This is a genomic window from Ruegeria sp. BJ6, assembly GCF_056537885.1.
Genome location: NZ_JBQFSG010000009.1, coordinates 1 through 57,671, shown reverse-complemented (window position 1 = coordinate 57,671; position 57,671 = coordinate 1). Strand labels below are relative to the sequence as shown.

44 protein-coding genes, 1 tRNA gene and 6 pseudogenes (1 of these 51 running past the window's edge) are annotated in these 57,671 nt (G+C 53.2%); 20 read left to right on the top strand and 31 right to left on the bottom strand.

From position 1 onward, the window contains the following. The 11 genes from ACR0D6_RS17050 to ACR0D6_RS17000 form a co-directional block, all read left to right on the top strand. On the top strand, positions 1-1,908 hold the 3' portion of the coding sequence (locus ACR0D6_RS17050) for a dynamin family protein (protein WP_170652899.1). Its footprint begins 105 nt before the window's first position; only the last 1,908 of its 2,013 coding nucleotides appear in the window; its start codon lies off the left edge, out of view; its stop codon occupies positions 1,906-1,908. A 131-nt stretch (positions 1,909-2,039) separates the two neighbouring features. Further along, positions 2,040-3,782, top strand: a complete 1,743-nt coding sequence (locus tag ACR0D6_RS17045) for a P-loop NTPase family protein (RefSeq protein WP_480766385.1) — start codon at positions 2,040-2,042, stop codon at positions 3,780-3,782. Between the two features lie 131 nt (positions 3,783-3,913). After that, complete coding sequence (locus ACR0D6_RS17040; RefSeq protein WP_480766384.1) at positions 3,914-4,315, top strand: hypothetical protein; 402 nt, start codon at positions 3,914-3,916, stop codon at positions 4,313-4,315. Between the two features lie 22 nt (positions 4,316-4,337). Next, the gene (locus ACR0D6_RS17035) at positions 4,338-5,219 is read left to right on the top strand and encodes a hypothetical protein (RefSeq protein WP_480766383.1); all 882 of its coding nucleotides are present in this window, start codon (positions 4,338-4,340) and stop codon (positions 5,217-5,219) included. 73 nt (positions 5,220-5,292) lie between these two features. Further along, positions 5,293-7,335, top strand: a complete 2,043-nt coding sequence (locus ACR0D6_RS17030) for a dynamin family protein (RefSeq protein ID WP_480450359.1) — start codon at positions 5,293-5,295, stop codon at positions 7,333-7,335. Next, the gene (locus ACR0D6_RS17025) at positions 7,332-8,627 is read left to right on the top strand and encodes a dynamin family protein (protein ID WP_480766382.1); all 1,296 of its coding nucleotides are present in this window, start codon (positions 7,332-7,334) and stop codon (positions 8,625-8,627) included. The genes ACR0D6_RS17030 and ACR0D6_RS17025 overlap by 4 nt, the downstream gene beginning before the upstream one ends. Before the next feature lie 338 nt (positions 8,628-8,965). Then, the gene (locus tag ACR0D6_RS17020; RefSeq protein ID WP_480766381.1) at positions 8,966-11,143 is read left to right on the top strand and encodes a serine/threonine protein kinase; all 2,178 of its coding nucleotides are present in this window, start codon (positions 8,966-8,968) and stop codon (positions 11,141-11,143) included. 211 nt (positions 11,144-11,354) lie between these two features. Beyond that, the gene (locus ACR0D6_RS17015; RefSeq protein WP_480766380.1) at positions 11,355-12,326 is read left to right on the top strand and encodes an FHA domain-containing protein; all 972 of its coding nucleotides are present in this window, start codon (positions 11,355-11,357) and stop codon (positions 12,324-12,326) included. Positions 12,327-12,329: 3 nt separating this feature from the next. Then, a complete protein-coding gene (locus ACR0D6_RS17010; RefSeq protein ID WP_480766379.1) occupies positions 12,330-13,115 on the top strand; it encodes a PP2C family protein-serine/threonine phosphatase in 786 nt (261 codons plus the stop codon). A 23-nt stretch (positions 13,116-13,138) separates the two neighbouring features. Continuing rightward, positions 13,139-14,401, top strand: a complete 1,263-nt coding sequence (locus ACR0D6_RS17005; RefSeq protein WP_170652881.1) for a transporter substrate-binding domain-containing protein — start codon at positions 13,139-13,141, stop codon at positions 14,399-14,401. Positions 14,402-14,442: 41 nt separating this feature from the next. Further along, a complete protein-coding gene (locus ACR0D6_RS17000) occupies positions 14,443-15,552 on the top strand; it encodes a LysM peptidoglycan-binding domain-containing protein (RefSeq protein ID WP_170652879.1) in 1,110 nt (369 codons plus the stop codon). Between the two features lie 261 nt (positions 15,553-15,813). Here ACR0D6_RS17000 and ACR0D6_RS16995 read toward each other — a convergent pair whose 3' ends face one another. Together ACR0D6_RS16995 and ACR0D6_RS16990 are read right to left on the bottom strand one after the other, a co-directional pair. Continuing rightward, a complete protein-coding gene (locus tag ACR0D6_RS16995) occupies positions 15,814-18,030 on the bottom strand; it encodes a CHASE2 domain-containing protein (protein WP_480766378.1) in 2,217 nt (738 codons plus the stop codon). A 26-nt stretch (positions 18,031-18,056) separates the two neighbouring features. Continuing rightward, a complete protein-coding gene (locus ACR0D6_RS16990) occupies positions 18,057-19,025 on the bottom strand; it encodes a FecR family protein (RefSeq protein ID WP_480766377.1) in 969 nt (322 codons plus the stop codon). 632 nt (positions 19,026-19,657) lie between these two features. Between ACR0D6_RS16990 and ACR0D6_RS16985 the strand changes: the two genes are divergently transcribed. Beyond that, positions 19,658-19,747, top strand: a tRNA-Ser gene (locus tag ACR0D6_RS16985). 423 nt (positions 19,748-20,170) lie between these two features. Here the strand turns inward: ACR0D6_RS16985 and ACR0D6_RS16980 are convergent. The 4 genes from ACR0D6_RS16980 to dctP form a co-directional block, all read right to left on the bottom strand. Continuing rightward, a complete protein-coding gene (locus tag ACR0D6_RS16980) occupies positions 20,171-21,109 on the bottom strand; it encodes a 3-hydroxyacyl-CoA dehydrogenase family protein (RefSeq protein ID WP_480766376.1) in 939 nt (312 codons plus the stop codon). 11 nt (positions 21,110-21,120) lie between these two features. Continuing rightward, on the bottom strand, positions 21,121-22,257 hold the full coding sequence (locus ACR0D6_RS16975; protein ID WP_170652875.1) for a serine hydrolase domain-containing protein: 1,137 nt from the start codon (positions 22,255-22,257) through the stop codon (positions 21,121-21,123). After that, complete coding sequence (locus ACR0D6_RS16970; protein ID WP_480766375.1) at positions 22,254-24,167, bottom strand: TRAP transporter large permease subunit; 1,914 nt, start codon at positions 24,165-24,167, stop codon at positions 22,254-22,256. Before ACR0D6_RS16970 ends, ACR0D6_RS16975 begins: the two co-directional genes overlap by 4 nt. 107 nt (positions 24,168-24,274) lie before the next feature. Continuing rightward, positions 24,275-25,276 (bottom strand): TRAP transporter substrate-binding protein DctP, encoded by a 1,002-nt coding sequence (gene dctP, locus ACR0D6_RS16965; protein WP_480766374.1) that lies wholly within the window; start codon positions 25,274-25,276, stop codon positions 24,275-24,277. Between the two features lie 140 nt (positions 25,277-25,416). On the opposite strand from dctP, the gene ACR0D6_RS16960 reads away from it, so the two are divergent. Beyond that, a complete protein-coding gene (locus ACR0D6_RS16960) occupies positions 25,417-26,373 on the top strand; it encodes an AraC family transcriptional regulator (RefSeq protein WP_170652869.1) in 957 nt (318 codons plus the stop codon). A 440-nt stretch (positions 26,374-26,813) separates the two neighbouring features. On the opposite strand, the gene ACR0D6_RS16955 is transcribed toward ACR0D6_RS16960, so the two are convergent. Both ACR0D6_RS16955 and ACR0D6_RS16950 read right to left on the bottom strand, forming a co-directional pair. Next, positions 26,814-26,969: a hypothetical protein gene (locus ACR0D6_RS16955; RefSeq protein WP_480766373.1), complete on the bottom strand. Its 156-nt coding sequence runs from the start codon at positions 26,967-26,969 to the stop codon at positions 26,814-26,816. Positions 26,970-27,234: 265 nt separating this feature from the next. After that, entirely contained in the window at positions 27,235-27,423 is a 189-nt protein-coding gene (locus ACR0D6_RS16950; RefSeq protein WP_480766372.1) for a hypothetical protein, read from the bottom strand. 194 nt (positions 27,424-27,617) lie between these two features. On the opposite strand from ACR0D6_RS16950, the gene ACR0D6_RS16945 reads away from it, so the two are divergent. Continuing rightward, positions 27,618-28,097, top strand: a complete 480-nt coding sequence (locus ACR0D6_RS16945) for a hypothetical protein (RefSeq protein ID WP_170652864.1) — start codon at positions 27,618-27,620, stop codon at positions 28,095-28,097. Between the two features lie 825 nt (positions 28,098-28,922). On the opposite strand, the gene ACR0D6_RS16940 is transcribed toward ACR0D6_RS16945, so the two are convergent. Together ACR0D6_RS16940 and ACR0D6_RS16935 are read right to left on the bottom strand one after the other, a co-directional pair. Continuing rightward, on the bottom strand, positions 28,923-30,506 hold the full coding sequence (locus tag ACR0D6_RS16940) for a hypothetical protein (RefSeq protein WP_170652862.1): 1,584 nt from the start codon (positions 30,504-30,506) through the stop codon (positions 28,923-28,925). 85 nt (positions 30,507-30,591) lie between these two features. Then, a complete protein-coding gene (locus ACR0D6_RS16935) occupies positions 30,592-30,867 on the bottom strand; it encodes a hypothetical protein (RefSeq protein ID WP_170652860.1) in 276 nt (91 codons plus the stop codon). A 328-nt stretch (positions 30,868-31,195) separates the two neighbouring features. On the opposite strand from ACR0D6_RS16935, the pseudogene ACR0D6_RS16930 reads away from it, so the two are divergent. Then, positions 31,196-31,646 (top strand): annotated as a pseudogene (locus tag ACR0D6_RS16930) (IS5/IS1182 family transposase); the annotation flags it as partial. Between the two features lie 123 nt (positions 31,647-31,769). On the opposite strand, the gene ACR0D6_RS16925 reads toward ACR0D6_RS16930, so the two are convergent. From ACR0D6_RS16925 to ACR0D6_RS16910, 4 genes and pseudogenes are all read right to left on the bottom strand, one after another. Further along, complete coding sequence (locus tag ACR0D6_RS16925) at positions 31,770-34,799, bottom strand: calcium-binding protein (protein WP_480766371.1); 3,030 nt, start codon at positions 34,797-34,799, stop codon at positions 31,770-31,772. A gap of 852 nt (positions 34,800-35,651) precedes the next feature. Next, positions 35,652-35,861, bottom strand: coding sequence for a hypothetical protein (locus ACR0D6_RS16920; protein ID WP_170652856.1), 210 nt, complete (start codon positions 35,859-35,861; stop codon positions 35,652-35,654). A gap of 58 nt (positions 35,862-35,919) precedes the next feature. After that, positions 35,920-36,093 (bottom strand): hypothetical protein, encoded by a 174-nt coding sequence (locus ACR0D6_RS16915; protein ID WP_480766370.1) that lies wholly within the window; start codon positions 36,091-36,093, stop codon positions 35,920-35,922. 150 nt (positions 36,094-36,243) lie between these two features. Beyond that, positions 36,244-36,935 (bottom strand): annotated as a pseudogene (locus ACR0D6_RS16910) (IS6 family transposase). A 229-nt stretch (positions 36,936-37,164) separates the two neighbouring features. On the opposite strand from ACR0D6_RS16910, the gene ACR0D6_RS16905 reads away from it, so the two are divergent. Then, positions 37,165-37,809, top strand: a complete 645-nt coding sequence (locus ACR0D6_RS16905) for an acyl-homoserine-lactone synthase (protein WP_170652852.1) — start codon at positions 37,165-37,167, stop codon at positions 37,807-37,809. A 437-nt stretch (positions 37,810-38,246) separates the two neighbouring features. On the opposite strand, the gene ACR0D6_RS16900 is transcribed toward ACR0D6_RS16905, so the two are convergent. Further along, positions 38,247-38,681 carry a hypothetical protein gene (locus ACR0D6_RS16900; protein ID WP_170652850.1) on the bottom strand — a complete coding sequence of 145 codons (435 nt, stop codon included), beginning with the start codon at positions 38,679-38,681 and terminating at the stop codon, positions 38,247-38,249. A 385-nt stretch (positions 38,682-39,066) separates the two neighbouring features. On the opposite strand from ACR0D6_RS16900, the pseudogene ACR0D6_RS16895 reads away from it, so the two are divergent. After that, positions 39,067-39,216: pseudogene (locus tag ACR0D6_RS16895) on the top strand (IS6 family transposase); the annotation flags it as partial. Between the two features lie 48 nt (positions 39,217-39,264). Here ACR0D6_RS16895 and ACR0D6_RS16890 read toward each other — a convergent pair. The 4 genes and pseudogenes from ACR0D6_RS16890 to ACR0D6_RS16875 form a co-directional block, all read right to left on the bottom strand. After that, positions 39,265-39,605: pseudogene (locus ACR0D6_RS16890) on the bottom strand (IS6 family transposase); the annotation flags it as partial. A gap of 369 nt (positions 39,606-39,974) precedes the next feature. Beyond that, positions 39,975-40,712 (bottom strand): complex I NDUFA9 subunit family protein, encoded by a 738-nt coding sequence (locus ACR0D6_RS16885; protein ID WP_480766369.1) that lies wholly within the window; start codon positions 40,710-40,712, stop codon positions 39,975-39,977. 178 nt (positions 40,713-40,890) lie between these two features. Continuing rightward, complete coding sequence (locus ACR0D6_RS16880; RefSeq protein ID WP_480766368.1) at positions 40,891-41,655, bottom strand: slipin family protein; 765 nt, start codon at positions 41,653-41,655, stop codon at positions 40,891-40,893. Positions 41,656-41,657: 2 nt separating this feature from the next. Then, the gene (locus tag ACR0D6_RS16875) at positions 41,658-43,070 is read right to left on the bottom strand and encodes an NfeD family protein (protein ID WP_480766367.1); all 1,413 of its coding nucleotides are present in this window, start codon (positions 43,068-43,070) and stop codon (positions 41,658-41,660) included. Between the two features lie 492 nt (positions 43,071-43,562). On the opposite strand from ACR0D6_RS16875, the pseudogene ACR0D6_RS16870 reads away from it, so the two are divergent. The 3 genes and pseudogenes from ACR0D6_RS16870 to ACR0D6_RS16860 form a co-directional block, all read left to right on the top strand. After that, positions 43,563-43,703: pseudogene (locus ACR0D6_RS16870) on the top strand (IS6 family transposase); the annotation flags it as partial. Positions 43,704-43,898: 195 nt separating this feature from the next. Continuing rightward, entirely contained in the window at positions 43,899-44,918 is a 1,020-nt protein-coding gene (locus ACR0D6_RS16865; RefSeq protein WP_480766366.1) for a transporter, read from the top strand. A gap of 116 nt (positions 44,919-45,034) precedes the next feature. Beyond that, positions 45,035-47,392, top strand: a complete 2,358-nt coding sequence (locus tag ACR0D6_RS16860) for an arylsulfatase (RefSeq protein ID WP_480766365.1) — start codon at positions 45,035-45,037, stop codon at positions 47,390-47,392. A 141-nt stretch (positions 47,393-47,533) separates the two neighbouring features. Here the strand turns inward: ACR0D6_RS16860 and ACR0D6_RS16855 are convergent. The 12 genes and pseudogenes from ACR0D6_RS16855 to ACR0D6_RS16800 all read right to left on the bottom strand — a co-directional run. After that, positions 47,534-47,736, bottom strand: a pseudogene (locus ACR0D6_RS16855) (DDE-type integrase/transposase/recombinase); the annotation flags it as partial. A gap of 271 nt (positions 47,737-48,007) precedes the next feature. After that, on the bottom strand, positions 48,008-50,026 hold the full coding sequence (locus ACR0D6_RS16850; protein ID WP_480766364.1) for an adenylate/guanylate cyclase domain-containing protein: 2,019 nt from the start codon (positions 50,024-50,026) through the stop codon (positions 48,008-48,010). A gap of 492 nt (positions 50,027-50,518) precedes the next feature. Beyond that, positions 50,519-50,998, bottom strand: coding sequence for a hypothetical protein (locus tag ACR0D6_RS16845; RefSeq protein WP_480766363.1), 480 nt, complete (start codon positions 50,996-50,998; stop codon positions 50,519-50,521). Positions 50,999-51,086: 88 nt separating this feature from the next. After that, on the bottom strand, positions 51,087-51,305 hold the full coding sequence (locus ACR0D6_RS16840; protein WP_480766362.1) for a hypothetical protein: 219 nt from the start codon (positions 51,303-51,305) through the stop codon (positions 51,087-51,089). A gap of 397 nt (positions 51,306-51,702) precedes the next feature. Further along, positions 51,703-52,248, bottom strand: a complete 546-nt coding sequence (locus tag ACR0D6_RS16835; RefSeq protein WP_480766361.1) for a hypothetical protein — start codon at positions 52,246-52,248, stop codon at positions 51,703-51,705. A 105-nt stretch (positions 52,249-52,353) separates the two neighbouring features. After that, positions 52,354-53,163: a hypothetical protein gene (locus ACR0D6_RS16830; RefSeq protein WP_480766360.1), complete on the bottom strand. Its 810-nt coding sequence runs from the start codon at positions 53,161-53,163 to the stop codon at positions 52,354-52,356. A 138-nt stretch (positions 53,164-53,301) separates the two neighbouring features. Further along, positions 53,302-53,736 (bottom strand): VOC family protein, encoded by a 435-nt coding sequence (locus ACR0D6_RS16825; protein ID WP_480766359.1) that lies wholly within the window; start codon positions 53,734-53,736, stop codon positions 53,302-53,304. Positions 53,737-53,762: 26 nt separating this feature from the next. After that, positions 53,763-54,149 (bottom strand): hypothetical protein, encoded by a 387-nt coding sequence (locus ACR0D6_RS16820; protein ID WP_480766358.1) that lies wholly within the window; start codon positions 54,147-54,149, stop codon positions 53,763-53,765. Between the two features lie 44 nt (positions 54,150-54,193). Beyond that, positions 54,194-54,553: a hypothetical protein gene (locus ACR0D6_RS16815; protein WP_480766357.1), complete on the bottom strand. Its 360-nt coding sequence runs from the start codon at positions 54,551-54,553 to the stop codon at positions 54,194-54,196. A 494-nt stretch (positions 54,554-55,047) separates the two neighbouring features. Next, positions 55,048-56,655 carry an adenylate/guanylate cyclase domain-containing protein gene (locus ACR0D6_RS16810; protein WP_480766356.1) on the bottom strand — a complete coding sequence of 536 codons (1,608 nt, stop codon included), beginning with the start codon at positions 56,653-56,655 and terminating at the stop codon, positions 55,048-55,050. A gap of 432 nt (positions 56,656-57,087) precedes the next feature. Further along, positions 57,088-57,510 carry a c-type cytochrome gene (locus ACR0D6_RS16805; protein ID WP_480766355.1) on the bottom strand — a complete coding sequence of 141 codons (423 nt, stop codon included), beginning with the start codon at positions 57,508-57,510 and terminating at the stop codon, positions 57,088-57,090. Positions 57,511-57,522: 12 nt separating this feature from the next. Then, complete coding sequence (locus ACR0D6_RS16800) at positions 57,523-57,654, bottom strand: ankyrin repeat domain-containing protein (RefSeq protein WP_480766493.1); 132 nt, start codon at positions 57,652-57,654, stop codon at positions 57,523-57,525. Positions 57,655-57,671 lie beyond the last annotated feature (17 nt).

Below are 57,671 nucleotides of genomic sequence, written 5' to 3'. Positions count from 1 at the left end.
GCAGATGCGCGCTCCTCGGCGCGTCTGGCCACACTCAAGACGCGAATGGAGAACTTTACGGCCAGTGTCACACTTGTGGGGCAGGTCAAGGCGGGCAAATCGTCCGTCATCAATATTCTGGCCGGACACCCCGGCTTGCTGCCTTCTGACGTCAACCCCTGGACCTCGGTGGTTACCACACTCAACATCAACACGCGGCCACCCGGTGACACAAAGTCAAAATTCACATTCTTCGCTCAGGAAGAGTGGGACAACCTGATGGTTGGCGGCGGTCGTTTGGGCGAATTGGCCAATCGGGCCGGCGCGGATGATGAGATGGACGATATCCGTCGTCAGATCGCCCAAATGAAGGCAAAGTCCGAAGAACGCCTTGGAAAACACTTTGATCTGATCCTCGGCCAAAGCCATCAATACGATTATTTCGATGACGAACTGATCGAGCGGTACGTCTGCCTGGGTGATGAAGACGATCCGGACATCGATCCCAAAACGGGGCGTTTTGCCGACGTCACAAAGTCAGCGGAACTGTATATGGACATTCCGCAGTATCCGATATCGCTGAAACTCTGCGATACTCCGGGCGTCAACGATACGTTCATGGTCCGTGAACAGATCACGTTGCGCAGTTTGCGCGGATCCGAGGTCTGTGTCGTGGTGCTGGCCGCAAGCCAGGCTTTAACAACCATGGACATGGCGCTGATGAGGATCATCGCGCAGTTCGAAAATCGTCAGATCGTTCTGTTCGTCAACCGCATCGATGAGCTGTCCGACCCTGTGAATCAGGTTCCGGAAATCCGTGATCGGATTCAGGAGACGCTCAAGCAGAACAACATCGACACCAGCACCAGTATCGTGTTCGGTAGCGCATTGTGGGCCGAAGCCGCCCTGACCGGAAATCCGGATATTTTGACTGAGGATTCGCGCAAGGCGCTGAATACTTTCTATCTTGCGGCCGGCTTCGGGGATCAGGCCGCCTCGCTGGACAAAATCTGGGCACTGTCGGGTTTGCCAGATCTGCTTTTGGCCATGAACGAACGGATTGCCGAAGGTGCGGGGGCACGTCTGATTGATCGTGTCCGTCATCGCGCCCGCAATATTGCCAGTCAGATTCGTGCGACCGCGGTGGCCAAGAACCTTTCCGACACAGGAGAAATCGCACGGGATTTGTCGGGAAACACACCCGAAGAGGCGATCACGGATATCATCACGGATTACGAAAAGCAGGTTGCCAATCTGACATCCTCGTTGCGTGACAGAGTTCTGGAACGTCTGACATCGGCTGAAACCAACTTTGTCAAACGCGCCACGGATTCACTGATCTCACATCTCGAAGTCAATGGTGAGCAGGGGACGTGGCAATACGATCCGGCAGGTCTGCGGACTTTGCAAAAAGCCGCGTATTTCAGCTTTGCCCGTAACATGCGCAAGGAAGCCGGGGCGCTGTATACCGCCGCTGCGGCGGATATCGGCGCGTTGTATCACAAGCTGCTTGGCAATCATCTGGGTGAGTTCAACATCGAAGCACCTATTGTTCCGAGAGTTCCGCCGCCTTTGGGTATAGGACGGACCATCGCACTAGATCTGCAAAGCACTTGGTGGAGGCGATGGTGGCAAAAACGCAAAGGTTTTGAAGCTTATGCCGCTGACTACACCCGGCTGATCGCGTCCGAGGCAAACTCGATCACGAAGGATATCGAAGAAAATCAGGTGGCAGCGGTCCTTGAAAACGTGCGCGCTACGCTGACGGATTTCATGCGTGAACAAAAGGAGACACTCCTGAGCATCTCGCAATCTGCCGAGCGGAATCCCGAACAAAACGCTGCATTGATGGCAGGAATGCAGCCAAAAAAATCCCGGGACGAAATCCTGGGAGACATCCTCAAAGACCTTAGCAACGAAGCAGCATAAGAAGAGTTATGATAAAAAATAGTAGCATCCGCTTCGTCTCTCCTCGGCAATGGGAACGTATCGAGCAGTGGTCCCGCCGCAAGCCTGTATTTGCGCTTATGGGGGAATTCAGTGCCGGGAAATCGACACTGATGAACTTTCTCCTGCGCAAGCGGGCTTTGCCGACGCAGGTGACGGCAACCCAACTTCCGCCGGTCTGGTTCAGTTGGGGCAATCAGCCTGCTTATGTGAAGCGCCCTGATGGCAGCACAGAAGAAATCAGTCTGGATCAACTGGATCAGGTTGGTGTCAATGATGCGCAGTTCATTCGCATTCACCTTGAGGCTGACATTCTGGAGGCCGTCGATCTGATCGACACTCCGGGTATTTCGGACCCCAAAATTTCCTCGGATGTCTGGGAGCGCGCTGTCGGCCAAGCAAACGGAGTGCTGTGGTGCACCCATTCAACCCAAGCCTGGCGCGAAACCGAGCGTGCGACTTGGGTTTCATTACCTGAACGTTTGCACAATAACTCATTGTTGCTTGTCACCCGCGCTGACGCGTTGAATACCAAAGACAGGCAAAAGGTTCTGCGCCGTGTCAATCGCGAGGCAGGCCATCTGTTCAATCGTTCAATTCTGTTTTCCGCCCGCGATGCAATTACCGCGCGGGACAAGACGGGCGACGCTGAATTGTGGGCCCGTAGCGGCGGCGGCAAAATGATCGACAGTTTTCTGGAGATCACCGAGAGCATCATGGATGCCCGCGCGGATCAACTGGCCCGATACCAGGTTGACAAAAGCCTTTCTGACGCCACTCCGATTCAGCCGATGCGCGCTGCCGAAAAATCGGCGCCCATTTCTGACGATGGCGCAGCGGCATCGGAGCAATCCGCTGAAACATCCGTGCAGCCACTCAAGCTTGAAAACCCGCTGCAGGAAGGAAAGTCTGCAACGGCCTCGTCCGGTGAAAGCGGTACCGTCACCAACTTTCCGGTGCGTCCGGCCCGGGTGGCGCCGCGCGGTGATGAAGAGGCGGAACGGGTGGAACGGGTTCGCATCGATGCCGAAGATGCTGTGCGGATGCGGGCGGAAGTGACAACTGAGACCACCGTTGAGGTTGTCCCCGAAACGGAAACCAGCGACGAAGACCTGCGCGCATTCTTCCGGGATACAGGCGGCAATCCATTGGATATTTCCAGCCCGGATGGCGGTCGGCCCACAGAATCGCCACTGGATATGGAGGATGAATTCGGGCTAATCGATTTTGACGATGAAGAAGAGGCAGGCGAAGAGTCCTTGGCTCTGGAAGGAGACACCGGAGAGGAACTTTCCGGAGAACACGCTGCAGGAAACGACACAGATGCCCTGCTGGCTTCGCTGAATGATCAGCTTGAGCAAACCTCGGACTCCGAAACCGGCGACATTGAGCCCGACAAGAATCCTGTCGCGTCGGAAATTGAAGTTTCCGTCTCTTCGATCACAGCGTTGCTGAGCCGTCAGGAGGCTGCGCAAAATGAAAACCCCAGTGAGGATTTCGAACCGGAGTCGGAGGAAGGCGACCTGCCCGGCGCATCTGTTCTGGCCATGTCGGACAATCTGTCGACCGCCGAGGGAGAAGCTGACGACGCAGATGACGAAGGTCACGAAGGGGAGTTGGAACATCTTCTCGATGTGCCTGCGGGCTCACCGCTGAGCGCTGCGGCCATGTGGCGGGAAGTGGCCTCAACCGAGGTGTTGCCCGATGACGCGCAGGACCTCAGGGCAGTATTCCAATCGTTCCTGGAGGAATTCGACAAAATAGCGGTCGAGCATAGCGCCAGGCAGGCAAAGGACACATTGCGCCCGATCCCAAAGGCGAACAACGCAGGCAAGGCAGAATGGCATGTTTTGTAACGGAACATCTATTAGGCGCTGGCCGAATGGAATTTTGTTCCAACATCCAGCATGCGATGCTAACGAAGACGCGCAGCGGCCCGAGGGCCGCTGCAATTGTAGATATTTAGTAAATAATAGCAGGCGCTTAGATGTCACTTGACGCAGCACTGACTGCCGCGATGGCAACCATACCCGACTGTTTTGCAGCCGGGTATATCGACATGGAAACCGGAATGTTGCTGGGGCTTCGGGGGGATGATCCCGAAAGCGCCGAGGCCTTGGAAACGTTGGCGGTCGCCGCGTCAAATCTGTTTCAAGGAAGCGGCGTTCAAGCATTTGAACAGATGCTGCGAGAATCCGGTGTGCAGGATGCGGAAACACCAGGTTTCGGGGAAATCGCGGTATTTTCGAATGACAGGCTGCACATCTTTTTGCGGACACAGAAATACCCGGATCATGTCGTCTGTTACATTTGCAAAGACAGTGCAAATGTCGGCCTTGCCCTGACGAAATCTCATATGAGTCTCGGGCCGGTGGCGGCAGCGGTTTAGACAGGAGCAGAGGGGGAAGGTTATGATGGACACAGACATTCTCGACATGCTCGAAGACATCGGGCGGTCGGCAACAGCCCGGTTGTCTCCTGCGGTTCGGCTGCCAGGCTCGACCGCGGAAGAGCGCCGTCAGAGCGTTTTGAAGAAAATCCGGGGCACGATTCTGCCACGTCGATTGGAATTCACCGCCAGCAACGGGGATCAGCTGGCGCTTGAGGTCAGCAGCTCGCGCGTCACGGATGTGTTCCTGACGCCATCAGGAGATGCGCCCGACTTTGAGACCGAGCCGCGAAACGGCGTGGCCGACAAACTCGCGCAAGGCATATCAGCCATCAGCGGTGCACCTGCCCCGTTGGAAGTGGTATCGCTCCGTCCTGACGCGACGCCCGAGGCGGATGATGTTGGCATAACCCTCAGCGAGATTGAAAGCGCCTGTGCGTTGATCGACCTGCCTTCAGAACCGCATGTAAAAGTTGTGGCGGAAGCACTCGAACCTTTGGCCGAAGGTGAGCCAGTTTCCGAGGTGGCACCAGAGCCGGATACCGAAGCATCCTCGAGTTCCCGCAACTTTTTTGATGGCGCTGAACGCTTTGCCCTTGGGCGTATACTGGTTGAAACCGGCGATGCGACTTCGGTTCAGACTGCAGATCTGTGTGCTGAAAACGCACCGTTGCATCCTGAACAGGATGTGCTGGCCCGCTTTGTCAGTGATTTGTCCGGTTGGGATACCGATAGCAACTCAGTAATGCCCCATCCGCAATTGATCGTGATGCGCCCCTCAGGCGGCAGGGCTGCCGGCATTGCCGTATTACGCGACGGTTCTTCGACCGCAGTCGCGATTCACGAAGCGCGCAAATTGGGCGCGGTGGTAAACCTTTGGAAGTCCATTCGGGAGGCAGAGTGATGGCCGCCTCCCCAATCGTTAAAATTTTCTGTTCAAGAAAAGTCCTTACATACCAGTTAATAGGGTAAATCTTATGAGTGAGACCAGTCGCCGGGAGTTAGTCCGGATCGCGGAAGAAATGAACGAAACGACGAATGACGAAACCCGTCAGTTCATTTCGCGCATTATTGACGATCTTTCGAACCTCAAGCCCGGAATTGCATTTGTCGGGCAGATCAAGGCGGGTAAGTCGCGTCTGATCAACGGGTTTACGGGTCAGGCGGAATTCCTGCCATCCGACGTCAACCCGTGGACCACCGTAATTACGGATATGCATTTCGGTCACCCTTCGGGCCGAACCACAGGGGCCGAGTTCCACTTTTTCGACAATCACCAATGGCACGCGCTGATCGCCGAAGGTGAAGAGTTGCGCAACATGTTCCCGGATGACGAGGACAGCTATAAGCGCGAGATGATCGAAGAGCAGGTCGAGGCGATGAAAACCCGCGCTCGTATGCGTCTTGGCGACAGTTACGAGGAACTGCTGGGTCAACATCACGATCTGGACGCTTTGAATTCCGACGATCTGGCGCGCTATGTCTGCGCCGGAGACGACCCGCTTGATGGCGAAGTGGAAGAGCCCTCTTCGGATCGCGGGCTTTACAGCGATATCACCCGCAAGGCCGAGGTCTTTTTCGACGTCGGCCACTTTCCCTTTCCTTTGACGGTTACCGATACACCCGGTGTCAACGATCCACTGCTGATCCGCGAGGAGATTTCGCGGCAATATCTGAGAGAGGCGGATTTCTTTGTCGTGGTTCTGTCCGCGCATCAGGCTTTGTCCCGAGCGGATCTGAAACTGTTCCGACTAATGCAGGCATTGGAGCTGGGTCAGATCGTCGTCTTCATCAACCGGGTGGATGAGCTGGGTGGTGGTGCCGAGGATGCGCTCAAGGTGCGCACCGATGTTCAGGACGGTTTGGAAAAGGCCCTTGGAAACTCAGACATCGATGTTCTGATGGGCAGTGCCCAATGGGCGCATTACGCCCTGACCGGAGACGAATCCGGCGTCGATCATGATCAGGTACTTGCGTGGTTGCGGGCGCATCCGGAACTGATGAAACAATATCTGGAAGGTGTTGAGGACATTAAACAGGGTCCCGGCCCCATCAGCCGCGAAGCGGTGTTGAGGTTTGCCGCGATGATTGCGTCTGGTCTGCCCGATCTGCGCCGACACGTGACTCATGCGTTGTCAACTGGCCCACGCAGTGAACAGTTGAAGATGGCATGGCAGCACCTCAATAGTTTCGCGCAGGCTGAATTGGAACGCAGCCAGATTCATCTGCGGGCTCTGGACGATGAGGATGACACAACACCCGCCGACGAAGAGGAAAATGACAAGACACTGGCATCACTCCGCGTTCTTGTGGCGGAGAAAACTGCCGAGATTACACGCGACATGGACGATGTGTTTGCCAATCTTCGTGGTGTTATGGACGACACGGTCTCCGAGGCCGTGTCAAATGTCGTGCGCGGTCCGGATGGAAAATCTCCGCTGTTGGCCAAGGGCGGCGCGACAGAGCTTAACTTCACAGACCTCCGCGACAGAATGCGCGAGTTGGTTCAGGACGCAACGCAAGTCGTGCGGCAGCGGCTGTTAAGCGAACTTTTCACCGTCGACATTCAATGCAACGCGGCGCTCCGCGCCTTGCCGGGTTGGGAAAATCCGCAGGACAACAGAATGAACACCAGTGCAGTTCGGTGGTTCCGGCCAGATACAACTGCGTTGACTCGTGGGATAACTGTTGAGCTTCGCGTGAACTGGCTTTCGCGTCTGATCTCGCGTAGCAGCGTTGTTTCCCGCGCGGAACGAATGATTGTTCAGGAGTTCGAATTGATCGGTGACGATTTGGTGGATACCGTTCGCACCGACCTGCTGGAACGGTTGAACACGGTGCTTGACCATTACCTGGCCCTGTTGGCCGGACATCTTGAAAACCGGATCGGGTCAGGGGAAACCTGCGCCCGAACCGAAGCACAAAGCGCGTTCGATAAAGCTCGGCGGATTGCCGACGAACTGGGCTCGGCATTCGGCTCTGAGCGCGCGGATGAAAGACAAGCGGAGGCTGCGGAGTGATCGAATTTCCCGGAACCGAGCACGAGGTGCGACAGCTTGAGCGTTTCCTTGCTGTCTCGGAAAAAGACCCTACCAGCCCCGCGCTGGAAGAGTGGCGCGCCCGCGCGCAAAAATATGTCGAAAGACTGTCCAGCGCCGTGTCGATTGGTTTCGCCGGAGAGTTCGGGGCCGGAAAATCGAGCCTTGCGAATATGTTGGCGGGCGCAGACATCCTGCCGACAGGACCGCAGCATCTACAACTGCCTCTGGTTATCGTCGCTTATGCGGAGGAGCCGGAGACGACTGTCGGCTGGTGGGACAAAGAGCCAAAAACATATTCAGGCGTCGCGTTGGAAAAGGCGGCGGCGGATAAACCCGACTTTATCTCGGTCGGGCTGAACACCCCTGCCCTTCGCGAGATTTCCCTGTTCGATCTGCCCGGATCCGGCGCATTGGACGATACGTACAAACAGACGCTTGATCTGCTGAAGTTCGTTGATTGTGCGATCTGGTGCACCAACGGAACCAATGCCTGGCGCGAGACCGAGCGCCACCTGTGGGCGCAAGTGCCCGAAGAATTGCGTGCCAACAGCCTGCTGGCGGTAACCCACTCCGATTTGCCGCCGGTGCGGGATTCACTGGACCGCGTTCTTAAGCGGTTGGAAAAGGAAAAAACCGGAATGTTCCGATCCATCGTGCCAATTGGAACGCCGGTTGCAGTCCGCGCGATGTCGCAAGAACCGGAGCCCGATATAAGCCTGTGGGAATCCTGTGGCGGGCAAAACCTGGCGGAACAGGTTCTGCAGGCTGCCTCGGACCGACGTCAAAGCGATCTGAAGGCTGCCCGTCAGGATTTGGTGGAACATTTTCTGCCGTATCTTGAAGCCGTGTCCAAACTGAATGGTTCTGACGCGGCTGAGAAACCGGATGCGGTTGAACAGGTTCAGAACAGCTTGGGTGCGACCCTGCCGCCGCTTACTAACCCGATCCTCGAAGATTGGCTTGCCGCTATCGCCAGCATCTATGATGACCTGCGCGAATCGACCGACATCGAACCATCAGAATTTTTGCGAAGCTGTCAGGATATCGTCGAGGATTTTGCCGAGCGGCTTGAAAGTGGAACGGAAATCGATCCCGATGCAGACTGGATTCCGGCAGAGTTCGAAAAGGCGACCGATCTGCTGCTGTTGCTGCAATTCGAAAGTGGCCAGGCACCGCTGAAAGATGCCGTAAATATTCTTGCGCAGCTAAGCGATAACCTGGCTTGGGCCGGCAGCACCGTCGCCGATCCGCAACCCAGAACAGGAACCTGATTGTTCCAGTAAAACACAAGTCGTTTTGCATCGAATCGAATCTGTGGGAATCGCCTCCTAATTGTTTCGATATCGTAGACCAAGCACGGTATTTGGGGGCAACAGCCCCCATTTTTTTGCACAGTGAAATCAACATTTAGCAGTTCATTGGTATAAAAGTCTAAATATAGCGCCCTCCGGTTATCCATCCTTAGTGAAGCCATCAGGCGGCCCCAATAAAGTCAAATTTGAAACGTCTAACCGTTCTCGAATGTCCTGCGGTTGTTTTTGGTTGTGAGTTCGCGGGCCCCTAGCCCAGTTATTTTTTGCCGCAAACCGAGTATTATGGGCGGGTAGAAATGAGCCACAACCAGGCTGTCGGCCAAGCGCACGACGAACCTCAAATTGACGGGCTGAGACCAGGAGCTAAACTGCTTCGCGGCCAGTATGAAATTATCCGCTATCTCAGCCATGGCGGTTTTGGCGTCACCTATCTGGCTCGCGACAGTCTGGAGCGCGACGTCGTGATCAAAGAGTGTTTTCCGTCAGCACTCTGCCGTCGCAACGGTGATCTGGTCGAACCTGCGGACACGTCCTATCAGGAAGATCTGAAGTCGATCGTTGACCTTTTCATTCAAGAAGCCCGCAACCACGCACGCCTTGTTCATCCCAACATTGTGGATGTGCACCAGGTATTCGAAGACAACCAGACCGCTTACATCGCGATGGATTTGATCCGCGGGTGTGACCTGCTGGACTACATAGAAAACAAGGAAAACGACGCCGGGCCGGACTTTATTGTTCAGGTGACTGAAAAGATGCTGTCGGCGGTGTCATTTATCCATCAAAGCGGCATGCTGCACCGGGATATCTCGCCGGACAACATTCTGATCGACGAAAACGGTGATCCGGTTCTGATCGACTTTGGCGCGGCACGGGAACAGGCAGCCAACAAATCGGCAGCGCTGTTGACCTTGCGGGTGATCAAGGACGGATATTCTCCGCACGAGTTTTACGTACGCGGGGCCGAGCAGGGACCAAGCAGTGATCTGTATGTGTTGGCGGCAACGCTATATCACGCAATCAGCGGCGAACGTCCGATTGACGGGCAAACACGTCTGAACGCTTTCAACAACGATCAGTCTGATCCCTATGTGCCGCTCACAGGACGTTTCGAGGGGTATCCGGATGGATTCCTGCAAGCGATCGACAAGGCGATGGAGGTCCACGCCACCGACCGGTTGCAATCCGCGCTGGACTGGCTGCGGATGTTCCGCGGTCCTGGTGTTGAATTTGACTCGTTCAAATACCGTCCGGTTTCGGTCATCGTTGCATTGGACCGCAAGGATGAGGCTGCAGAGAGGGAACGCATCAAGGCTGAGACCGAAAATGCCGAAGCGGTTGTTACGGCACTGCTTGCAGGCAATTCGGATATCGCATTGGGCGACGAAGAAAAGCCCGGCCCCGAGGCCGCGAAATTTGTTCAGAAAGAAGAGCCCACTGTGGCAGTCGACACTGTGGTTCAAAGCAATTCAGGTGGCGGCATCAAGATTGTTGTCGGCCTTGCGGCGGTCGCTGCGCTTGCAGCGGGCGGGTTTATTTTCCTCAACAACAGTGACGGCGAAGTTCAAACGGCTGCGGTTCAATCGACCGAAGTTGCGTCAACTGCGGTGGAAGAACCAGCACCTCAAGTTGCTACAGTTGCATCTGAGCCTGTTCAGGATGACACACCCGCAGCGGACGAGGTAACCGAAGCAACAGCAGGAACGGTAGCGGAAGAACCTATCGAGCAGACAACCGTTGAAACAGCAGCCAACGAAGCTGCGAACAGCGAAAATGAGGTTCCGGCAACCGAGGCAGCGATTGAACCGGCAGAAGAAGCGGTTGAAATCGCTGAACCTGCTGCAGCGCCTCAGCCTGCTGCTGTGAATGTCAGAGAAAATCAGGTGTCGTTTTCACACTGGGACGTGGAAATTCCGTTCGTAACAAGCCTCCGGCGTGGATCCACAGGCAGTGTCTTTGCTATCACCGGCGTCGACCCAGACCGCGATATGTCGGTTATCGGCGACTGGGTTGGCCGTGGTGCTGCAATTTACACGCTGAACGGGAAACCGGTTCGCAATGACGCGACTTTTGCCGCTCAGGTGCTTGAAAACCTGAAGGTTGACCCGGACGGGTACACGCGCGTTGCCGCACGGTATCGTGAGCTGGGCAAAACCCGCGCCCAAAACGGATTGCTGGCCTTGCCTGCCGTACGGATGTTCGGACTGGAAAATGGCTATTCCTTCTCTGCACAAAACACCGGCAAAGACGGCTGGCAGACAGTTGTGACAAACGTGCCTTCCAGCAGTGCCGAGGGTCTGCAGCAAGGCGACGTACTGTTGCGTGAATCTACGACCGGACAAAGCGTGGAAGGGCCTGAAAGTCTGGATGAAATCCTGACAAAACTCGCAGGCAACAACCAGCCAAAGGCCAGCCTGACCGTCCTGCGGAACGGTGCCGAAACCGCTGCGGTCATGCAGCTGGCGCAGGAGTGACCTGAACAGTGTAATCGAAGTTCGCCAGTGTGTTGTTGCTGAGGATGGCGGGCAAAGTTTGCCATCCTGACCGGGGGTCACCCGGTTGCGAAAAGTAAAGGTTCCTTGGTTTTCCAGATAATCAGTGCCGCTGTGCGTCGTTGTGCAGAGGTTTGTATGCAGCCCCACGGGACACAGATCCTGTGCCCATAAATCGGAAGGTGTCGACACCATGTTCAAATATAAAAGCCCCCTGAGCCGGCTTCTCGAAGGTGCCGGCAAAGCCAAGGAAACCGAAGAGGAAGTGAGCCCCGCCCCTGAAGCGGAAGCTGCCGAACCGATTGCGGATTTCAACGCGCTGCGTCAGGCCCTTGCCGGCGGGAACATGCCCTCGGAAAGCTATGAGGACGCAGAGGAACTGATCCCGGAAGAACGGATGCCCGACTTTGATGAAGGCAACGCCGAACCGGATCAAGCCGAGGCTGCAGAAGAGGCCGTTGAACCGGAAGTCAGCGACATCGCTGAGGAAACGGCGAATGATGATGAAGTGGAACAGGTTGTAACCCTGCATCTGTCTACGCCTGAAAACAAAGAGCCCGAGGGTGAGCCTGTTCAGGTTGAGACGGCCGAAACCGTTGAAGAAACTGCCCCTGAACCAGTGGTCGAAACCCCTGAGCCTGTTCTGGATGACACGCCCGCAGCCCAGCCTGCCGCAGTTCAACCCGAGCAGCCCGCCACACAGGCAGAGGACCGCCGTGCCCGAGTGAAAACCACATTCCTCGGTTTTGAACGTCCGGACACGCATGTGCAGGACCTGATGGAAACCGCACCGGCAGCAAAAGCCGAAGCCACTCAAGAATCCTTTCCCGTCGGCTGGCTTGTGATCACCAGCGGCCCTGGCCGTGGTGCAAGCGTTATTCTGACCGAAGGTCTCATGCAGATCGGTCGCAACGACGATCAGGGCATCCAGCTTGACTTTGGCGACACCGGAATATCGCGCAGCAACCATGCCGTGATCGCATATGATCCCGAAGACCGGAAATGTTACCTGGGACACGGCGGCAAGGCGAATCTGGTGCGCCTGAATGGCAAACCTGTGCTGAGCACGGTTCCGCTGAACAGCGGTGACATGATCCGGATCAGCGAAACCTCCATGCGTTTCGTCGCGTTTTGCGATGACGGCTTTGACTGGCGGGATGCCTGATAGATGCTGGCGTCCCCGGCATATGATATTGCGCTGATCCTTGATCAGGGTCGGCGCGACTCTCAGGAAGATGCGATTGCAGCGCGTGTTTTTGACGTTGCGAATGCAGGATATGTCGTCGTCGCTGACGGCATGGGCGGGCATGACGCGGGCGAGGTTGCCTCGGAGCTTGTCATTGCAGCCTGGCGCAACATGCTGGATGAGCCGATGGAAAGCGGCGACTTTTCCGAGGCCTCTATTGTCGACGCGCTTCCGATGGCGGCCATGCAGGCCAACGCCGAAATCGCTTCTCATGTCGAAAGTCAGGTTGCCGGGTTCAACATGGGTTCGACGTTGTTGGGCGTTTTGTTGTTGGGCAATCGGCTGTTCTGGATATCGATCGGCGACAGTCCCCTCTATTTGTTTCGGGATGGGCAGTTAACGCAGATCAACGAAGATCATTCGATGGCGCCTGTCATCGATGCTCAGGCCGAGGAAGGGCTGATTTCGAAGGATGAGGCCCAGACACATCCCGACCGCAATCAGCTGACTTCGGTGATCATGGGGGCCCCGATACCCAAGGTAGACTGCCCCGAAGCACCAATGGAGCTGACGTCAGATGATATCGTGATCATCGGCAGTGACGGCCTGCAATATCTGAGCAACACGGAAATCGAAACCATAACGGCGGAACAGAAAGACAATCTGGCCGGCGACATCGCAGATGCCTTGCTGAAGGCGCTGCAAGTCAGAAATGACCCGGATCAGGACAATGTCTCGGTCGCTGTTGTGAAATTGGCAAGTACGTAAATCAAGGCAAAGAAACGGAAACCATGAGGAAACATCTGATCGTATCCAGCCTGGCGCTGGCGGCTGCTGCAGGGGCAGCCTCGGCTCAGGAAGCCTGTTCGACCTATGAAATTCAGCGGGGCGACAGCCTGCGCGAACTGGCCATACAGGTTTATTCGACCGAGGATTACCGGATCATCTATGACGCCAACCGGGACACCATCGGATCCAATCCGAACATCATCCGGGTCGGAGATACCCTGACATTCCCATGTCTTGAGGATGTTGGACGGGCAGCGCCGGAACCCGCGTCAGAAGCGGAACGCATGGCCGAGGAAATGGCCGCTGAACTGATCAAAGCGGCGGAAGAACGCGCGCAAAAAGCGATTGATGAGGCTGAGGCGCGCGTCGCGGCTGCAGAAGCCGAGGCCAAGAAAACCAGCGAAGAAGCGGTAATTGCCGCCAAGGCTGCGGCCAAGCAGGAGATCGAGGCCGCCCGGGCCGAAGGTGCAGCCCTGATCCGTAACGCGGACGCAGGTGAGCGCCCGGATATCCGGGATAGGCAGTTGCTGCTGATCACAGGGGGCAATTACGCGCCGTTTACGGATGAAGCTTTGCCGAACCGCGGTCTTTACACCGATCTGGTACAAACTGCGTTTTTGCGGGCAGCTCCGGAACAGGCTTACAAAATCCAGTTCGTTAATGACTGGTCGTCGCATCTTGATTTGCTGATGCCGACACTTGCCTTCGACGCCACATTCCCGTGGTCGCGCCCGAACTGCGACGAGCCGGCCGCCCTATCGGAAAATGACCGCAACCGTTGCGAGACCTACAATTTCTCAATCCCGTTCTACGAGGTCGTTGACACCTTCTTTGCCCGCGAGGGTTCGGGCTATGAGGAAACGCTGACCTATGCGGATTTTGCGGGAACCACGATCTGCCGTCCCGAAGGCTGGTCGCTGTCCCATATGGATGCTGTCGGCCTTTATGAACCGGCAGTAACCTTGCTGCGCCCCGTATCACCGGATGACTGTTTTCATGCAGTCATGCAGGGTGAAGCCGACATCGTAGCCATCGAAGCGCATCTGGCAGTCGAGGCGATCGGTCGGCTTGGTTACGAACATCAGATCATCGAAAACCCCAATCTTGCGGCGATCAAGCCGCTCAACATCATGACCCACAAGGATAATCCTGATGGGGAAGCGATCCTTGAGACACTGAATCAGGGTTTGGCAATCATGCAGCAATCGGGTGAGTGGCGCGACATCGTTTCCACCGCTCTGCGTCATCAAATGGAAAATGGCTAAGGCCGCGACGGCCTGACAACTAAAATCTGGAGGAATTTCTAATGTTTGAACTCAAAGTCAAAAAAATCGCAATGTCGGCAGTGGCCTTCACTGCGATCAGCGCCGGAGCCGCCGCCGCTCAGGAAGCATGTACCAACTATACCGTATCCGACGGCGATACACTGGCGACAATTGCAATCGCGGCCTATGGCACTTCGAACTACCAGCCGATCTTTAACGCGAACCGCAACAACATCACCAACCCGAATGCACTGGAGCCAGGTCTGGTTCTAGCTCTTCCATGTGCGGACGGTAGCCTGCCAAACGGCCAAACGGCGCAAGAGATTATTGCCGCGGAAGAGCAACGTGCCGCGAGCGTCAAGCGGTCCAGCGTTTACGAACCTCCGATCAAGCTGGTAACCGGCAACGGCTGGGCGCCTTTTGCAGATGAATCGCTGAACGGCGGTGGCGCGATCACCCGCCTGGGGACCACAGCCCTGCAACGTGGCGGCAACGCGCGCGATTACTCCGTCAGCTTTGTGGATGATTGGAACTCGCATCTGGAAACACTGTTGCCGTTGGGCGCATTTGATGTCTCGATGGCGTGGAATATGCCTGACTGCACCAACCGTACCTACGAATGGTCCTGGGAAACTGAAGTGCGCTGCACCCAGTTCGATTCATCTGTCCCGGTTTATGATATCGTCGTCGGCTTCTACACACTGCCCGAAAGTGACTATGCGAATGCAACTACCTTCGATCAGCTGAAAGGCTCGACTATCTGTCGTATGGACGGTTGGTTCATTCACGATCTGGAGCAGGAAGGCCTGCACAATGGCGAAACCATGACTCTGATGCAGCCGATCACTGCGCGTGAATGCCTTGATGCGGTTTTGACCGGCACTGCTGACGTCGCAACGTTCGAAGTTCAGCTTTTCTCGGACACCATGTCGGAAATGGGCCTGAACCAAAACGACATGATCGAGAACCCCTTCGTAACTTCGCTGTCGTCACTGCGTTTCATCGCTCACCGCAGCAACCCCTTTGGAAAGCAATACCTCGCGATGCTGAACAAAGGCCTGAACGAGATGCGTGAGTCCGGCGAGTGGTATGCGATCGTTTCGGATACCCTGCGCGAGCATAACGAAAAACTGATGGCCGCATCGAACTAATCCCTCGGCAACGCTGCCAAACATTGGGCCGGTCCTAGGACTGGCCCCTTTTTTGTTCGAAATACCAGATCATTCATTGTGTCTGCAGCGGGTTTTTGGCGCCTCGCAACAGAAAATCCGCCCGGACTACGGGAAACCCCTAATATTCAGAAGCCTTGGAAATGCTACAGTTGAGTTCAAGCTTCCGGTCCGGCTAACGCCGAACCACTCACTCGGAAAGGGGCAGGCATTGGGGTGCCGCCCCTTTTGTGTTTTCAGCCGCTAAATCGGCTCAAAGTGCCGGAACATGATTGGCCTGGGCACGACACCCGACGCGAAATCCGACACCCGGCCCGGCAGCGCAAGATAGAACCGCAAGAGACCCGGTTCAATTTCTTCCGCAATTTCAGAACACCTTTGGATGATCCGATCCGTATCGTCGGACAGCTGCCCCTTGCGCAATGCGTCTACAAGTTTTTCATGCTGACCCGCCAGATCCCTGAACGCCGCCGAGCGTGCCGTTTCCTGCCCGCCGACCACAAGATATATCGGTTCGGGAAGCGCTTTTCCCTTCAATGGTACAACGCCTGCCTCCAGCAGCGCCATTTCCTGTCCGATGGCCTGAAAAACAGTTTCGGAAACCAGTATGTCATAGTCCACATGACGGCAGGTTTGCTCAATTCGCGCGGCGACATTCACCACGTCTCCGATGACAGTGTAGTTGAACCGGCTTCGCGAACCGATATTTCCCACGCAGGCAATCCCCGTTGCACATCCCGTGGCCAGAGAAATCCTGGGCTGCCCCTTGGACAAGCGTGTGACGTTGATCCGGTTTAGGGCCTCTCGCATGCGCAGGGCTGCTTGTGCCGCGCGGATCGGGTGGTTCTCGAGCGGCATTGGCGCATTCCAAAAGGCCATGACCGCATCCCCGATGAATTTGTCGATTGTTCCGCGTTCAGATAGGATTTGCTCGCCCAGGGTCGAAAAAAGTTCGTTCAGGTTCGTGACCAGCTCGGTCGCGGAAACTGTTTCAGACAGGGCGGTAAATCCCCGAATATCCGAGAACATCACGGTTATGTCCTGTGTGTCCCCGCCCAGCTTCAACGTATGGCCGTTGGTCTCCATCTCGTCCAGAATTTCGGGTGCTACATAGTGTGAGAAGGTTTGGCGGATGGCGCGTTTTTCTCGTTCCGTGGAAATGAACAGATATCCCGCCAACAGGCCAAAATTAGCCATGCCACCCATGAGAGGAAATGTAGCATCGAACAGTACCGAGTTGCTTTGAAACGCCGACCAGCTGATGACCAGAACGACAGCGGCAGCTACGCCCCCGGCTATGAATGATGCCACGGCGCCAAAGCGGGACATGACAAAGACTACAACAAGACCAAGAACGGTGAACGAAATCAGTTCTAGGGCCGAGGTCACATCCGATCTCCGCAAGACTTCGCCTTGCAAAATCTGTTCGATGATCTGTGCATGTATTGAAACACCCGGGACAGCCTCGCCTAGCGCCGTTTCACGAATGTCGATCAATCCGGCGGCCGAGGTGCCGACAAGAACGATGTGGCCTTCAATCCTGTCCCGCACCGAAGGGTCGTCGGGGCTTCTGAGCACATCAGCGGCAGACAGATAGAGGTCCGGATAGTCCTTGCGGTACCTCACCCAGATCTCACCGAATTCAGTCGTTGGAATGAAGAACTCTCCGATAGCCACGGACAGCATGATCCCCTTTTCGTCTTGAGAGCCTTCCGCAATGATGTTGGTTTCGCCCATCGCGATGCGTAACGTTTCGAGCGATAGAGCAGGCAGGATGCCATTTGGCCCGTTCCATAGCACCGGAACCTTGCGGACGACCCCCGTCCCACCCAAAGGCGAGACATTGATGCCGCCGATGCCCCACGCCTTTTCACCCAATGGTGGCGCAAGCGATGTCCAGTGTGGAACGGTAAACAGACCTGCTCCGGGAAAGTCCCCGATCTCGATTATCCCCGCACGGGGCTGGATGGGGTCTGCTTCCCCCATCGTTCGGGCTGCGACACCCAAAACGACGGGCCACTCGGAGACGGCCTCGCCCAGTTGAACGTCGTTATCCATATTTGCAATCTCACTGTCGGCGCGCAGTGCCGAAGCGAGGGTAGGATCGGCCAGCAGACGTGACGGCGAAAACCGGTCCGGTTCGGCAAACAATGTGTCAAACGCAATTACAGCAGCACCGTTGTGCCCCAACGTTTCAACCAGCTGTGAAATTATCGACCGGGGCCACGGCCACTGACCAAGCTCGGCCAACGAAGTTTCATCGATATCCACAACGCGCACAGGCAAGTCAGGATAGTAATTTCTGGGTGCGAGTCGTTGCAGGTAGTCAAAGTAGATTAGGCGGGACATCTTGACCGGATAGGGGTCCATGACCCGCACAAAACAACCGAGCAATATCAGGCTTAGCCCAGCCGCAAAGAATGCCCATTTGCGATGCCGTTGTCCCGATTGCTGACGCATATCACCGAGTTTCCAAATAAGGCGGCCTAGCCGCTGGCTGCACTGGCACCCCCTGCCCCGCCACCAGTTCCGCCACCAGACCCACCATTGGCGCCTCCGACTCCGCCGTTCCCTCCGCCACCGGTATTCCCGCCGGAACTATTGCCCGGAGCACCGCTGCCACCGGTCGAGCCGCCGCCGGATCCACCGCTTACGCCGCCCGCGCCACCGATCTCTCCACCGCCGCTGCCGACGCCTGTGCCGCCACTACCGCCAACACTACCCTGACCACCGCCATTGCCACCACCGGTGCCCTGATTACCTCCGCTACTCTGGTTTCCTCCCTGACCTGCCGGTTCACCGGCAGCGGGGGAGTTTTCCCCGGGGGGCGCGGGCGCTGGCGCTGGCGTCGATACCGAATCCGGCTGGGACGCGCGATCCACAACTTCTGCAGCATTGGGCGGGTCAGTGATGCTTGCGCATCCGCTGATATCGACCCGGAAGGGCTGTAATAGCGTGTTCTGCGAAGTGATGAACGGAAAACCGGCGTTCAAAGCCCGGGCAGCCTGTCGTTTGTCGATGGGGCGACCGACGCGTCCCTGGGCATTTGTCGCAACGATGCTGCACTGGCCGCGGATGGATTTACACCGACCGCTAAGCCCGCACATGCGCACAACACCTTCCAACATGACCAAGGAGCTTTGCTTGTCACCGACGACCCACAAATCAAAAACCGTTCCCCGGACACCCATCGTGGATGTTGGCGTTTTTACGACATAGGCAGATTTCTTGCTCTTCCCTGAAATAAACCGAAAACTGCCACCAAGCGTCTGAACAGCAAAGCTTTTGGCTTTCTTCCCACCACGTAACATTGTGACGTCCAGAACCATGCGTGCATTCGGTCCGACGGCGATTTTGGTTTCGTCATTGAATAAAATCTGAACCAGACCCTTTGAGTCCGTGGAAATAGTATCCCCGGTTGCTACGTCCATTCCCGCGCTGATCCGCCTGGTCATTCCGCCTGACGTCAATTCAGCGCCTTGCTGAACACCAATGACTTTGCCAATCGTGGCGAATGCTTCACCAGGAAATAATGAAAACAAGCCGCAAAAGGCCAAAATCTTAAACCAGGCCAACGTAAGCTCTCCCTCAAAAGCAGCTTCCATCGGTTCACAAGGCCACTCGTCCTTGCAACCAAACCCACAATGGGCCAAATCGCCTGTACTTATTTTCCGTCTCAAATATTCAAGAACTATTATGATTTATTACTCTCACTTTGCAAGTTTTCTATGTGACAGACCCGGAGCCGAGTGAGGCGACAAGACGGGTGACAGCCATTGTTTGAAACCGGATGTCACAACCGCGGGCCTCGTCCAGCCGATGCCGGAACCTTGCCCCTGCAGACCTTCGACAGCGCCAAAGTAACTTTGGGTGGGATTTCACTACGCCCAATTCCTGACCGCATCAGATCAAGGCCGAATGACGAATACAGCGGGTGTCTATTCGTTTCTGGATTAATGCTGATTATCTGCGTGCATTTATGCATTGTTCTGCAATTTCAGCTATTAACCAAAGAGTCGCGAAAAATCTCCGAAACCCTTACTTTTGGCCTTGTTTCTCTGGGCGCATGGCTGATAGACGGGTCAGCGGAGATGTGGCCGAGTGGTCGAAGGCGCTCCCCTGCTAAGGGAGTAGGCGGGAAACCGTCTCGAGGGTTCGAATCCCTTCGTCTCCGCCATATATAATTGAATTTAAATGGTATTTTTTGGCTTTGACGGCGATACCCGCCAAAAAACCCGCCATCCCAAATGCGCTTGGCTGCCACTCTATGCGACGGATGAATCAGCTAAGTCCATCTGCTATCCATTGGATATTTCACGCATAGAATCTAAGTTGATAAGCCCAATATGGCCCAGCCGCCCCGAACGTGCACAGATGGGGGTTATGAGGAACACAAAGAGAACAAACGATACGGTGATCATTCGCTGCGCGTTGTTCAAACTGGTAAGATGCGGACAAAACCGCTATTGGCCATCAAGCTACCTGTGCCCCCTTGCAGCCCATTTCTGCCATTCAATTTGCCTCAGGCTTGCTGCACTGCAGCCCGAAAAAGCAGACGTTCCTGACGTCAACGGGTCGTACGAGATGGATGCTGTCTTCTCTAAGATTCCGACGATACAGCCTCTCTTGATGCCAAAACATACTGCAGCACGAGGCTGTCGCGCTTCTTGGCCAATTCTACCATGGAAACGCTATCTAGCGCTCCCAGAACGCCAGCTTCAAGGGTATCCACTACCTCAGGCGTCAGCCTAGGGTCTCCAAGATCATCCCACCAGCTTTGGAAAGGGCCACCCAAATGTTCGCAAAAGGCGCGAATTCCGCCTTGCCCACCGCCAAGATGCAAAAGTGTATTGGGGCCAAGCGCGGCCCATCTCAGACCTGGACCAAAGGCGACCGCTTTGTCGATATCTTCGACCGAAGCAACGCCCTCCATCGCTAGGTGGATGGTTTCACGCCAGATTGCCGCCTGAAGCCGGTTGGCAATATGTCCCGGGATTTCCTTGTTTAAGCGCACACAAACCTTACCAATGCTCTCATAGAACTCGGTCGCATCTGTCAATACCCCGGCATCGGTCTGCTCATTGTCCATCAGTTCGACCAAAGGAACCAGATGCGGCGGGTTAAAAGGATGCGCCAAGAGAAACCGCCCGGGATTGGAAAAACCCGCCTGCATCTCAGACAGTTTCAGCCCCGAGGTTGAGCTGCCGATGATAGCGTTTTCTTTGAGATGGGGCTCGACCTGCGCATAAAGCGCATGTTTGATGTCCAAACGCTCAGGCACGCTTTCCTGAATGAAATCAGCGTCTTTGACCGCCTCTACAGGATCGTTTGTAAACCGAAGCTTTGAGACGTCGCCCGCGGCATCCCAGCCCAGAGCAGCCAAGGTTTCCGCCGAGGTTCCCACAAGCTGTGTAACCCGATCATTGGTTTCGAGTGACGGGTCAAACACCGTGACGTTCCGACCGGTCGCAGCAAACAAGGCAGCCCAGCTCATCCCGATCGTTCCCGCACCCAGAATGGCGATATTCGGATTTTTCATTAGGCTCTCCTTTATGTTAGGCCAGCGTAAATAGCGTCGCGAAGTCCGATGCGATGGTCTCCGCGGTGTTCAGGAGCATGCGTCATAAACACGGCGATTAGCTCATTCTGCGGATCAACCCAAAAATTTGCGCCTGAGACCCCGGGCCAGAAAAACTCTCCAACACCGCCGGGGAGACCAGGCGTTTCCACTATTCTGACGGCAAAACCAAGACCAAATCCCAACCCGTTTTTGAGCCAGGGAGCTGTGATCCCAAGCTCTTCGGTATAGGCACCATAGGCCACGTTGGAAGGAAGATGATCCTGCCGCATCAACGCAAGCGTCTCTGCCGATAGCAACTCACCACCTTCCATCAGCATGTGCGCAAATCTTAAATAGTCAGGGACCGTTGAAAACAACCCAGCGCCACCCGAGTACCAGGTCTGTTCAGGCGCCATGATTGGCATCAAGCTGTCTCGTATCGGTGAGTCTGGAATTTGTGCGACGCGGGAGCGGTCTGGGAAAAACGTCGTGTTTTTCATGCCCAGCGGGCACAGAACAAGATCCTCAAGCGCATCATCCAAGTGCAGGCCAGTGACAACCTCGATGACATATCCAAGCACGTCGGTGGACATGCCATATTCGAACGTTGTCCCCGGCTGATGCATCAACGGCAAACGGGCCAATCGGGACGCCATTTCGGCATTGGTGGACCGGTGATCATACACTGCGTCGCATTTGTATTGCCGATGAACTGGCCCGGTTCCCGAGAAGCCATAGGTTAGGCCCGATGTGTGTAGCATCAGGTCCAAAACCGTGGGGTCTCTGTGCAAAGGGTCAAGCTCGCCAGAAGAGGTAAGAACGCCTTTTGCACCAAAACTGGGCACGAAGGTTTGAACGGCATCCATCAATGACAGGTGGCCTTGCTCGACCAACCTCATGGCCGCCACTGAGACGATGGGCTTGGTCATCGACGCGATCCAGTATTTTGTGTCGCACGCAACCTTCTCGCCCCCTGGGGACACCTCTCCAAACACCTCAGAGTAGACCGTTTCCCCAAACCGCTGGATTTCCAGAACGCCCGTTTGCAGGCGTTCGGCAGATCGTTCTTGCGCGAGCCAGTTCTGAACCGCAGTCGCATCGAAGCGCTGTTTGATGCCTGTCGTCATCGCATTAGCTCCGGCAGGAATGTCACAAGATCAGGCACAAAGAAGAACAGGAAAACCATTGCCAGGAAGGCGCCGACAAAGGGCAACGTTCCCATGGAAATCTGCGCCAAGGTTGCGCGGCCATCGGAGACACCAGACAAAACGTAGAGGATCATGCCGACGGGTGGGGTGATCAGGCCAATTTCAACCAACATCACCAACACGATGCCGAACCACAGAAGATCCCATTCCGCCGCCGTGATAACCGGTAGGATGATCGGCAGTGTCATCAGGACCATGCTGATTGGCTCCACAAACATGCCCAAAATCAGGTACAGGATCACGATCGCCAAGAAGAGGCCGATATCGGAAAGCTCAAGCGACTGAACGAGACCGACCAGCGCTTGCGGCATCGACAGGAAGTCGATGGCAAAGCTCATCACGGCCGCACCGACAGCGATCATCAACAGGAAGGACGTTGCAAGCACAGCTTCTTGGATTGCTCCAAAAAACTCTGAGACCGACAGGGTGCCACGGGCGAGACTGATCAGGACAGCGCCCAATACTCCGACCGCACCTGCCTCTGTCGGCGTTGCAATGCCTGCGTAGAGTGATCCGAGAACCATAATCATAAGAATGAGGAACGGGATGACGCCTCTCATCGCGCGGAATTTCTCTGCGAAAGTTGCGCCCTGTCCCGCAGGTGCTGCGGTTGGATCAAGGCCAATCCAGACCAAGACAACAAAAGCAAAGGCCAGGATCATCAGGAGGCCGGGAAGAACACCTGCGACAAACAGTTCAGTCACGGGCACACCAGCAAGTGGGCCATAGACAATCATCGCGATACTGGGCGGGATGAGGATGCCGAGCGTACCGCCAGCAGCCAGAACTCCATAAGCTAGTTCTGGTTTGTACCCTTCGCGCATCATCTCAGGACCAGCAACGCGCCCCATGGTGGCAGCAGTGGCCAGACTAGAGCCGGAAACCGCAGCAAAGATGCCAGAGGCAAGGATCGAAGCGTGCGCAAGGCTGCCCCGTAAGCGCCCCATGCCCATACGCGCAGCGACGAACATTTCGGTTGATGCATTGCTGCGCACTAGGATGGCCCCCATCAGAACGAACATCGGGATCGCGGCCAGTTCAAAGGTGTTGACGGCTTCCCAAGCGCGTTCTCCGACTGCGGCCAGAGCCACCGGCGGCAACCAGAACAGCATCGCAAAAATTCCGATGGTCAAAAGCGTGAAGAAAACTGGCAGACCAGAGAACAGCAGAAAAAAGAGAACCGCGATCAAGCCGACGGATTTCAACGAAAGACCCGCGCCATCTGTCACCCAGAAGAGCAGTAGGACTGGCACCACAACGATGGCTAAAATCAAAAGCGTTCGAAGCCCGCCGGACAATGCGGCCGCGAGCAGAGTTAGGGAAGCGAGGCAAAGGACTCCGGTGACAGGCGCCAGTTTCGTGGGAAGAAAATGCCCTCCCGCTGCGACGGCCAGAACGATTCCAAGGCCCGTGAAGATCCACGCAGCAATGCCAAATTTGGAGGTTTGCTTTGGCCCCAGCACAATGGCCAGTGCAATCAGACCAATCACCGCGCCTGCCTGTGGAATCCACAATGGCGCATTCAACAGACTCCAGCTGCGCGCGCCGCTTTCGAAGTTTTCAAACCAGAAGCCAGTGACTTGCCACAACGTGATCAACGTGACAAGCAGCGCCATCCACGACATGGCTGATTTGATATCCTCTTGGCGGGTGTCAGAAAACTGGTTGAGCACCAGGTCCACACGCACGTTTGCATCACGTCCGGCAACAAATGCAGCGCCAAGAAATGTAATTGCAACAACAAGGTAGGTGGAAACCTCGGTTACCCAGATCGTTGCATACCCAAAGAAACTGCGACCGATAACTTCGAAGTTTACGCTTACGAGCATGATAACAACCGCAATGATTCCCAGCCATTGGGACATTGCAGCGACGGAGCGGGGAAAGGCTGAAGGCGTTGCCGCCTTCAGCTCAATTTCTTCTAGAGAGGCCATGCTCAGTTGACTGCGCCACGCGCAGTTTCAAGAACCGCGTTAGCGTCCAAGCCTGCGCGGTCCATGTCCTCACGCCACGCCGCGATGACCGGCGCCTGCACCTCGTCGGCGAGAACCTTTGCATTTTCCTCGTCGGAGACTTCTGTGAATTCAACACCTGCTTCTGCCCAAAGCCCCGGAAGCTCTGCGGCGCGCTCACGCCAACGGGCTTCAAAATCCGCTTCGATTGCTTCAAACTCGGCAGCCACTTTCACCCGCAGATCCTCAGGCAGTTCATTCCAGGCGTCGTTGTTGACTAGAACCGGCGAAGGCACAACCGAGCCAAGTTTCCAATCCGAAGCATTGGTTATGACCGAACTGAAACCCGCACCATATGCCCAGCAGGTATCTGTGATCACGCCTTCAATCACACCGCGCTCCAGCGCTGGCAGCACCTCGCCAGCGGACAGCGAAACGGTCGTAGCACCCAGTTCGGCCCCAACTAACCCAGTGCCGCGGTTGTTCACGCGCAACTTGCGGTCTTTCCACTCATCAACTGTTGTGATCGGTGTTGTGGAAAACAGGGTCTGCGGGCAGAAAGCAGTCTCCATCAACTCAGTAGAGTTGTAGGTGTCGTTGTAAACAGCACGAACCTGATCGCCGTATTCCGACGCGGACAGCGCTTTCAGGTCGTCATAGCTTTCCGAAATGCCCGGCAGGCTGGGAACCGTGAACAGAGGCTGAGAGCCCGTGTAGTAGCCTGTCAAAGGCAGTGTCATCTGCACCAGGCCGTCACGCACACCTTCCAGCAAGCGGTTGCCCTTCACCAGCGACGAATTCGCTGTGATGATCAACTGGCCGTCGGTCGCTGCTGCTATGCGATCGGGGATCGCCAGCGCCACCTCTTCGTAGATCGTGCCCTTGACGGCAAGGTAGGCCAGTGTCCATTCCGTCGTTTCAGAGTGGGCTGCAGTTGCAACAAGCGTTGCGCTACCCAAAAGGGTAGCAATCACAGAGTTTTTCATTTTTCCTCCTCCAAGAAGCCGAGAAGCCTTCTTCTCGAAAATTCCAGCTAAGAGGTTAAACAATCGCCTTGTGCATTGGCTTGTGTTTGCGGGCACGAGAATTTGTGATAGCGTCCACTATCAAGTGAAGTGGATGCAGAATGTCGATCAATCATCACAGCAAGATAAGTGCATCTTTGCCGTTTGTCGGCTCCTCCAAAGGGAAAAAACTGGGTAAAGGAAAGGACGATTGGCAGGCAATCTTCAGCGGTGTGTGGGGTGAATTGGATGTTAAGCCCATTGCCGAAGGCGATATTATAGGAAGTTTGAGCAGCCGAAGAGTTGGTGACCTGACATTCAATCGCATTGAGTTCGGCAACCAACAATTTGAAAAAGCGAACAGACCCAACTCAAGCGAAGTTCCTTTCTTTTCTCTCAGTTTCCCCGAAGGTGGCGCGGCTCTTTGCAAGATTGGTGATGTGGAGACCAAGCTGGTCCCCCAGAACACCTACCTGATCAACAATGGTCTTTCTGCCAAACTTCGCGTCGAGCAAAACTATTCAACATTCAACGTGCAGATACCGACGGAAGGTCTGGAAAACAGGCTGGGGCGCCAGGCGAAAATTCTATCCCGCCCTATCGTGCAACCGGATGCTATCTTTCACATGCTTCAATGCCTAATTCTGGAACTGCTTGAGAACGTCCAGGATGACGATGAAGCCGCCAAATCCTTTCTGACAAACCAAATGCTGGATACGGTCGCATTTTTCCTCTTATCTGGAGGCATGATGTCGGAAGATAGTCTGGCCATTCAATCGGTGCGGGCAAAAGTTCTGGCGTATATCGATACCAAGTTCAGGGACCAGGATTTAACCCCTCAAGCGATTGCCGCTGCATGTGGCGTATCACGCAGCTATCTTTACAAGGCTTTCGCAGAAGGTCCCTCTGTGATGGAACGCCTGAGACTCAGGAGGCTGGAAGCTGCACGTAGTTTGATTGAGCAACGTTCCCTCAAGCTTTCCATGACCGATATTGCAATGAAATCGGGCTTCTCCAGCTCCAGCGAGTTTTCACGATTGTTCAAGAATGAATTCGGTGTGTCACCAAGCAGATTCTAACCACACTGTTCATTGAGTGCCTATGGAAGTCAAAGCGGTCTTTGGTGCTCATTACGGCGAATAGCCGGTGTCCGTCCCGAGTCGTCATCGGGGTGCGATGCAGTATATGAGAGAATGGGCTCAAAGTTACCAATGCTGCGCCACGAAGGAATGACTGCTTAGGATGACTTTCGTCGCATCATCTATCATCGGTTTGTCGTTTATCGAGATTTCGGAAGACGCGCGACCTGAGTGATTACGCGTGTCGCATGTATTGATAGTTCCACAGGGACGTCAAAGCACACGCGGCCAGGACAATCCCCAATGTCGTTGCGCAACCGTCATTTGCTGAAGACGAAGATCGAAGCGGCCATTTAGCGACATTTCAGCGTTGGGGTTCGAGCTGTTATGCACGCTGGTTGCTTAACGGGCCGCGGTACCGGCCGCCAGAACAGCATGCCCTACGCGTCTTCCAGGAAATAACTGAGCTGTTCGAGGAAACCCAACTTGCGCATCAACACATCATAGTCCGGCTGATCTGGAATTTTCTCAAGGTAGTGCACCTTGCCGGCAACGGCAGCATGGTTGGCATCTTGCGAGTCGCGCAAAAACGTCATTTGCCGACCGCGTCGCCGAAGACCTCTCGGTGTGCGGCTTGAAGTTTCGCCATCTCGTTACCGACCGGGATATGAGAGATGCGGTAAATGGAAACGAGCACAGTCGTGATCTGTGCTTTCAAACATTGGATAGGCCGGTCGGTTGGCGGGCATATCGAATGTCGGCACGATCGGCTCAATACGAGTATACACGCACTATTGACTTCATAAATTCATCAGGTCGAACAGTGATTGATCAACTCAGAACTATGGTACCTATCCAAGTTCAAGCATCAGACCTTATAAGCTCCACCGTCACTTCTTTTGATATGCTGGCATCTTCGAAGTTCTGAATATCAGTCTCATATGCGGCCTTTGCATCACCCAAGGAACGCTCTAGGTGACGAAATCCATTCATAGCAGAAAACGACTCAAGATCGTTGAGTAAATCTATGATCCAAACGAACTGCGTCATACCAGCTTTCCTTGATTGCAAGATTGGAACAAATTCAACCCGCATAGATTAACGTTTTGATAATTTTTTCAAAAAAAATTGGATCTCAACACTACAGATTTAGATGGTATTAGAATCAGATCTTTGCGCCGAATAATTTAAGAAAAATTTCAATATTCTCCTAAAGGATCTGCACAACCCTAGGGAGAATCTCAATGATGATCTGCGCTACTACCACGCCCTTCCAATTCAAAGACGCTATAGAAGTACTCAAGCAGCCAGTGTCACAAATCGAGTTTGCCTGGATGCTTCTACAACCGCACTTTGGTACAAGCGTCACCTTCGGTTGCGGCCGCAACGAAGCACTTCCTAACTTCTACGATATCCTTGCCATGAGCGCGTTAATCGCACTTTCAGCAAGGCCGATAGAGTTGGAACGGCTTGTTAAAATTTCATCAATGCTTGCGAATGAAGTCGCTTTGTGCATTGAAAACTACGACCTTGGCGATCCACTAGGTGCTCAACATAGAACCCAGATCTACAGGCAGATTCAACTACTTATGGATGAGAAAATTTCAGACGGTGCCGTCAAAGAAGCCAAGGTAAAGCCCACTGTAGCTAAACAAGTGATTGATGTATTACAACACGTTAGAAAAACGTTGCTAAAAAATTCCCTAGTCGCGGGGGCTACTTAGCAACTGTATCTTTTACCCAGCTTCAGCGCTCCAGTTTTGGCTCGACTTGCACAATGCATTTTCTATTGTGACAAGCTTGGGAGCGACGGCGACAATAATAGTCGCGTGTGCGTTCTCGGCGTTGCTAAGACGGTTTGCAAGTGCTTTCAGTACCGGGTTGTGATTGACGGCAACAAGCGCGGTTTGGAACATCTCATGCGGAAGTAATTTGCGCTCTTGACCGATTGCTCATTTTTCGCACAACGCGCCATCGCCAAGTGCAGCGGGCGCAAATCCCACAAAAACAGCGATCTAAAGCGTTTCGAGAAAACCTGAATCGGGGGGGTCATGTAATTCGGATTGTGATCCATCTTGGTTGGTAGGATGGATTAAGTCAGCACCACTGCCGGCAAGGCCTCGTGCGCGGTTTCAGTTATACACTAAAGAAGGACTCCGCATACGCGCTGCAGCGTTTCGCCTGAAGCTCACGCCTGCAGCGAGATCTCGCTGGGCATGTCGGGTCAATACCAGATGTCACGCGACGCCTGCCCATGTGGACCGCCTACGCGATACAGGCAAACTGGCCCCACATCAGACCTTCTTCGAAAACTGGTGAGACAATACAGACGTTACAATCTTTGAATTGAGGGGTGCTCTGGCCGACGCGGAAGGAGTGCAGGCCATCATTCCTTCATCGCCGAGGCGCGCCGCCGAACTGACTGTCTCCGAATACATCAACTTCCTCCTCAATCTGCGTCGATAGCACTTTGACTTTTTTTGAAAAACCCTTTGACTTCGCGACACGTCCGCTATCTCGTCTGACAAACACATGATGATAGAATGTTACTATCTTCTTGGTTTTGGTTTCTCATAGAAACTCCAGCAATCCGAAAAGCGGATCTCATCAACATCAAGTGCAATTCGGCTTTGGTCCATGCGCGAAAATACCGAATGGGAGCGTTTTGTACGCAATAAGAACTCATGAACAACGCGCCCAATCCGCCTGTCTTTTGATGATTGCTCCAAGAGCAATGCATTAATATTTGTCATAAGATCGGTCTGTCCGAGCTTAAACCTGTCTAACCCCCTAAATCCGGACTTGGTTGTTGGCTCAGTATTTTCGTAGATTGCGTCTGATGGCATTGCCTCCAACGCGCGTTCTGCCTCATAGGCCTTCATCATGTTCGAATAGAAATACGCTGAAGAACCAACCATTCGTTGGTTTTCGTTCTCCCCATGGTCTATGAATGTCTGAAAAGTCGAAATAAGCCATCTCGTAGGCAAGGTGGCGAGCAATATTTCATGTTCTTCTTCCCACAAGCGATGAAATAAGTATGCCGCATGTTCCGTGTGTTCCGTGTTTCGGCGCAAGTAGCTTATGGTCAACCCAAGCACCAGGCAAGTTCGAGGCTGGCCGTTGAAGCGATGGCTGAGAATTTTTAGCTGCTTTTTCATGTCCGAACGCTCACCGAATGGCGGGTTTTTCGAACCGGCTACTGGTCGCATTCGAAATTTGGTCAGATCAGAAAATGGGCGCGGAAGCAAACAAGGTTGATTTTGGGAGGGCACTCTTCCTCCTGCACGTGTCCACAGCTTTTCTAAGTCTTTTGACAGCCATGTAGGTTTCGTTTCACTAGGTGGCCACATAGGGAGTACCAGTTCTTCGGGTTCCCAGACATTGCTTATTGCGTCACTCCGCAATCTTGATTTGGCGGTGTTCTTTGCTTCGCGTGAAGCACTTGATCGGTTTATAGCTTCAAAAATGGCCAGGGTGCTCGTTGGCGGAGAAGTGTTTACACGTGTCACTTTGGAGGACTGAAATTCTATGCTTTTCCTATTTAGAATCGTGCGCAATAGTGCTTGAGCGGAACAAAAACTCTCTTCTTCTCGATAAGGAATAGTAACAAGGTTTGACTGGAGTTTAGCTCGAGGTCTTTCTAACACCGCCTCCCAAAGTTGGTCGAAGTGTAGAAACGACCGATACTGTTCCATTGAAGAGAACACGGTGTGGTGTTTTGTGAGTTGAGTGTAAGAACTTTTGATCCAGTCATCCGGATTTCGAACGAAAAAGTAGAACTTGCAGACATGGTCAGGAAATGCCTTTCGAATGACGTTAATGTTCTTCCAGAGGTTTGGGTAAGGTCTTCTTTTTTTTGAACGACCTGGCAAATCGCCCGCCCAATCCTCGCAGGAAATTACACAATCGCCTCGCTTACCGTCTAGCAATTGAGCCAATGACCGTAGATCAAGTGCAGCCTGATCCCATTTACAACGCATCAGTGATTCTGCAACCTGCGTGATCTCCTGACCTATTAATGGATACAGCTGAAAACGCTTCTCCAAAACGTCACGTTCTTGCCTTAATGTTTGCTGTATGGCTGATGACCCCGTTTTGTGCGGTCCCAAATGGATATGGATGGTTTTGGTCATTGCGCTTCCATTTGCAAATATCTCGGCGGACAACGGCAGAGACAAAAATCCTTAAGTTCCGTTGACAGGTTTGTTTGGTTTTCTTTCAGCGTTGTCGCAAACTTCGCAGGTGCTGCCAAGTTGTTGACCAGGTGTTTAGTCCCGGAATTTGGTGGATCGGATTCAGGATGAAGCGGTCCGGCTCTGAAATCCAGATTTTGCAGATGTGTTCGTATGGTGTGAGTCCATCGAGTGCCTTGAGACGGCTGGCGTAGTTGTGAGCATTGAGGAAGTCGGCGAGGTTGCCACGAAGCTGGTCGTGATTATCGAAATGGTACCGCTCGACCTTGCCGTTGACCCATAGATGGTTCGGTTTTGCCATCCGGTGTTCGATCCCATTGGTTACACAAGCCATGTCAATCCGCATAACCTGGAATAGATGGTATTCTGTCCGCGGGACCGGTCAGTGAATTGGGTACCGCTGTTAGTTAGAACCATGTGAATACAGTAGGGCACAGCAACCAGCAGGCGTTCGAGGAACTCTCATGCCGTCTTTCGGCTTGCTTTCTCTGCCAGTTGGGCCATTGCGAACTTGCTGGTTCGAGCAATGGCGACAAAGAGAAGGATACTTCCCTCCTTGTTTTTGACCTCACCGATATCGATGTAGGAGAAGCCGGTTGGGTAACACTTAAACTCTTTTACTTTGGGTTGTCGCCCTCGACGCAACTTACCTGAATGCTCACCCCACCGCTTCCAGCTTGAAGGTGAAAAAGAGCGCCGCGGATATCTGACCGGCCACACGAAGGGCGGCATGAGTACCAAGCTGAACGCAATCTGTGACAGCAAGAGGTGCCCGCTGAACCCGTTCGCCACTGCCGTGTAGGTTAGCTGATTACATCGCCGCGTGAGCGTTGCTGAGTAGTATATCGGATGTCGATTGGGGGTAGGAGAACTTGGTCACGACGCAGTTTGGTTTTGCGAAGCGTCAAAAAATTGAGGAATACGTGCCTGCGTCCCGGGTCGAAACCAACGCAAGACCATCGTCAAATATGACAAGGCCAATACAAACGCCACATCCGCATTGAGATCATGATTTGAAGACTGAAAGACTGGCAGCGTGTGGCAACTACATACGACCGATGTTCGAAGGTCTTCCTCTAGGCCATCGCTCTGGTCACAGTCGTCATCTATTGGCTATAAGTCCTGACTCTAAACAAATCAAAACATACGCTCAAACAAGTAGGGAATGCCTTTTCTTATAGTCTACAGCAGTAGCATGTGACGTTAAAGGAAGACCAGATCACTATTGGCGTCAAAATCATGTACACCAGACAAATATATCGAATCGTCGTTTCCGAAGTCTAGCAGTGTTCCCTGTTCTTCTTGTATTATAGAAAGCTTGTCCCTACTCATACCGTGCAATTCAATTATATCGCTGCCGGACGTGAATCCTGAGATATTGTCTTGTTCTCCACCTTCCCGAAATACGATGACGTCGGTCTCGTCGCAAACCAATACGAATGTGTCATTCCCGCTACCGCCATCTATCTTGGAACTTCCTCCGTGGAGATAGAAGAAGTCATTTCCGCTGCCTCCAAATACTTGCCCATTCCCATTCGATACCAAAAAGCTGTCGTTGCCGCCTCCACCATCTGCCACCCAATCCTCGCCACCTTGTATGAAAAAGAAATCATCTCCATCTTGCCCCAAATAATCTCCACCCTCAGAACTAATCTCAAAGGTGTCCGAATAATCGCTTCCACGGACGATTTCGACGCCCTCAAATTCTAGGTTCTTGAGGCCAACTTCAACGACGCCACTATTTGTCCAAATTGAAACGCCATCACTGGCATCTTCAAAGGACAAAGTATCGGTACCTTCCCCCCCTTCAACTCTTCCACCCCCATTCCCGACCCGTAAGAGATCGTCTCCTTGCCCACCGATCAATGTATCGTTGCCACTGCCGCCGACAAGGGTATCGGCACCGTCACCACCTTCGAGATAATCTTGCCCAAGGCCGCCCTCTAGAAAGTCATCTCCGGTTCCCCCAAAAAGATAATCATTGCCTTCTTCTGCAAAAAATACATCTCCACCGTTTCCACCAAAAAATTTGTCAGACAAACTACTCCCATGCACGATTTCAATTCCAGAAAATCCTAAAGAAAACGAACCAACTTCAGCCATTCCATCCGGGGAATGAATGGTTACTCCAACTCCGGCATCCATAAATGACAATGTATCAGTACCTTCACCTCCATCAACTCTTCCTCCCCCATTTCCGACCCGTAAGAGATCGTCTCCATTTCCGCCAATCAGTGTATCGTTTCCACTGCCACTGACAAGAATATCAGCTCCGTCGCCACCTTCGAGATAGTCTTGCCCAAGACCCCCTTTTAGAAAGTCATTTCCGGCTCCTCCAAAAAGGCGATCATTGCCCTCTGCTGCAAAAAAAGTATCTCCCCCACTTCCACCAAAAAATTTGTCAGACCAACTACTCCCGTGCACGATTTCAATTCCAGAAAACCTTAAAGAAAGTGAACCAACTTCAGCCTTCCCATCTGGGGAGTGAATGATTACTCCAACTCCGGCGTCTTTAAAGGACATAGTATCGATACCATCACCGCCATCAGCTTTTCCGCCACCATTTCCAGGTCTCAGTATGTCATCCCCAATTCCACCTGCAAGATTGTCATTACCCTTGCCGCCGACCAATTCATCATTACCCTCTCCGCCATTGATTTTATCATGTCCGTAACCACCATCTAAATAATCAACACCCGACCCTCCTTCCAAGATGTCGTGCCCGAAGCCGCCAAGGATAATATCGTCACCGAGATTTCCATTGAGGTTATCTGAATAACCTGTTCCGACCAATTTGTCAGAAATTGCGTTTTGGTTGTCGGCGTCGATAGTGACGCCTTTGCCCTTGACAATATGAACAGCTACAAACTCGTACGGGTCTAGTGTATAATTAAAACGAAAGTCGGAGCCGCCCGAACTCAAGTCCAAATTTGTTTCATAGGAAATTGAAGCGTCAGACCAGTATTTAGTGCATATTTGGCCAGGTGCGCCAATGATTTTGCTGGCAAAGACATATGCATCTCCAGAAGCATACTGTGAAATATCCGCGCTTAGCGATATTTCTTCATTAACGCCAGAAACGAAAATTACAGTAGATTCATTTTTTTCCTGGAATACGTAGTTATATCCAACCTTTTCGCCTGAAGAATTTTTCAGCCAAGGCTCTTCGTCTGGATTGACCAGCCGCTTTCCTTCCAATCTATCGGACAGCAACGAAAATAGGTAACCTGTCGGAGTAAAGTTGTCGTCACCGTTGTGAGTAGTGGTTAAACCAGCCGGACCCCTTGTTTGAGTGGACCAAATCGACGCTAGATCAACACCGTTGGAGATCATCTCGGAGAACATACGCATGAGCGGTGCCAATCGCATCGTCCCGTTGATCGCTGTAGTGCTTTCACCGCTTTCACCTACGTTCCATTCTGTAACCGCGAGCTCGATTTCCTTGCCAAGTGCGGAAGACCACATGTCATCGATTTGCTCCAATCTCCTGCCAATTCCGCCACCTATCCCAAGTGGGTCCCCTGAAGAATTAGTTCCGTAAGCATGTGTTATAACGCCATCCACCGTGGACTTGTTGCCCTCGTCAAAGAACGAGGTCAAAACTTTATTGTTTTCCTCGGTTCTTCCGGATTGAACCAAAATCGAGACATCATTCCGCATTCCTAAAAGACGAGCTTCGGAGTCAATCAACGATGCCAATTCGGCTTGCAAGCGCCCAAACTGGCCAACATTCCAGTCAAATCTGGGTTGGTACCATTCGTTACCTATCTCAAGTACAACCTGATCCGCAGGACCGTGTTCTCCGGACAAAAGTGCCCGGATAAACCCTCGAACTTCCTCTTCAGCACCGTTTCCAATTTTTCCATTTTTACCGTTAAAATACCGATATGTGGGGAGTACGATTACTGGTGTTCCTCCGATTTCTTTCGAGTATTCAAGAAAATCTGAGAGTGGAGTTACTTCGCGCTCCCTTACTGTTTTGTATCCAAACAACTCGTCTAAAACATTTTTTTGACCGTTTGAGTTTGGATTGGATAAATCAAAATACTCCTCGGAAACCGTTCCACCTGGGTACCGAATAAAATTGGCTCCTGATTTTTCAAATACTTCGCGAAAATCGGAGTCGTGATCTAGCCTGTCCGACTGGAATAGCATATTTGAGCCAAAGTGGTTCTTTGTGATTACCTCACTAAAGTCACCTTTTGAATTCATGACGGTTCTAACTTTATGCATCGAGATACCCCAATCAATAACCACAAATGTTACTATCAAATTTTTTGTTAACGAGAGATTAAGTGAGGTTGCATGCGCAATTCAATTTTTAGACAATAAATTTCTTTCTCTTAATAGTATTTGAATAATTCGGCAATTGCCTGGGGCGATCTGGTTTTCGCTTCGGCTTGGCAGTTGGGTTCCAGGTCCGTCAAATTTATTGGCCAGATGCGTGTTGTCACGGTAGCCTTCGTTTGGTTGCTCTTATTTTGATTTGAACGTAGATTTCTCGATAGAATCGCTTTCCGCCCGACATCATTGCGCATGTGGCGTGGCTCCATTGATGGTTCAATCTCGGCTTCCGGGAAGATGGGGAGATGCTTCTTCAACGTGGGATCGATGTGCCCTGTCAGACTGTTTGGCGTTACTTCATCAAATTCGGACCGTTGATCGCTCGCAAATTTCCGGAAAGACAATACTGCCTAGGCAATGGGGGCCTCGGGGTGAAATTGTCGCAAAATCTCAGATCGCAAGTATTGGTTTTGGCGCGTATTTTTAACAGAAAGGTGTCGTGCTGGACGAAAAGTTCTTACCGAAAAGGGGACATACAGCTCGCGAACCTGCTACTCGCAGTCTGAAAGGTCGATTTGGCTTCATCCCAGGAAGATCATAACAGACAAATTGCGGTTCTATGGTACATCATTTGGAAAATTCCGCCAATTCTTGATCATTGGCCGCACAATGCACTTCATAACCTCAAATTAGAGTCACCAACTGCCAATAACACCGAATAGAAGCGCAGCAATGTGAGAAACACCAACCAGAAGCAGTGTAAACCGAACAACCCGTGCCCTTTTCAGAGGGCGTCTGTTTTCATTCGCTGCAATATTTCTCACTGCTGCGCTGTCGTTCCGAGTTAGCCAGGTTTGAGATTTGCTCACGCTGCTCATTTGTCAGTGCCGCTTCTTCACAGAATTCATCTAAGGCAACGCCAAGACCTAACAAAACGCTGGGAATGTCTTTTTTGCGGGCCTCTTCAGCTAGTTCCACAAAAGCATCCACAAACCAGTGACTACTGCACATAAAGACCTCCTTGAGAAATCTGCTTGCGCATATTCAAGTCGAGAAGGTTAACGTGCGGTTAACTATACCTTTGAATTTGGGATATTGTAGTATGAAGTTGTCCTTCTTTCGCGTTAAGCGAGTTTTTGTAGTCTTGAATGACATACTCAATTGCAATTGCCGTTTGGTGCATGCCTTCTGCCTCTAACCTCAATTTGACCTGATTGGCGCGTTCTAAGAAGTTGTCGTCCATGTGCTCCCCACCCATAGCGCAGCTTTCCAATTTAGTCATAATTGAGACATTTTGCTTAACAGATCGTTAACAGGGATGTGTTGGCTTTGTTGCAAAAATTGGCTGGGTCCTGCCGTAAAAATCCTCTGGGATTTGGAAGCTGCTTGAACTTTAAGGTTCTCTATTGGCAAACCACTCGGACAGCATGAAAGGGCAAACACCGCCTTCGAATTGACCTTTTAGGATCATCTGTGCGACTTCAATACCGTCCGAAATTGCGGATGCAGATATGAAAGACTTAAACCCCGGCATGGACGGGTACGCCGTTTGATGAATTCGGTGATCCAGTTAAAAGATGTTAATCCTGAAGTCCCGCCTGAGCATTTCAATCGGTATCGAACAATCAAACCATTCAGCATTTTGTAGATGGCCATGATGCCGGCTGTGTTCGCGCTATTCTTGTTGATAACATTTTTGCGGGCGAGCCCGTTCACGTTGAGTGCTCGGGCGAAAATATTGCTTTCCGCGGCTTTGTTTCGTCGGCTGGACAGTATGAAATTTAGCGTCTTCCCGTGCTTGTAAACGGCTCGATAGAGATAGGTCCACGCCCCCTTGAAGCGCAAATACGTTTCGTCCATCCGCCAGGAGCGGACACAGATGCGTTCCCGGCGGCGTGCATTTTCGGCGATCAGTGGCGCATACTTGGCGGTCCAACGGTTCAAGGCCTCATGGTCGATAACCACGCCCCGCTCCGCCAGAACTTCTTCCAGATCTCCCTACGAAACTGAGTAGCTTAGGTAAAGGTAAAGCGCATGCAAGATCACTTCTTTTGGAAAGTTTGCGCCCTTGAAGGAAATCGCCACACTCAACCTCATTCGAAATACGTGGCGCCTTTAACATAACCATCTAACCGCGAATAAATGGAGCAAAAGTTGCGACAAATCCCCATAAGTAACCCGCCTTCATCCTGGCACTCACTAAGCAGTTTTTACATTTATTAACAAATCACTAGCGCCCAACTCACTTGATGACACAGTGTTAACCATAATCCTGCATCTGTTGCTTCTGAAAAGAAAACAGAGGGTGCATGTAATGCTTCGCTACATCTACGCGGATGAGTTGTACAAATTCCCAGGGTTGGCTGATGAAATGTTCCGTGATCGTGCGGATCAGTTTAAAACCCGCCTTGGGTGGGATGTCGATGTGAACGATGACGGTCACGAGCGAGACAAATACGACAATCTGAATCCACTCTATGTGATTTGGGAAGAAGAGGATGGTCGCCACGGCGGTTCAATGCGAATGCTGCCGACCACTGGACCGGTCATGGTCAATGAAGTTTTTGGACACCTGACGGGCGGCACGCCAATTCGCAGCCCACTGATATGGGAGGTCACTCGCTTCTGTCTCTCAAGAAACGCCTCTCCTCGTGTGGCTGGCGCGATTATGCTCAGCGGAGGCGAGGTCATGAAGGGTTTTGGGTTGACCCATATTGCAGGCGTCTTCGACGCACGGATGGTGAGAATCTACCGTCTCATCGGCTCGTCACCGGAGATTTTGGATAGTGAGGGTGCTGGCCGCGACCAAATTTCCGTTGGACTATGGCCATATTCTCCTGCCGATTGTGATCGTGTGGCGCAAAGAGTAGGAATATCCCGGGATCTGTCTCGAATCTGGTTCAATGCGGCCTTCTCCAGACCAAACGTTAACGCGCCGAGAATCCGGAATTCAGCCTAACCGAAAACACCACTAACAAGATCGTTAGAGTTCAAGCCGCGGTGGTGACAGCGCCGCTTCCATTTAGCCGATCCGCTGCGACATGACGGTTTCCGAGCCCCCGGGTCTGTCGAGGGCGTTGCCAACATTTTTGAGCACGATTGAGGTAAGGGCGCGCGTATACCGTCAACCAACACGCCTAACTTAGCGAGCTATGGCCTGCGGAACAGAGCAAGCGCCAAACTGCGCCTTGCAGGGGCACCTCAGGAGACCATTGACCGGGTGCTAGGGTACAACCATTGAGGCCACCGGAGCGAGTACCTACGGGTGCGTTGACGACCGCCTTACGGTGGACCGAGAGTGGATGCAAAAGGCCGAACTCTGAAGCAACAGAAGTACCATAGAGTGTGCCGCCATTTCTAACGGCACTACTTCGTTTTCGTGTTCGGAAGTATTTTCTAGCCCCAAGCGACTTGCGCGGGGGAAGTTCCGCATGCATCCAAGCGCCCTGCTAGAGCAATCAGTTTACCCTTGGTCGCCGCGATTTCGCCTTCCAGATCGCCGCCTGATAAGCTCGAGACAGGAACGCCCACCAAAAATACTCCCAAGGCATCGCCTGTAACAGCTTTCTTTTGGGCAGCAACAAGAGTTGGAACTTTGGCTGCTTCTTGCTTGTAGAGTTCAGATGCTCTCGTGCAGGAAACACCATCGTATGTATCGCCCATGGAAACTGGCGTAATTGACGCTGGTTGCTGAGCACAAGCCGAAACAAGCGCAAGCCCGCACATTGCTATGCCGAGTTTTTTCATTAGTCCCTCATTTTTTGATTGCCAGGGCATCAGATAGAAATACGACTGATGTCCCGGCTTTGGTTTGTAGTTGTCGATGAACAACTGTGGTCGTGTCAGTGACAATGATAAGGTTTCGACCCAGCATGGCAGCACTTGCCGCGCGGGCTGTCTTTCCGGCACCCACCACTATGTGAGATGGTTTCGAAACTACTCACTGCTTCGGGGAGAAAGTTTGAAGCCGCAAAGCTAGGAGTAGCCAACAAGGTCGCCGCAGAGACAAGAAAAATTACAATTTTTTCAATGTATTCTCCGAATTTTTGTGTGCATCACGAAGCGATGTCCAAATGAGCAGCACCCCAAAAAGCGTACTGCGCACAGAACAAACACACGTTCTACTTGCGAGATGAGATGTCAATATTTAGGTCGCAATTTGACGCTAATGCGGCAACGTATCCGCTGCGGCGATTTGGCCGAAAAAATCAACCAGAGAAGGTGGGTCAGGCCGACATTGGGTTTTAAGTCTTTTGATTCAGTGGAGTCCGCTCACGCTGGCATCGAATTGGTTAACATGATCCGCAAAGGCCAATTCACGCCTGGAATCTCGCCGTTTCAGCAGTTCGCCCAATTGGCAGGATAACTGCCTCGCCGGCTTCATACACTCAATTCTCAATGGAATTTGCGACAGAACCTCTGCTGGCTTGTTTCGACGCCGTGAAAGCATGAAATCAAGGGTCTTTCCATGTTTGTCGACGGCTCGATAAAGGTAACCCACGCACCTCTCACTTTGATATTGGTTTCATCCATCCTCCAAGAACGATCACCCGGCGCTTTTCGACGCCGCGCGACTTCTGCGATTGCACCGGAATACCGTGCCACCCATCGGTTCAGCGTAGCGTGGTCAACCGAAACGCCGCGTTCGCGCATGATCTCTTCAAGATCTCGGTAAGACACGCCGTACCGAACATAAAAGAATATAGCGAATAGGATCACATCCTTCGGATATTGTGCGCCTTTGAAGGAAATCATGGATGGGCTTTCAACTGGTTCAGACCGGAAGTCATTCTCCCGCCAACCAAGAGACCGTTAGCTGTCAAAAGTTTGCAACAGAGCCTCCGAAAACGGCAATTCCTCCATACGACGGTCTCCGGCTTTCGGTTGTTCGCTGAGATCGCAGAGTAAGTGTGTCCCACGAAAAGGTCGATTTTGGCCACACCAAATTTTGCGACAGAACCTCACACTGTCCTTTCGCTGTGCCGGACCGCCTGATCATGCTTTTCAGCAGACGACCGGAACCGCACCCAAAGGAAACCACCATTCTCTCGGATGCCTAGGAACACTGACACGTCATACGGGGTTCCGCCTCGTACTGCAAACAGAGCCAGCGCTGCGATTCGATCAGACGAGACCCAAGGCAATTGCGGATCTCGGATTGATCCCAATATCTGAAAAATTTGCGAAATTGTCACCGACCACGTTGTCCCTCTGCATTAGCGCGACCTGAGCGCGTGTGACGGGCGGCCTGGGCAAGACCGCCATCGCTGAAGCAAGAAACCACCAGAATCGATAGGGCACAGGCAACAGAAACTTCCTTTTGCCACTGCGCCGTGCCAAACGGCGCAGGATTTCCCTGTAAGTAAACACATCCGGCCCGCCCAGCTGATAGACGCGTCCACGCGGCCTGGAAATTTCCGAAGCGGAGGCCACCGCCTTGGCCACATCGCCCACATGAACCGGCTGCAACCGAACGCTGCCGTCACCGAATAACGGAAGAACAGGCATGCTCCGAACAATCGCGTCGAGCTCCCCGAAAAATACGCCGCTGCGGCTGAACATGGCGCTGGGTCGCAATATCGTGGCCTCCGGAAAGGCGCGGCAGACCTCATCTTCGCCTTCCGCACGGGCGCGAACATAGGCAGATGGAGAGACTCGATCAGCTCCGATCCCCGAGATATGCACCAGACAGCGGGCACCAACTGACCTCGCCGTTTCGGCTACCGTTCGGGCTCCGGCTACATGCACATCCCGAAAGGTGTCCTTCCGGGTTTCAACATAGAGGCCAATGCAGTTGACGACCACAGTAGCGCCCTGCAACGCGCATTGCACCGTATCGGGGCATTTCAAATCACAATGCACCACACGGACCGCACCGTCTGGATCATTGCCAAACCGGGCGACCTAGTCTGGATATCGAGTTGCGACGCCGACGGCGAACCCCCTGCCCTGCAACTGCTGAACCACCCGGCGCCCGAGGAACCCGGTTCCCCCGAGGACAATCGCCGTTTCTCCGGTTTTCGCTGTAGACACATGCGCCTCATTCGTCTTTCTTTAACGCCTTTGGAAGCAGATCAATGGGCAGCGGGAACACAACCGTCGTTGTACCGTCGGTGGCAATGTCATTGAGGGCGTTGAAATAGCGCAGCTGCATCGAGTTCGGCTGAGTCGCCAAAAGCTTGCCAGCTTCCACCAGTTTCGACGCCGCCTGAAACTCACCCTGCGCATTGATGACCCGCGCCCGGCGCAGGCGTTCTGCTTCGGCCTGTTTGGCAATGGCGCGGACCATGCTTTCGTTGATATCCACGTGCTTGATCTCGACATTCGCCACCTTTATGCCCCAGGCGTCGGTCTGTCGGTCCAGAATCTCCTGAATATCGGCGTTGAGCTTGTCGCGTTCGGCCAGCATCTCGTCCAGTTCGTGTTTGCCCAGAACCGACCGCAACGTGGTCTGCGCCAATTGGCTGACGGCGGCGCGGAAATCGGCCACGTTGATGATGGCCCGCTGTGGATCCACGATGCGGAAATAGATCACCGCATTGACCTTGACCGAGACATTGTCGCGGCTAATCACGTCCTGGCTGGGCACATCTTCGACAAACATGCGCAGGTCAGTGCGTACAAGCTGTTGCACCACCGGAATAATCAGAACAAACCCCGGCCCCGAAACCCGTGTGAACCGCCCCAGCGTAAACAAAACCCCACGCTCATATTCCCGAAAAATGTAAATCGCTGCCTGCAGGAACAGGATCAGCAGCACCAAAGCGATGAGATAGGCGATCCATTCGAACTGGAAAACTTCCATGGTCAAACTCCTCTGCCAACCTCTGATTTCTTACCAGTCGCGAGCCCAACGCGTAGGGTAAGTCCATCAATGCCCAGAACGCGCACATCTTGCCCGGGCTGAAGGCCGGTCATTCCCCTGGCTTGCCATCGTTCACCCTCGATCCAGACGAACCCGGCGCTACCTGACCAATCCAGCACGCGAGCCTGCGCCCCCAGCATCAGGTTCGCCCCCGACACCGGCGCCCGCCGGTAGGTATGGACAGTGTATCCCAGAAGCACGACCAAAACCGATACGCTGACCAACGCCATGACCCCGATCAACCACCATGAAACGCGGAAGGCTTCGACATCCGTGTCCACCAACATCGCAGCGCCCAGAGAAAAGGCGACAATCCCGCCCAGTCCCAGCACCCCGAAGCTGGGCGAAAAGGCCTCGGCCACCATGAAAGCAATACCCAGCCCTATCAGCGCCAGCCCGGCATAATCGAGCGGCAACTGGTTGAGCGCATAGAGACCCAGTGTCAGGCAGATCGCACCGACCACGCCAGGCACAATCGCACCGGGGTTCCAGAATTCGAAAATCAGACCATAAACACCCAGCATCATCAGCACCAACGCCACATTCGGATTGGACAGTATGCTGAGAATGCGAGTAACCGTCCCCATCTCGATCCGTTCAACCGGCAGGCCGGACACTTCCAGTGTTTGTCGGGTGTCGCCCATCTTCACGCTGCGCCCGTCCACGTCACGCAACAGCGTTGTCAGGTCCGGGGCCATCAGATCGACGACGTTGAGCTCCAGCGCCTGCGCCGCCGACAAGCTTTCGGCCTGCCGTACCGCGCGTTCGGCCCAGTCCGCGTTGCGGTTGTGCATTTCTGCCAGGCTGCGGATCAGGGCTGCCGCGTCATTGGTGGCCTTGGCGGTCATCGCATCTCTTGGTGCCAGCGGGTCATCGGCGGCGTCCCCGTCAGTGTCCTTGTCCTCGGCCCCGCCGAGCGGTTGCCCGGGCAACCCACCAATCGCAACCGGCGTGGCCGCACCCAAATTTGTTCCCGGCGCCATCGCAGCGATGTGGCTGGCATACAGAATAAAGGTGCCCGCGCTGGCGGCGTGGGCACCGGGCGGGGCAACATAGGTAATCACCGGAACCGGTGACATCAGTATTTCCGAGATGATTTCGCGGGTTGCATCCGCCAACCCTCCAGGCGTGTTTAACTGCAACACGACTACGGATGTGGGCTGGTTCGCCGAGTGCTCGAGCACACGCGCGATGTGGTGCACGGTTGCCGGACCAATCGGCCCTTCAATCACCGTGTGCAGCACGCGGTTATTAGTTGTGTCTGTCGCGTCAACCTGGCCGTTCAACCGGTCTGCTGACAGGAAACACAGGATGATGAGACAGAGGAGGTTTAGGTAGTGCTTCACAATCTCCATGTGTGCTTTCCCCTACCATTAGGTAGCACGATCCGCCGTTGTCTCAAATCACAGGCCAAAATCCGGCATCCGTCTTTGGAACGTGAACTAACGTGTTCTGCCCAAATCCAAGTTGGAAACCCAAAGGGAAGCTCGGCTTCGAGACAGCCAAAGAATGTCATCGAAAAAGCGGGGCGAACACAGTTGGCATCAAAGCCATCAACAAACGCTGCAGGGGTTTGGTTGCCCGATCCCGATTGAGATGGTTAGCCGTAGAACCTCACGGATGTATCTGACAAGAGCTTTTGAGGTGCCGCGCCCCTTTTTTGATTGGTTGGGCTACTGAGGTGAAATCGGTTTTGGCATTGGTGACCGCTGTTTCCACTTGGTGACGAAGCGGCAGTAAACTCCTTCCGCGTGACCAACTGTCCCCCCTTTCCTGATCTCATACCGATTTGAGGCTGTAGTCGGCAGCAGAGCCCTTTGTCCTACCGCCACGTTGAGAAGGGTATCGTGCGGCCAATGCTGGGGTTCTAAGCCTTCGCTTCAGCGGTGGCAACGCTCGACGGGATTGAGGTCGCGCACATGATCCGCAAGGGCCGATTGTCGCCCGGAATCTGCCCGTTTCGTCAATTCTCCGAATTAGCAATCTGAACCTGAAGTGATCGCAGATCTATTTGAGTGACCTATAACTTTGCAACAGAACCTTTCGCAAATTGTCCATCTGAACATTTCTCTTTCGCGAAAATGACATAGACGCAAACGGACACAATCCAATGGGATGATGAATGCGCAGCGATGCCCGAAGCACTTCGGGGTGCGCCGCAACAAAGCTGAAGGAAAAATAGATTGAACTGCCGAATTGCTGTGGCCGAACCGGTGTTGCGTGTTTTTAGACTGGAAATGGTGCGCAAGTTGTTAGGCACCGTAGCCGCGTCAAAAGCCCCCGGTTTTATCGCTTTTGTAAGCTCTCTTGGAATGCTGGCGGCATCTGTCGCTACAGCGCAGGTGGGGGATGGGCCACGCGCCTATCAACTTCTGCCTGAAAACACGAGAGTGCTGTCACAGTACTACATCGGCACGAGGGGGAATTTTACTGCCAGCCAAGGCACTGTTATTCGCGGCGCGGAGATCGACACGAACCTTGGATTGACGCAGTTCACGCAGACCTTTGACATTGGCGGTCATCAAGCCGGGTTGCTCGCAATTCTGCCTTACGGAGAGCTATCGGGTTCACTGGATCTGGCTGGAACTTCGATCACCGGATCGGACTCAGGGCTTGGAGACATCGTGCTGGGCTTTGTTTACGGCGCCTACAACGCCCCCAGCCTGAACCGCGAGGACTATTTCGCGTTTGATCCGGGCCTTTCCGTCAACGCTTTGGTGCGGCTGACACTTCCCACCGGTTCCTATGACAGTAATCAAAATTTGAATCTCGGTGGAAATCGGTGGGCGTTGGAACTTGGTATGCCTGTTTCATATTTTGTTGGAACGTCCTTCCTCGATCCTTCCCTTATGTCTTTCGAGATACAGCCAAAAGTTACAATCTTTGGTGAGAATGACGATGCAGTCGGGAGTGGAGGCGTTCTTAAACAGGACCCTCTCTACACGGTTGAGGCGCATGTTGCGCGCAACTTCGGTCAGGTTTTCTGGGGCTCGCTGGATGCGCTCTATACTTATGGCGGGGAAACGCAAACCGACGGTGTCGACGGTAACAACAAACAAAGATCCCTTGCCCTGGGCGTCACAGGAAACCTGAATCTCAGCGAATCCGCATCAATTAAGGCAACTTACGGCGAAGTGGTGTCCGGGAATTCGGATGGAGCGGACGGGCGGCTGTTCCGACTTCAGTTGCTTTACCTGTTTTAGGTGTTGGCCCGATTGAGCCAGCTCGGATCAGTCTTACAAAACGCAGTGGCCCCGCACCCTGACCGGGCAGGGTTTCTGATGTCCCTGCAAATCAATAGTTTTCTAGGAGAAAAAGCATGATCGTCAGAGTAATTGCCTTTGCGCTGGCATCCACAGCGATTTGTGGAACCGTCAGCGCACAGGACGCCAATCCGCCGTTGGATGGATCGGTATTGCCGATCCCACAGGCACCTTTTCAGGGGAAAATCGAAAGGACGTTCGAAGGCTCTGAGCAAGCCTATCCTGAACCTGTCACAGCCCCTGAAGGGGCGCCCAATGTTGTTCTGATCCTGATTGACGATCTCGGCTTTGGTCAGCCCGGAACTTTTGGAGGACCCGTGCCGACACCCTCGATGGACGCTTTGGCTGAAGACGGTCTCAAATTCACCAGAATGCACACGACAGCCGTGTGCTCACCTACGCGCGCAGCCTTGCTAACCGGGCACAATCACCATCAGGTTGGATTCGGTTCCATCACCGAACTGGCCTCCGGATATCCCGGCTACAATACGGTATGGCCACGGGAAACCGCGAGCATTGCCGAAATTCTGAAGGCGAACGGGTATTCCACTTCGGCATTCGGCAAATGGCACAATACACCCAACTGGGAGACAACGCCGATTGGTCCGTTCGAGCGTTGGCCAAACGGCCTCGGTTTCGATTACTGGTACGGTTTTCATGGTGGCGAAACCAGTCAGTGGGAACCGCGCTTGTTCCGCAACACCGTTCCTGTTGAGCCGCCCAAGCGGCCAGAAGAAGGATACCACCTGACCGTCGATCTGGTTGACGACGCCATCAAATGGGTCAACCAGCAACAATCCATCGCGCCGGACAAACCCTATTTCATGTATTTCGCGCCCGGTGCCGTCCATGCGCCGCTGCATGTTGGGCCGGAATGGGCGGACAAGTTTGCGGGCCAGTTCGATCAGGGCTGGGACAGCGTTCGGAAAGAAACTCTGGAGCGCCAGAAATCCCTCGGCATCATTCCCGAAAACACTGAACTCACGTCCCGCCCCGACGAAATTGAGGCCTGGGAAAGTCTGGATGATGCAGCCCGGCAGGTTTATTCCCGTCACCAAGAGGTGTTTGCCGGCTTTGTCGCCCAGACCGACCACGAGATCGGTCGGTTACTGGACACAATCCAAGCCCTGCCAAACGCGGAAAACACCTTGATTATTCTGATCGCCGGGGACAACGGTCCGAGTGCCGAAGGGACGATCACAGGAACGATCAATAACACGATGACCCTGAATGGCATCCCGGACACGGTTGAAGCCCAGCTTCCCGTTCTGGATGAGATCGGTGGCCCATTGCACGACAACCATTATCCCGTTGGCTGGGCCTGGGCGGGGGCCGCGCCATTTCAATGGATGAAGCGGGTTCCTTCCCATTTCGGCGGCACGCGCAATGGCACTGTTATTTCCTGGCCCACAGGTATCGAGACAAAAGGCGAGGTACGGCATCAGTTCCACCATGTTATTGATGTCGCTCCGACCATTCTGGAGATCACGGGCATCAAGGAACCCAGCATCGTCAACGGCAGCCAGCAGGTCCCGATGGCGGGAACCAGCATGGTCTACAGTTTTGATGATGCCGACGCTCCGGGTACCCGGAAAACCCAGTACTTTGAAACCGGTGGCCATCGCGCCATCTATCACGACGGCTGGGTTGCGGCGTCGTTCCATGGTGCCCCATGGATTCTCTCGGGTTCCATAGGCTTTGATGACAAGGATTGGACCCTCTACAACATTGATGAAGATTTCAGCCAGACCCGCGATCTGTCGGCAGAGCAGCCCGAGAAGCTTGAAGAGTTGATTGCGCTCTTCAACGAAGAAGCGGAAAAGAACAACGTGTTCCCACTGGACGACCGTTTTATCGAGCGTACCGGAGATCCAGATCGCCCTTCACCCATCAAGGGCAGAACTGAGTTTGAATACAAAGCCGGAACAACACGCCTGCCGGACGGGATTTCCCCGCCAATCATCGGCCGCTCGTATCAGATCACCGCAGAGATCACGGTGCCCGAGGGCGGTGCTACGGGCGTGATCGTTGCCACCGGTGGATCGACGGCCGGATACACCCTGTATCTGGACAATGGTGTTCCGGTTTATGAGTACAACTTCTTTGATCGCGCGCGCTATCGTCTGGAAGGCACTGAGCCGTTGCCCGAAGGCACTCATGAACTTGTGTTGACTTATGAGCAACAAGGATCGCTCAAGGACAATCCGGTCGCGGGCGGGCCGGTGGCGCTTTCGGTGAATGGTGAGGAAATCGCCAGAGGCAGGATCGAAATGACCGTTCCATTTGGCTTCTCCACTACGGAAACGATGGATATTGGTGTTGATCTGGGTTCGGTTGTCACCCCGAAATACCACGACCAGGCCCCGTTTGCCTTCAGCGGCAAGATCGAACGTGTTCTGGTGACCCTCCAGTAGGAGCAAACGTGCAGGAGCGCAGAGTGTGTGTCCTGCACACTCTTTTCCATTTAAAAAACGAACCGCTCAGTGCGACCTTAGATCGGTTGCTTCCGATGCAAAGTTTTAGGTTGGTCAAATAGATATGCGATCACTTCAGGTTCAGATTGCCAACTCCGAGAATTGACGAAACGGACAGATTCCAGGCGTGAACTGACCTTTACGGATCATGTGCGACACTTTGATCCCTGCAAGAGTTGCAGATGCAGATGCAAAGGACTTGAAGCCGAGCATGGGCGAGTTCGTCTTTTGATGAAACAATGGTCCTGTTCAACGATGTTGTTCAGACGTTTCTGCCTGACCATCTTAATCGGGAGGGGCCCATAAGAGACACTTGACGCTGTCCTTTGCGCCGCAGTTCCGCTTACCTAGATGCACCATTCGCTGCAAATGCAAAATTTGGGGCCAGTCGAACCAACAATTTGGCCACACAGCTGTCGTTCACTGCGGTTGCAGCATCCAGCACATCGAGCGGCAGCATTGAGCAGCAAAGCATACCTTGCAATTGTTTGTCGCTGCAAAATCTCTCTCTGTTCCAATCTTCAACAGACAATAAGCGTCTGCGGGCGCCACAAACTACCGCTTCTTATTGGTGTTCGTAACTGCGTTCCAATCTTCCGGTGGCGGATTCTCCAACAAAACTTGGGCGCGGGACATCATGACCACCGAGGTGGGATCTCCGTTTCGTTCTTGATCAGCGGCCTTAAAAGCAGCAACAGCTTTTTCAAACTGCCCTGCTCGATAATGTGCAAGGCCTTGTTCGTAGGGTTCAATCCACGCAAGCGATCCGTCAATCCCATCCGCCATCGCGATCAGTTCGTAGACCACCAACTCCTTTGTGCGCCCAAATACTGTTAACGTGTCTAGTTCGCGCACCAAGATCTTATTAGCCGCTTGGCGTCGGGTTTCTGGACCAATCAGGATCAATGTGTCGTAATCCTTGTTGGCTCCCTCTAATCGGCTGGCAACGTTCACCACATCGCCAATTGCAGTGTAATTCAAACGCTGCTCTGACCCGATGTTGCCGACCAGAGCTTCGCCACTATTTATCCCGATCCTGACGCGCAGGGGGTTGCCAGAGTCGTCTTCAATTCCGGCCTCCTCTACAGCGGTGACAAGGTCCAGTGCCGCACGACAGGCGTTTTCGGCGTGGTTGGTATCCTTGCGCGGCGCGCCCCAGAAGGCCATCACAGCATCGCCCATGAATTTGTCGATAGTTCCCCCATTACGAGCGATGGCCGCAGAGGACGCGTTGAAGAAAGGCTCCATCATTTGGACGATTTTGGGGCCAAGTTTTTCAGACAGACCTGTGAAACCCGTGACATCGCAAAATAGCACGGAAATCTGCTTTATGTCTCCGCCTGGCTGAGACTTGATGCCCTCGGCAACCAGCATGCGCACCAAATCGGTAGGTACATACTTGCGGAATGCTGATAGACCTGCAGCCATACTTGCGGTCGCAGCAGAGAGGTTTTCAAGCTCAGAGAGTTTGGAGGGCCTGCGCGAAATGCGTTCGACGTCAAAGCGTTCTATTTTGCTCAGGTCTTCGGCGATAAATGCCAACGGATTTGCGACGACTGTGCGAACCAACCAGATAGCCAATCCGGCGGCAACAACAACCACACCGATCAGAATATAGATCAGGTTTATCAGCGTCTTGTCGATATCCGAAAGAAAGGCAGCTTCGGGGATGACAGTGGCAACGCGCCAGCCGTAGAACCCCAATGGCGTCAGAGCAACCGCGTAGGGCACACCTTCGATGACAACACGCTTAGACAACGAACCGGAGGCGTTCGCTGTGGGGTCACCCAACAGCTTTTCACCGGCGATCTTGGCGACCTCATAAAGCTTACCCTCACCCATGCGTGCGGGTGTGACCTCATCTGCTTCCGCATCGGGTATCGCGATCACTTTACCATCGGCATCCAGAACAAACGCTGCGCCGAATTCGCCGGGCGTAAGAGTCGCCAGAAAGCGCGAAAGTCGATCCGTTTCGATCGCCACTGCCAGAACGCCTTGCCGCTTTCGGTTGACGTCTATCGCACCAGCAAATGTGTAGACAATTTTGTTACTCTCCGGGAGGTCGCGCGCTTCAATCCATCCCGTGGACTCAAGGCCCATAAAGTTTTCAAACCACGCATGTTCGCGTGGATCGTAAGATGTTTCGGTAAAGGTTCGCTCTTCGAACTGGATGTCTCCGGGAATGAAGATATAGCGGTCCTTCCGCAACATCCTGTCACGAATATCCTTGTCGATTTCAATCATCTCAAGCCCGCTGTCACCTAAACGATGTGACGCGAAAAAGTTTCCATCGGGCCAACCGAAGAAAATCCATGAAATATTCGGTTGCGCCTGCAATTGTGATAAAAACACGAACTCTCTCTTGTCGGCTTGTCGCGTCGCGATAACGTTCTGGACAAATATCGTGCGTACGGCTGCCCAGGCGGCTTCGGCCGACCTGAGCGTTACGCCCACCTCGATACGAACGGTGTTTGCAATTTGACTGTTGATCTCGGCTGCGAGCATGCGGCTATTGTCGCGCGCTGTTTTCCACCACAGGGAGTGAACTATAACCGTCGACACGCCGATGGACATAGCAACCAGTATTGAAACAGCGATGCCTACGCTAATTCGCACTAAAACTCCGCAAGTAGCGACATGTGCTTTAGTATTGAGTTGAGACAGTTCGAAGAGCAAAGCTTACTTCGCTTTAATGCTGAAAACTCACGCAACTGTTAAATTCAACAAAAAGATCTGCTTGTGAAGCGATTACCGGAGCAAGTATTCGGCTTTAGTTAATTGCCCACACCGAAACAAGAAAACACACATGAAGCTGGTGCAAGGTTTCGACCATTTACCTTCGCGGCTTTAGCGCCTGTTTGGCGAGCGGGCCACCAAGCGGACATTCGCTGCAGGCGCCAAATTCACGTTGTGAGCGCAAAAACACCTGCCGAGAGGGGCGACAAAGCTGTCAATCGCTGCAGTTGCGAGATTGAGTACCGAACAACTCACAAGCAGACGATCAAAGTGCCGATTTTGATCTTTTCGAGCCCATTATCCCCTTTCCACGGGGGGAACCTCTGGCCTTCAGTTGCATTCAATTTCGATCCGGTGACTTACCGAAAAGGTTCGTTTTCCGCCAATACTTTGAAGCTGAACCATGGCTCCACCATTATCTGTGTCGAAACGCGCATCTATCGTTGATATGGTTCCTATGCCGGAAGGTAAGCTTAGGATCTGAATGTCGGGTTTGCCGAATTCAAGCTGCATCGTAAAAACGACTGATGTAAACTCCTCTAGATCGCCTTCCAACTGTTCTGAGACTGAAGCGACTATTCCGTTGCAAACAAACAGGGATAGGTTCGCCTCCTCAACAACCCACTGTCCCGGCAAGTAGTCCGAAAGAGGCACGAGCTTCCATTCCTGTTCGAGCGCGTGCTGTTGCGCCGCTTCGAACGAGCCTCCCAGCATGAAGCCCCCGAGGTCCTGTTGGGTGGCGGCATTGGCGACAGAGGCGGCAAACAGGCTAAATATGGCCAATAAGTAGAACTTTCTGGGAAGGATCATTTAGGCTTACCTTGGTTGATTGCTTGAACGTCGCAGAAATCAGCATGAATTCAATGGCAGCTTTCGTCCGCATAGGGGACGTCCCTCCCTATTGATTGCGCCGAATGCCACGAATCCCAGCAGCGCTCATCAGAAGACCGACGGCTACCAGCGATCCACCGAATATTGCGGATGTTTTGGCATCAGAACACTGAATTCCAGGGCATCTGAATTGAGCGTCGCTGATAGCAGCGAAGGTCATCAGACCGAAAAAGGCAACAAGTAGCATGCCAGAAATCATCAAGGCATAGTAGAACGTCTTAGGCATGTACGCTCCTATTTGTGATCTACAGAAATGATCGAACGAAATCTGCGGTTAGCCTCGCGAAGCCCCCAAGCGCGCCCAATCTGGAACGCCGCAACCAATAAGAAAAATACTGATGTGGCAGTTATTAGGTACGGCAACATGATCAGCTCCTTTTTGTTAATACCGCGCGTCCCGACGCATCCGGTCACGCTCATATCCCGCCACATCACCAATCCCCCGGTAATAGCAGTGTCGCAACGGGGTCAGCAAAGCCGAACAAGGTCCAGTAGAGTTCAGTCGACACGTGCAGTGACCATCGGTGATCTCGTCGCAAAGAGCCCAGCCCTCACTGCGCCGCGGCTTGTATCTCTTGACCTCTCCCCGCGTCAGCATCGCACCAGCCTCCTCGAAATTGCCCTCAACTACCCTCACAGAACTGTCTCTCTGAGCCCGATTCAGCAGCAATCAACATAAAATCATCGAACTCGCGAAATTCGGTAAATAGAACCCTAACAAATTGTCCGTTAGCGTTTTTTTCTCGAGTTTCCGCCACAATCGTAGGCGGTCCTTTACGGTGACACGGCTGCACGAAGTCCAAGCTGAAAATGCCTGTTTGTTGGGTGACCCAGAGTTCAAAATTATCACGAATTTGTTTTATCGTGTTAGGCTGGGGGCGTTCGCCATAAGGATATGGTCGCACTGCACATCCTATTTGACCAATGTTATTTTCAATCGCGCGCAAGGTCAGTTGATTGGATAACCACCATTCGCGCTTTTTCTTGGCACCATCTGGGCTCCGGCTTTGCTCAACAGGCCGCAGCCCTGTCTCACTAATTCCTCCAGACATAACTGATCGAAAACAGAATTTCTCAAACCCATTCACTGCTTGTCCGAAGCTCCGCTCAGTAGCAACGTCGGAAATTGCAATTGACGGTTGCAACAACAGTAAATGGGCAATTGCCAATACAAAACCGTTGCGCAAACACAAGAGAATGGACTTACAATAAAACTTCAAACTCGATGCCTCCAACGTTTCCGCAGTATATGCAAGGTAGCAAAAGGTCTTTTACTATTTGGAAACACTCTCAGGCAAAGGTGTGCATTGACCGTTCGAAATCTTAAACAACTGAAATTGGTCTTGGTGGAAGGTATAGGTTGCATAGTCCGGAGTACTATTCGAGACATCGTAGGTATAGTCGTTAAACTCCACCACACGGATGGGTTGCTCGTCCAAGTCCTCTGGCAACCCAAGATGCTCTCTCAGCATTTCAAGTGCTGGGGGAGGATCAGAAAAAAAAGCGTTGCAAGCATCATTGAATGGAAGTTTGCCATCTTGTTCAGGGTCTATCTTGCGAAAATGCAAGGCTACCGCTCGTACGTCTGTGCTATTTTCGTCAAATAGCACCTTCGTCTGCTCCCAACCTTCCAGACCACCCGGATAGGTGTACGTATAGACACCGTCTATCCTTAATTGGCATTTTCCTTGCCGAACTTGAATTGGAATATGGTGAGGAAACAACAGGTTACCGTAAACGCCAGACACGAAGCTACGCGAATTCAACTCCACCCGGTAGATGTTATTCTGATCAACACCTTTAGGCGCATTCGGCAACGTATCAAGAATTCGATCGCAAATCGGTCCAATCACATCCGCAAACAGAAGTTGTCCTTTTGGCTGGCGCACCAAGGTAGCCACCGAATTGACTCGCCAGAAACCATTATACTCAGCCCAATGATTGTCTTGTACGATCCATTCTCCACCTCCTGCGTGAAAAGTGCTATTTTTCTCTGCTTGTTCTTCAGCATTCGAATTCGTTGCGCGCAGAAAAACTACGAACAGAAGAAACAAAAGTACCAGTTTTTCGTGCTTCAAATTCATTATAGTCGACACCTCTCGAGTATCTCGGGCATTGAAGGAACTATCTGTGGTTGTGGTGCACGTAGCAAGTTTGATTTTCGCGTGCTGCCCGCAGACTCATAGCAACGACCAATTAGACCGCATAGCGGACGGCCCTCCTTATTGTGACTGTTCGATCTCTACAATATTGCCTTCGGGATCTCGAACATAGACCGCTAAGAACGGCATCTCTGAGGTTCCAAGGTTCGTGATTTCTCCAAGCCTCATCCCACCAGCTTCGATCACCGCGAGCTGCACTGCTTGGATGTCATCGACCGAAAAAGACAAGTGTCCTAAACCCGGCTCATTGACCTTTGGAATTGAACGTTCCCTGGATTCCTTGAACTCAATCAGTTCTAGAAAGGGAGCATCCGCTTCCGGCAACGATAGCCAAATTGAATGAAATTCTGTCTCATTCATACCGATCCCGCGAGCCACATCCGCACCAGTCTTTTGCTGCCGTGGTCGACGAATTTCGAAACCAAAAACTGTTTGATAAAAATCAGAGAGCCTATCTGCATCGCGGGCTACAATGCAGACATGTACAAACTTCATCCTGCGGCGCTCCCCTGAGTGAACTGTTACGGTGAAAAAAGGATCATTCCTGAAACAACCAATACAATGACAGGAATCCCAAAATAGCCTCCAAAGTTGGATGTCCTTTTTGTCGCATTAAGAAAGCTATCGTTCTTCGCGAGATCTTCGTCCGCCAAATCTCTAGCAAGCAATAGGCAGGCGTTTGCTCTTTCGAGAGCTAAGTTGTTTACAGCCCAAGAATAGATGGCGATACACAAATACAATGCGACCCAAGTAACTCTTGCCCAACTAAGCGCCTCAGTCGCCCGAACATAGTCGGTTGCAACAATCCAGCCACCGATTGCTGCGCTCGCCACAGCAAATACTTGAAGGCTTTTGGCGGCAAACTCAGCATTCTTATATGCAATGTCGATTGCGTCCTTGGGGTTCATTAGAACGTCGCCTCCTTATTGTCGTCTACAAATTCACTTTGGAACTACTCATTTTGCAGCGTCCATAACGTCAATGAATCCCAAACAACTAACGTTGCAGCAACAGTGGAAATAGAAACAACTACTGCTACCACCCAAGATATTAGCGTGGAATGTAGAATGAAGAACGCGCCCGTTGAACTCTCTAACCACGCACACAGTGAACTCGCTGTATATATACAAGCAACAAAGAGCATGACCGCCGCGAGCGCCCATGAGATGATAACGGGACCTTTCCCCACACATCCATCTTCACAACCCCAGACGATCAAGCCTGCCTGACCAACAATGCCCGCAATAGTGAGCAATGCTACTGCTCTTAAAACTCTTTCCAATAGCAAGTCTGAGTGCGATTTCTCTGCCATTCTCTGCCCTCCTTATTGTTGATCTTCTTCGGTTCGCGTCCGTAGGAAGCGACGAAATTCAGAGCACAACAGGATGGTAAAAATCACCGCAAGTACTTTATCCAGTGTCGAGCTCAACTCTTTGAGCAAGAACACATAGACTAGGAAACCAGAGTACGCTGCAATCGAGAGCCGAAGCCCGTTTGGAAGACTCTTTATGAGCTCGCGAACTTCCGAGAATGAGTACATCGCTCCCATCTGCTCCTTATTGTTGAATAACAGAAGGCACACAGTAGGCTCTCATGCTCCTAAAAACGTTGCCGTCAGTCAGCACTGGTTTGTGAACTAGTTGGGCTGCGTTCTCGCATGATTGCTTGCTATCGTATGGTCCAAATTTTTCGGTGTGGATGTATCCTGATCCCTCACCGTCAATCAAAAACACCAAAAGTAATACGAACACTTCAAGCTCCTTATTGTGAACTTTCGAATGTCTGCTATGAGCCCATTTGAGACGTTCAAACGCTCTCTGCGTGCGTGACCAACTCAAAGGCGGCAACATTCTTTCCTATCCCTTTGAGGTCGAAAGGCCCCGCTGGTTCCATGGCGTTGTCCACCTGCCATGCGGTTGCGTGCGAGATCAGGATCTGGTCCTTTCCCGCTACGTCGCACAGACGTGCGGCGAGATTGGGGGCCGGGCCGATGGCCGAATAATCCATCCGCCCCTCAAAGCCGATCTGGCCCAGCGTCGCCGCTCCGGTGGCGACGCCGATGCCGACCCCGAGGCTGCGGCCCTCGGTGCCAGCCTGAAACTCGGCCATCGACGCTCCGACCTTCGCCCGCATTTCGATAGCAAGTTCCACCGCGCGCTGCGCCGCATCCGCCATAGGAACCGGTGCTCCGAGCAGCACCATCAAGCCATCCCCCAGAAACCGCTCGAGGGTTCCGCCGCAGGCCTCGACCAGCGGACCGCAGGTGCCGTGAAAGGTGTTCAGCGCCGCTACCACCTGATTCGGCGTCGCCGCATTGGCAAAGGCGGTAAACCCGCGCAAATCCGCAAACAGCACGGTGATCTCGGCACGCTGGGTGCGCAGAACATCCTGCTCGTCCGGTGCGCTGACAATCATTTCCGCTACCTGCGCCGGCAGAAACCGCCGCAGCCGGTTGGTGCGTTCTATCTCTTCGATCTGGAATTGCACCTTGTCCTCAAGCGCGGCGTTCAGATTCGCCAACTTCGTCTTCTGCGCTTCAACTTCGCCATAGAGTATCCCGAGCTTCTCGCTGGTCCGGTTCACATGCCCGGCCAGTTCGCCCAGTTCATCGCGGTTGGGGACGCTGACCCGCGCGTCGAACCCTCCGGCCGCAAGTCGACCCAGCGCCTGCCGAATGCTTTCGATCGGCCAAAGTAGTGCGGAAGATATTGAATACCCGAGTAAAAGCGCCACGCCGATGGCCATGAATGCCGCTACCACGATATTCTGGCGTGAGATCAGATAGGCCTGCGTGGTGGTTCTTGCCCGCTCCCGCATTTCGTCTTCGATTTGCTGGACGATGGTGTAGGCATCGCGTTGCATCGCCTGTAGAGGCGGCAAGATATTCGCGAGGCCATGTTCTGCAGCGGCCTGTGTTTTTCCCTCGTTGCCCAAACGCCTCACTTCCAAGGTCGCCGGCATAACGATTTTAACTTGCGCGCGAAGACCGGTGATTGCCTGTTCGTCGGGCATGCCAGCCTGGCCGAAACGCCGGACACCAACTGCGATGTCACGCGCCAGTGCGCCAGCAAGGTTGTAAATCGAACTCTGTGGCGTGTCATAAATCCCACGATATCGCGGATCCTTTCGGACCCTGTCCGGGATAAACACCGAAAGCGTATGGGCGTTGAGATTGGATATCGTCGCATAAATGTCGTTGAAATAGGCAATGCGTTCCTGATCGCGGATCATCGCCTCGGTTCGGACATTGGCATGATGCAATGCATAGAGACCAAACAGCGTCAGCCCCACCAACAGGCAGGTGATCCCCAAAAATGCGACCAAGAGCTTGGTACGTACCGAAACGGCCATGCTTGCGACGCCGCGCACAACGGGATTGGGCCGGTCCGTGCTGCGTCCTATTTTGTCAGACATCTCTGCAAGCCCACCGCGCTGTTTGTTAACTCACCTCCATTCTGCTCCATAATGCGTCAAACTCCAATTCAGCAACTTTCCGGGCAGGACCCGATGCAGGTAAGGATAGTCTCTAAACTTTTGACTTCCTTGGAACGAGTGGTCGATGCTGTGGCTCTTGCTTAGTGTTCCGTAAAAAAACCGCCGGTCTCGTGAATGTTGCATCGACAACGCCGCCTAACTCGGCTTGTGGCGAAGGTCCGGAAAGTCCGCATAGCGGACGTCCCTCCCTATTGTGAACTTTCGAATGACTGCTTCGAGCCCATTGTGACCTATACTTCACGGTACACAGTTTTCGGTGTGGGTAATAAAAAATTCAGACGTTCGGTGCTTGTTGTCATATCCCAGCAAAACGGGACAAATTGGTCGCCCAAGCGAATTCAGCTTGGTCCCTCAATCTTTCAAAGTTGCTAGATATGCAATGAGATCCGCGCGATCTTTTTCATTTTCAATTCCGAGCATCACTTTGGTCGTCCCGGGTACAAACTGATATGGGCTAGCGAGATAGCTATTCAGTGTATCCGCATCCCACACCAAACCTAATTCGCGCAAATAGCTTGAGTAAGGAAACTCGGGATCGGACGCAGTGGGTCGTTCGAATACGCCCCAAAAATTGGGCCCATTGTCGCCTGCAACTCCCGTCGCCGAAGGTTTGCCATGGCAGACTTCGCACCCCTTGGCTAGAAACTCACCATTTGAAACATTGGCATCTTGCAACTTATCGGCAATCGGTTGGCTCTCTACTCGCAGAGGCGCTCCCGCTTCGATGAGCATCTCGGCGATTTCGATGTGCCCCGCTCTCAGCGCCTGATGCAAAGGAGTTGAGATTTATGCTTCATAGCTAGCTGGATCCGCCCCAGCTTCAATGAGTACTTTTACCACTTCGATGTGCCCATACCCGGCCGCATGGTGGAGAGCGGTTCCAACCGTATAAGTATCATTTCCCTGATAGAAAAAAATTGTCGGATCGGCACCCC

Bases quoted from the DNA above. Each gene is read 5' to 3' on its own strand.
- ACR0D6_RS17045 (WP_480766385.1), top strand. From the start codon at position 2,040: ATGAACTTTCTCCTGCGCAAGCGGGCTTTGCCGACGCAGGTGACGGCA.
- ACR0D6_RS17040 (WP_480766384.1), top strand. From the start codon at position 3,914: ATGTCACTTGACGCAGCACTGACTGCCGCGATGGCAACCATACCCGAC.
- ACR0D6_RS17035 (WP_480766383.1), top strand. From the start codon at position 4,338: ATGATGGACACAGACATTCTCGACATGCTCGAAGACATCGGGCGGTCG.
- ACR0D6_RS17030 (WP_480450359.1), top strand. From the start codon at position 5,293: ATGAGTGAGACCAGTCGCCGGGAGTTAGTCCGGATCGCGGAAGAAATG.
- ACR0D6_RS17020 (WP_480766381.1), top strand. From the start codon at position 8,966: ATGAGCCACAACCAGGCTGTCGGCCAAGCGCACGACGAACCTCAAATT.
- ACR0D6_RS17015 (WP_480766380.1), top strand. From the start codon at position 11,355: ATGTTCAAATATAAAAGCCCCCTGAGCCGGCTTCTCGAAGGTGCCGGC.
- ACR0D6_RS17010 (WP_480766379.1), top strand. From the start codon at position 12,330: ATGCTGGCGTCCCCGGCATATGATATTGCGCTGATCCTTGATCAGGGT.
- ACR0D6_RS17005 (WP_170652881.1), top strand. From the start codon at position 13,139: ATGAGGAAACATCTGATCGTATCCAGCCTGGCGCTGGCGGCTGCTGCA.
- ACR0D6_RS17000 (WP_170652879.1), top strand. From the start codon at position 14,443: ATGTTTGAACTCAAAGTCAAAAAAATCGCAATGTCGGCAGTGGCCTTC.
- ACR0D6_RS16995 (WP_480766378.1), bottom strand. From the start codon at position 18,030: ATGCGTCAGCAATCGGGACAACGGCATCGCAAATGGGCATTCTTTGCG.
- ACR0D6_RS16990 (WP_480766377.1), bottom strand. From the start codon at position 19,025: ATGACCAGGCGGATCAGCGCGGGAATGGACGTAGCAACCGGGGATACT.
- ACR0D6_RS16980 (WP_480766376.1), bottom strand. From the start codon at position 21,109: ATGAAAAATCCGAATATCGCCATTCTGGGTGCGGGAACGATCGGGATG.
- ACR0D6_RS16975 (WP_170652875.1), bottom strand. From the start codon at position 22,257: ATGACGACAGGCATCAAACAGCGCTTCGATGCGACTGCGGTTCAGAAC.
- ACR0D6_RS16970 (WP_480766375.1), bottom strand. From the start codon at position 24,167: ATGCTCGTAAGCGTAAACTTCGAAGTTATCGGTCGCAGTTTCTTTGGG.
- dctP (WP_480766374.1), bottom strand. From the start codon at position 25,276: ATGAAAAACTCTGTGATTGCTACCCTTTTGGGTAGCGCAACGCTTGTT.
- ACR0D6_RS16960 (WP_170652869.1), top strand. From the start codon at position 25,417: ATGTCGATCAATCATCACAGCAAGATAAGTGCATCTTTGCCGTTTGTC.
- ACR0D6_RS16955 (WP_480766373.1), bottom strand. From the start codon at position 26,969: ATGACGTTTTTGCGCGACTCGCAAGATGCCAACCATGCTGCCGTTGCC.
- ACR0D6_RS16950 (WP_480766372.1), bottom strand. From the start codon at position 27,423: ATGACGCAGTTCGTTTGGATCATAGATTTACTCAACGATCTTGAGTCG.
- ACR0D6_RS16945 (WP_170652864.1), top strand. From the start codon at position 27,618: ATGATGATCTGCGCTACTACCACGCCCTTCCAATTCAAAGACGCTATA.
- ACR0D6_RS16940 (WP_170652862.1), bottom strand. From the start codon at position 30,506: ATGACCAAAACCATCCATATCCATTTGGGACCGCACAAAACGGGGTCA.
- ACR0D6_RS16935 (WP_170652860.1), bottom strand. From the start codon at position 30,867: ATGGCAAAACCGAACCATCTATGGGTCAACGGCAAGGTCGAGCGGTAC.
- ACR0D6_RS16925 (WP_480766371.1), bottom strand. From the start codon at position 34,799: ATGCATAAAGTTAGAACCGTCATGAATTCAAAAGGTGACTTTAGTGAG.
- ACR0D6_RS16920 (WP_170652856.1), bottom strand. From the start codon at position 35,861: ATGTGCAGTAGTCACTGGTTTGTGGATGCTTTTGTGGAACTAGCTGAA.
- ACR0D6_RS16915 (WP_480766370.1), bottom strand. From the start codon at position 36,093: ATGGACGACAACTTCTTAGAACGCGCCAATCAGGTCAAATTGAGGTTA.
- ACR0D6_RS16905 (WP_170652852.1), top strand. From the start codon at position 37,165: ATGCTTCGCTACATCTACGCGGATGAGTTGTACAAATTCCCAGGGTTG.
- ACR0D6_RS16880 (WP_480766368.1), bottom strand. From the start codon at position 41,655: ATGGAAGTTTTCCAGTTCGAATGGATCGCCTATCTCATCGCTTTGGTG.
- ACR0D6_RS16875 (WP_480766367.1), bottom strand. From the start codon at position 43,070: ATGGAGATTGTGAAGCACTACCTAAACCTCCTCTGTCTCATCATCCTG.
- ACR0D6_RS16860 (WP_480766365.1), top strand. From the start codon at position 45,035: ATGATCGTCAGAGTAATTGCCTTTGCGCTGGCATCCACAGCGATTTGT.
- ACR0D6_RS16850 (WP_480766364.1), bottom strand. From the start codon at position 50,026: ATGTCCATCGGCGTGTCGACGGTTATAGTTCACTCCCTGTGGTGGAAA.
- ACR0D6_RS16845 (WP_480766363.1), bottom strand. From the start codon at position 50,998: ATGATCCTTCCCAGAAAGTTCTACTTATTGGCCATATTTAGCCTGTTT.
- ACR0D6_RS16840 (WP_480766362.1), bottom strand. From the start codon at position 51,305: ATGCCTAAGACGTTCTACTATGCCTTGATGATTTCTGGCATGCTACTT.
- ACR0D6_RS16830 (WP_480766360.1), bottom strand. From the start codon at position 53,163: ATGAATTTGAAGCACGAAAAACTGGTACTTTTGTTTCTTCTGTTCGTA.
- ACR0D6_RS16825 (WP_480766359.1), bottom strand. From the start codon at position 53,736: ATGAAGTTTGTACATGTCTGCATTGTAGCCCGCGATGCAGATAGGCTC.
- ACR0D6_RS16820 (WP_480766358.1), bottom strand. From the start codon at position 54,149: ATGAACCCCAAGGACGCAATCGACATTGCATATAAGAATGCTGAGTTT.
- ACR0D6_RS16815 (WP_480766357.1), bottom strand. From the start codon at position 54,553: ATGGCAGAGAAATCGCACTCAGACTTGCTATTGGAAAGAGTTTTAAGA.
- ACR0D6_RS16810 (WP_480766356.1), bottom strand. From the start codon at position 56,655: ATGTCTGACAAAATAGGACGCAGCACGGACCGGCCCAATCCCGTTGTG.